Source organism: Streptomyces cyaneofuscatus, assembly GCF_042718795.1.
Lineage (GTDB): Bacteria > Actinomycetota > Actinomycetes > Streptomycetales > Streptomycetaceae > Streptomyces > Streptomyces cyaneofuscatus_A.
Map to the genome: position 1 here is coordinate 1 of NZ_JBHXOX010000013.1, position 55777 is coordinate 55777.

The window sequence follows — 55777 nt, forward strand, 5'->3', positions numbered from 1 at the left end:
GACACCATCGTCCTCGACAAGACCGGCACGGTCACCACCGGCAAGATGACCCTCCTCGCCGTCCACACCGCCGACGGCACCGACGAGAACGACGTGCTGCGGCTGGCCGGAGCCCTGGAACACTCCTCCGAACACCCCATCGCCCAGGCGGTGGCAGCAGGCGCAACTGATCGCCTCGCCTCCGACCTCCCCACCCCCGAGGACTTCGCCAACGTCCCCGGACTCGGCGTCCAGGGTGTGGTGGACGGGCACGCCGTCCTCGTGGGCCGGGAGAAGCTGCTGGCCGAGTGGGAGATCCGGCTGCCGGAGACGCTGGCCGCCGCCAAGGCCGAGGCCGAGCGCGCCGGGCGCACCGCGATCGCGGTCGCCTGGGACGGCGAGGCGCGGGCCGTGCTGGAGGTCGCGGACGCGGTGAAGGACACCAGCGCCGAGGCCATCGAGCGGCTGCGCGCGCTCGGGCTCACCCCGATCCTCCTCACCGGCGACAACCGGGCCGTCGCGGAGGCGGTGGCGGCCGAGGTCGGCATCGGTGCCGATGACGTGTACGCGGAGGTCATGCCCGAGGACAAGGTCGCCGTCGTCCAGCGCCTCCAGGCGGAGGGCCGGAGCGTCGCGATGGTCGGCGACGGGGTCAACGACGCCGCCGCCCTCGCCCAGGCCGACCTGGGTCTGGCCATGGGGACGGGCACGGATGCCGCGATCGAGGCCGGTGACCTCACCCTCGTACGGGGAGACCTGCGGGTCGCAGCGGACGCCATCCGGCTCTCGCGCCGCACGCTCTCCACGATCCGGACGAACCTGTTCTGGGCCTTCGCCTACAACGTCGGCGCACTGCCGCTGGCCGCCGCCGGGCTGCTCAGCCCGATGATCGCCGGGGCCGCGATGGCGTTCTCGTCGGTGTTCGTGGTCGGCAACTCGCTGCGGCTGCGGGGCTTCAAGGGGGCCTAGGAGTAAGCGGCGGGGCGGCTCACGCCCGGACGAAGAACCGCACCCGCGTTCCCGGAACCGCCTGCGCCGCCCCGGCGAGGGCGGTTTCCGGTACGACGCCGACAACCGGGTAGCCGCCGGTCGTCGGGTGGTCGTTGAGGAAGACGACGGGCCGGCCGTCCGGGGGCACCTGGACCGCCCCCAGGACCATGCCCTCGCTGGGCAGTTCGCCGTCGCGGGCCCGCTCCAGGGCGGGGCCTTCGGTGCGGAGGCCGATGCGGTTGCTGTGCGCGGAGACCCGGTAGGCGGCGGTGGTGAGCGTGCGGAGGGCTGCGGGCGTGAACCACGCGTGGCGCGGGCCGAGGTGGAGGGGCAGGACCAGCTCGGCGGGGGCGCCGGGCCAGGGGGCGTTGCCGTCGTACGTCGGTGGCTGCCCGGCCGGTTCGCCCAGAGGCAGCGTGTCGCCCTCCGCGAGGGGGGCCGGGCCGAGGCCCGAGAGGAGGTCGGCGGAGCGGCTGCCCAGCACCGGTTCCGGCTCCAGGCCGCCCGCGAACGCCAGATAGCCGCGTACGCCGTTGAGCGCGGGACCCACGTCCAGCACCGCTCCCGCCGGGACCCGGACGGGCGCGCCCCATGCCACGGGGAGCCCGTCGACGGTCACCCGGCTCCCCGCACCGCCGACGACGGCCACCACGGGCCGGCCGGGGCGGACGGCGCACCCGGTGACGGTGGTCTCCAGGAGGGCGGCGCCCGGCGGGTTGCCCAGGAGCCGGTTGGCCAGGCGGGCGGCGGGCGCGTCGAGGGCCCCGGCCCGCCCGACGCCGAGGTGCGCCCAGCCGGGCCGGCCGGCGTCCTGGACGGTGGTGAGGGCGCCGGGCCGGACGACATGGAGGAGCCCGTTCCGTACGGCGGTCATGAGCCCGTCTCCGTACGAGGCAGGGGTACGGCTCCGGGTTCAGCGGCCACGAACCGCACCCGGGTCCCGGGCCCCAGCAGCGCCGCCGGTTCCCTGCCCGGGTCCCACAGGGCCGCCGCCGGGCCCGCCATCCGCCCGATGAGCTGCCAGCCGCCGGGCGAGGGGCGCGGGTAGACCCCGGTGTACGGCCCGGCGAGGGCCAGCGCCCCGGCCGGAACCCTCGTACGCGGGGTCGCGCGCCGGGGCACATGCAGCCGCTCGGGCAGCCCGGTGAGGTACCCGAACCCGGGCGCGAACCCGCAGAAGGCCACCCGGAACGCGGTACGGGAGTGGAGTGCGGGCACCTCGTCGGCGCCGACGCCCCAGAGCGCGGCGACCTCGTCCAGATCGGGCCCGTCGTACACGACGGGGATCTCGACCGCGCCGCGCTCCTCGCGGCGCAGCGGCGGCACGGACCAGGAGAGGAGTTCGCGCGCGAGCCGGTCGCGGGCGGCGGGAACGCGCCCGCCACCGCGGCCATCACCGCGCGCGATGCCGTCGATGCCGTCGATGCCGTCGAGCAGGACGGTCCGGGCGCCGGGCACGATCTCGCGTACGCCGGGCAGTGCGCCCTGCTCGCGCCGGCGCAGGAGCTCGGCGTGGAAGGCCTCGGCGTGGTCGCCGTCGGCCAGTTCGACGAGGAGGGCGTGCGCCCCGGCAGGCAGCACGCGCACCTCACGTACGTCACACGCCTCGCGCGCCTCATGCGCCTCGCCCGCCCCGCTCACCTCCGTACCGTCGTCCCCCCGGCTCACGTGAACGCCTCCACCAGCACGCCCGCGCCCTCCAGCGCCGTACGCACCCGGCGCGCGAGCGCGGCGGCGCCCGGGGTGTCGCCGTGGACGCAGAGCGAGCGCGCCTCGACGGGTATCCGGCTGCCGTCCACCGCGGTGACCGCCCGGTCGAGCGCCATGCCGACCCCGCGGCGTACGACGTCGTCGGCGTCGTGCACCACCGCCCCCGGTTCGCCGCGCGGGACCAGCGTGCCCCGCGCGGTGTACGCCCGGTCGGCGAAGGCCTCCTCCACGGTGGGCAGCCCGGCGGCGGAGGCATGGGCGAGCAGGTGGGAGCCGGGCAGCCCGAGGACGGCGAGGCCGCCGCCAGCGAGCCGGACGCCCGCGACGACGGCGGCGGCCTGCTCCTCGTCGTGGACGGTCCGGTTGTAGAGGGCGCCGTGCGGTTTGACGTACGAGACGCCTGCGCCGGCCGCCTCCGCGAACACCCGCAGGGCGCCGATCTGGTAGGCGACCTCGGCGGCCAGCTCATCGGCCGGCACCTCCATCGAACGGCGCCCGAACCCGGCCAGATCCCGGTAGGAGACCTGCGCCCCGATCCGTACGCCGCCTGCCGCCGCCGCATCGCAGACCCGCCGCATGACGGAGGCGTCGCCCGCGTGGAAGCCGCACGCCACGTTGGCGCTGGTGACACAGGCGAGGAGCGCTTCGTCGTCGGTCAGGGTCCAGCGGCCGAAGCCCTCGCCCAGGTCCGCGTTCAGGTCCATCTTCACCGGGCGCACGCTATTGACTGCGCTCGCGGTCGACAAGAGCCGGTCCGAGGAGCGGAAGGCCCGCCGCCGCTCCCGGTGCTCAGTCCTCCAGCTTCGGCGGCCGGTCGAAGAGGTGCAGGTCGTCCTCGTGTACGCCGTGCAGCTCGTAGCGCGTGCCGACCAGCGGACGGTTGGCGTACAGGCGGATCAGGGTGGGCCCGTCACCGTGGTACCGGCCCGCCGGCCGGCCGTCGGGCGAGGGGACACCGAGCGGGCGCGGCACCGCCCAGCCCTCCCCCTCCCCCTCCACGACCGCGGCGATCTGCGACATCTCCTTCCGGTACGCCACGCCCTCCAGCAGGCCCAGGGCGTACGGGAGTCCGCGCCCCGCGTACGCCCCGTCGAGGCCCCACGCCTCGCGTACGTCCCCCGCGTGCACCCACTCGCCGAGCGCGACCCCGTCCAGCTTCCCGCCCGCTGCGGCGATCACCGGACCGGCCTCGGTCATCCCGCGCTCCAGCTCGTCCAGGAGTGCGGGCAGGGGCACCCCGTCCCGCTCCTCGATGTCCCGATCGTTGGACTCGGGCGAGAACACCCCTTTCTCCAGCCGGTCCTCGACCACGCGGGTCAGGGCGGCGGCGCAGTGCGCGAGGACATGGCGAACGGTCCAGCCGGGGCACGCGGTGCGCAGGGCGAAGGAGGACTCGGGGGTGGCGCGCAGGAGCGGGAGGAAGGCGTCGCGCTCGGTGCGCAGGAGCAGGCCGGGGAGTTCGGGATCGCGTACAGGAGCAGAAGTCATGATCTCAGCCAACCGCAGGGAGGCCGCCGAGCGCGGCGGGATGCCGGAATCCGTACGGGACGCAGCCTCTAAGGTCGTCCCATGACGGACAGCCCGCGCCCCCGCGACCCCCGTACCGCCCTGGTCGACCGCTGGCGGGACACGCTCCTCGCCGCCCGTTCGGGAGCGCCCGACGCCGGTCCCGATGCCGGTCCCGACGCCGGTCCCGATGCCGACGCCGGTCCCGATGCCCGTGCCGACGCCGGTCCCGATCCGCTGCCGTACGCCGAGAACCTTCTGGACCGCTGGGACGAGCCGCAGCGGCGCTACCACACCACCGCCCACCTGACGGCGGTCCTGGACCGGATCGACACCCTCGCCCCGTACGCCGCCGATGTGCACGCGGTGCGGCTGGCCGCCTGGTTCCACGACGCGGTGTACCGGCCCGACCGTACGGAGAACGAGGAGCGCAGCGCCGCCCTCGCCGAGCGGGCGCTGCCCGAGGCGGGGGTGGGGGAGGCGGTGACGGCGGAGGTGGCGCGGCTGGTCCGGCTCACCGTGACACACGACCCGGCCGACGGGGACCGGAACGGGGAGGTGCTGTGCGACGCGGACCTGGCGGTGCTGGCGGGGAGCCCGCAGGAGTACGCGGCCTACGCGGCGCAGGTACGGGAGGAGTACGGGTTCGTGCCGGACGAGGCGTTCCGGGCCGGGCGGGCCGGCGTACTGCGGCAACTCCTCGCGCTGCCGAGGCTGTTCCGTACGCCGCACGGGGCGGCCGCGTGGGAGGCGCGGGCCCGGCACAATCTGGCGACGGAGCTGGAGTTGCTGGGGTAGCCGTCCGGTCCGCGGTGACCGGCGCATGTTCCGGTTCCTTCACGGAATTGTTCCGGTCACCCCCTGGCCCGGCTTGCGACCCCTGACGAACGTCAACGTCCGGCATCGCGGTTGCCCCCACTTCGACGACTCGACGCGAAGACCGGGAATGCGGATCCGTTCGGCGGTGTTGCGAGGTGTCATGCCCGACTCCACCTCCCGCCGCCGCACACCCATGCCGCTGGCCGTATACATCCTCGGCCTCTCGGTCTTCGCCCTCGGCACCAGCGAGTTCATGCTGTCGGGTCTGCTGCCGCCGATCGCCGACGACATGAACGTCTCGATCCCGCAGGCCGGGCTTCTCATATCCGCCTTCGCGATCGGCATGGTGGTCGGCGCCCCGCTCCTCGCCGTGGCCACGCTGCGGCTGCCGCGCCGGACGACCCTGATCGCGCTGATCTCGGTCTTCGGCCTCGGGCAGGTGGCGGGCGCGCTGGCGCCGACGTACGAGGTGCTCTTCGCCTCCCGGGTGGTGAGCGCGCTCGCCTGCGCGGGGTTCTGGGCGGTCGGGGCGGCGGTGGCCATCGCGATGGTCCCGGTGAACCAGCGGGCCCGGGCGATGGCCGTGATGATCGGCGGGCTGTCCATAGCCAACGTGCTGGGCGTGCCGCTGGGCGCCTTCCTCGGCGAGCACCTCGGCTGGCGGTCGGCGTTCTGGGCGGTGGGGGTGGCGTCGGCGGTGGCGCTGGTCGGGGTCGTCACCCGCATCCCGTACATCCCGCTGCCGGAGAAGAAGCCGCAGCTCCGGCAGGAGCTGGCGATCTACCGGGACCGGCAGGTCTGGCTGGCGATCGTGATCACCGCCCTCGCGGCGGGCGGGGTGTTCTGCGCGTTCAGCTACCTGGCGCCGCTGCTGACGGAGGTGGCGGGCCTGGACTCGGGGTGGGTGCCGTGGATCCTCGGCCTCTTCGGGGTCGGCGCGCTGATCGGTACGACGATCGGCGGCCGGGTCGCGGACGCGCACCTCTTCGGGGTACTGCTCAGCGGGATCACGGCGTCCACGGTGTTCCTGGCGGCGCTGGCGCTGTTCGCCTCCAGCCAGGTCGCGGTCGTCGCGCTGGCGTTCCTGCTGGGCCTGTCGGCGTTCTTCACGGCCCCCGCGCTGAACGCCCGGATGTTCAACGTGGCGGGCGCGGCCCCGACGCTGGCCGGTGCCACGACGACGGCCGCGTTCAACCTGGGCAACACGAGCGGCCCGTGGCTGGGCGGCACGGTGATCGACGCGGACTTCGGCTTCGCCTCCACGGCATGGGCGGGCGCGGCGATGACGGTCCTGGCCCTGGCGGCGGTGGCGGTGTCGCTGCGGCTCCAGCGGGGTGGGGGCGGCGTCTCGCGTTCGCGGCTGATCGCGAAGAGCGCGGCCGGGGCGGAGCGGGCGGCGCGTCCGGGACGTACGGCACCGGTAGCCGGAACAGCCGAGTGCGCGGCGGGGGCACAGGGCCCCTCCCCCACCCAGCCCTGAGCAGCGCGAACGGCCCCCTTTACGCCGACGCGCGCCCTTTACGCCGACGCGCGCCCTTTAAGCCATCGCGCGCCCTTTACACCGTCGCCCGCCCCTTAAGCCGTCGCCCGCCCCTTCGGCCGCCGGAGCCCGGCGGCGGTGAGGCGGCGCACCAGTTCCTTCGAGCCGATCTCCCGCGCACCGGCGCGTACCGCGTCCGCGTAATACGCCTCCGGTACGTCGTAGTGGTCGCGCTCGAAGGCGCGCGGCGGGCAGCCGATCGCGGCGGCGAACGCGTGCAGCTCCTCGAACGACACATCGCTGACCAGGTGCGACCAGAGGCGGCCGTGTCCGGGCCAGGTGGGCGGGTCTATGTAGAGGGTCACCGCCGCAGTACCTCGCCCAGCGAACCCACCGGCGCGACGGCCACGGCCGCCTTCACGCACACCCAGTGCGGGTCGGGCCCGAGCTCCGGCTCCACGTCCAGCGCGTGCGGCTCGCCCTCGGCGCAGGCGGGGCACAGCGGCCACCGCCCGTACTTCTCCAGCAGGGCGTCCTGCACGTCCTGGGCGACCAGCCCGGCGACGAACTCCGCACCCTCGGGCCACTGCTCGACCCACCACCGGCGGTGCGTCACGGCATCCTCGACGAGCGAGACGACATCGGCCTCGGCGACGTCGCCCGCGACGAGATCGGCCATGACCAGCGCGCGGGCGGTGTGCAGTGCCTGCTCCAGGGGGTTCAGCTCCATGCTCCCCATTGTGCGCCCGCGCGCGTGCGGGGCGGCGCCAGAGGTAGGGACCACCGAGGGTCCACAGGGGGTTGACGGACTCCTGGGTTGAAAATATCTTTCAGATGTGACCCAAGACGTGAAGGAAATTTTCAGCGGCGACTCCCCGCCCGCTCCCGCGGCCCTCGCCGCGAAGGTGCGGACGCTCGCGCCCTCCATGACCCGCTCCATGCAGCTGGTCGCCGAAGCCGTCGCGGGCGACCCGGCCGGATGTGCCGCCCTCACCGTCACCGGTCTCGCCGAGCTCACCGGCACCAGTGAGGCGACCGTCGTCCGCACCGCCCGCCTCCTCGGCTACCCCGGCTACCGGGATCTGCGCCTCGCGCTGGCCGGGCTCGCCGCGCACCAGGAGTCGGGGCGGTCACCCGCCGTCACCGCGGACATCGCGGTGGACGACCCGATCGCCGAGGTGGTCGCCAAGCTCGCCTTCGACGAGCAGCAGACCCTCGCGGACACCGCCGCCGGGCTGGACACCGTCCAGCTCGGCGCCGCCGTGGCCGCCGCGTCGACCGCCCGCCGCATCGACATCTACGGCGTGGGCGCCTCCTCCCTCGTCGGCCAGGACCTGGCGCAGAAGCTGCTCCGGATCGGGCTGATAGCCCACGCCCACACCGACCCGCACCTCGCGGTGACCAACGCGGTGCAACTGCGCGCCGGCGACGTGGCGATAGCGATCACACACTCCGGCTCGACCGGTGACGTCATCGAGCCGCTGCGGGTCGCGTTCGACCGGGGGGCGACGACGGTGGCGATCACCGGACGGCCCGACGGGCCCGTATCGCAGTACGCGGACCATGTGCTGACCACGTCCACCGCCCGCGAGAGCGAGCTGCGGCCCGCCGCCATGTCGAGCCGGACGAGCCAGCTCCTGGTCGTGGACTGCCTGTTCATAGGCGTGGCGCAGCGGACGTACGAGACGGCCGCGCCCGCCCTCGCCGCCTCCTACGAGGCGCTGGCCCACCGCCACAGCCCGCGCTCCTCCACCCGTTGATCCAGCACGACCGGCACGCGTACGAGAACAAGCACGAGAAAGCAGAGCCGCCCTCCATGACCTCCACCACCAACGCCTCCGGCACCGACAGCTACGGCACCGACAGCTACGGCGAGCTCCGCGCCCAGTTGGCCACGCTCACCACCGAGGCGTTCCGTCCCGAGCTCGCCGAGATCGACCGGCTGCCCACGGCCGAGATCGCGCGGATCATGAACGGCGAGGACGCCACCGTCCCCACCGCCGTCGCCGAGCGGCTGCCGCAGATCGCCGCCGCGATCGACGCCGCCGCCGAGCGGATGGCCCGTGGCGGCCGGCTGATCTACGCGGGCGCGGGCACGGCGGGCCGGCTCGGCGTGCTGGACGCCAGCGAGTGCCCGCCCACCTTCAACACCGACCCGTCCGAGGTCGTCGGCCTGATCGCGGGCGGCCCGTCCGCCATGGTGAAGGCGGTGGAAGGGGCCGAGGACAGCAAGGAGCTGGCCGCCGCCGACCTGGACGCGCTGAAGCTGACGGCGGACGACACGGTGGTCGGGATCTCCGCCTCCGGCCGTACGCCGTACGCGATCGGCGCGGTCGAGCACGCCCGGGACCAGGGCGCGCTCACCATCGGCCTCTCCTGCAACGCGGGCTCGGCGCTCGCCGCCGCCGCCGAGCACGGCCTGGAGGTCGTCACCGGCCCCGAGCTGCTCACCGGCTCGACCCGGCTGAAGGCGGGCACGGCGCAGAAGCTCGTGCTCAACATGATCTCGACGGTCACGATGATCCGGCTCGGCAAGACGTACGGGAATCTCATGGTCGACGTCCGCGCTTCCAACGAGAAGCTGCGGGCCCGCTCCCGGCACATCGTCTCCCTGGCCACCGGCGCGTCCGACGCCGAGATCGAGGCCGCGCTCGCCGCCACCGACGGCGAGGTCAAGAACGCGATCCTGGTCGTCCTCGGCCAGGTCGACGGCCCCACCGCCGCCCGGCTCCTGACCGAGTCGGACGGGCACCTCCGCGCCGCCCTCGCGGCCGTACGCACCACCTGACCCACCCCCTGGGCCCCCCACGCCCCGCACAGCAAGGCACCTCGCACCATGGCCACTGAAGACAAGAACCGCGCCACCGCCGCCGCGATCCTCCCGCTCGTGGGCGGCGCCGCGAACGTCAGCTCCATCGCCCACTGCATGACCCGGCTCCGCCTCGGTCTGCACGACCGGTCCCTCGTCGACGACGAGGCGCTGAAGGCCCTGCCCGCCGTGATGGGCGTGGTCGAGGACGACACGTACCAGATCGTGCTGGGTCCGGGCACGGTCGCGCGGGTCACGCCGGAGTTCGAGCACCTGGTGGAGGAGGCCCGCGAGGCCGCGCCCGCGCAGGCCGCGGTCTCCGCCGACGACCTGGCGGCACAGGGCGCGGCGATCAAGGCACAGCAGAAGGCGAAGAACGCCACCCCCTTCAAGCTGTTCCTGCGCAAGATCGCCAACATCTTCGTACCGCTGATCCCGGCGCTCATCGGCTGCGGCATCATCGCGGGCCTCAACGGGCTGCTGGTGAACCTGGGCTGGCTGCCCGCCGTGACGCCCGCGCTGGCGGCGATGGCCTCGGGCTTCATGGCGCTGATCGCGGTGTTCGTGGGCTACAACACGGCGAAGGAGTTCGGCGGTACGCCGATCCTGGGCGGTGCGGTCGCGGCGATCATCGTGTTCCCGGGCGTCGCGAACATCGACGCCTTCGGCCAGACGCTCTCGCCCGGCCAGGGCGGTGTGCTCGGCGCGCTGGGCGCGGCGGTCCTCGCCGTGTACGTGGAGAAGTGGTGCCGCCGCTGGGTACCGGAGGCGCTGGACGTCCTGGTGACCCCGACCCTGACGGTGCTGATCTCCGGCCTGGCGACGATCTTCGGCCTGATGTACGTGGCCGGGGAGATCTCCTCCGCCATCGGTACGTTCGCGGACTGGCTGCTCTCCACCGGCGGCGCGGGCGCGGGCTTCGTCCTCGGCGGCCTGTTCCTGCCCCTGGTGATGCTCGGCCTGCACCAGGCGCTGATCCCGATCCACACGACGCTCATCGAGCAGCAGGGCTACACGGTCCTGCTCCCGATCCTGGCCATGGCGGGCGCCGGCCAGGTCGGCGCGGCGATGGCGGTCTACTTCCGCCTCCCCCGCAACGAGTCGATCCGCCGCACCATCAAGTCCGCCCTCCCGGCAGGTCTGCTGGGCGTCGGCGAACCCCTGATCTACGGCGTCTCGCTCCCGCTCGGCCGCCCGTTCATCACGGCATGCGTGGGCGGGGCGTTCGGCGGCGGCTTCGTCGGCCTGTTCAACCAGCTCGGCGACACGGTCGGCTCGACGGCCATCGGCCCCTCCGGCTGGGCCCTGTTCCCGCTCCTGGACGGCAACCACGGCCTGGGCTCGACGATCGCGATCTACGGGGCCGGCCTGCTGGTCGGCTATGTGGCGGGCTTCCTGGCCACGTACTTCTTCGGCTTCAGCAAGGACCTGCTGACCGAGTTCAACGTCTCCCAGGAGCCGCAGTCGTCAACGGTCGCGGCAACAGGCGGCCCCCACCCGGCCACGGACGCGGACGCGGACCGGGCGGACGTCCCCGGCTCAAAGGACTCCACAGATCCCGGCTCCACGGACCCGGGCTCCCCGGACAAGGCACCGGCCCGGGTCTGACGGCTCACAGGAGTGGCGCGGCCTGAGAACTACGCCTCAGGTCCCGCCCCACCCCCGCCTCCCGCCCGATCCGCCCCGCAGCCCCCGCTGGCTAGCGTCGTCCCCATGCGTATCGGACTGCTCGGCACCGGAAACGTCGCCCGCGCCCTGGCCCACGGCTGGCGCGCCGCGGGACACGACGTCCTCCTCGGCTCACGCCACCCCAAGGAGCGCACCGACCTCGGCCTCCCCGTCGCCACCCTCGACGAGACGGCCGCACACGCGGAGGTGCTCGTCAACGCGGTGCCGGGGGGTGTCTCGGTGGAGCTGCTGCACTCCATCGGGGCCCCGGCGCTGGCCGGGATCCCGCTGATCGACGTCGGGGTCGGCCTCTCGGACGACTTCACGCAGCTCACCCACCCCAACAGCAGCCTGGGCGAACTGATCCAGGAAGCCTTCCCCCTGACCCCCGTCGTCAAGACGCTCTGCACGGTGGACTCCACCACGATGACCTCCCCGGGCGACCTGACCGAGCCCGGCACGGTCTTCCTCTCCGGCGACGACGCCGAGGCCAAGCGGATCACCGGGCGGCTGCTCACCGACCTCGGCTGGCCGGCCTCCTCGCAACTGGACATCGGCGACATCACCACCGCACGCGGCCAGGAGCACTTCGCGTTCCTCTTCATGGGGATCGCGGGCGGGGTGGGCTCGCACACCTTCAACATCAAGGTGGTGACGCGCCCGGCGGCCCCCTAGGGCCGGCCGGGGTCCCGTCAGTGCAGCGCCGGTTCCGCTTCCCGCGCAGGGCCCGAAGCGTCGCCGTCCGCGACCGGAGCGGACGGGATGAGGAACGACGCGATCAACCCCAGCAGGACGAACCCGGCGGCCACGTAACCGCCGAGGACGACCCCGTCCGTCATCGCCGCCCTGGCCGCGTCCGCGACGGAAGCCGTCTGCGGGTTCGCGGCCAGGGGGCCGATCGCGGCCCCCGCGCTGTCGGTGACCGCCCCGGTGAGCCGGTCCGCCTCGCCCGCGGGCAGGCCGCCGCCGGTGAGGCGGTCGTTCAGCCGGGTGCTGAGCGTGGTGAAGAACACCGTGGTCAGAGCGGCGATACCGAGCGCGGAGCCGAGCTGCCGGAAGGCGCTCTGCACCCCGGACGCCTGACCGGAGCTGGCCTCGGGGACGTCGTTGAGGACGACGTTGGTGACCTGCGCGGTCGCGAAGCCGACGCCGATCCCGTACAGGAAGAGCACCAGGGAGACGGACCACCAGGAGCTGTCCGGGGCGGCGATCAGCCCGATCCCGGCGAGCCCCACGACCTCCAGCGCCAGTCCGACGCGTAGCTGGCCGAGCGGGGCCACCTTGGCGGCCATGCCGAAGCTCGCACCGCTGGCGACGAAGGAGCCGATGGCCACGGGGACCAGGGCCAGTCCGGCCTGGAGGGCGCTGTAGCCGAGGGTGAACTGGAGCCACAGCGGCAGGATCGCGACGACGCCGAACTCGCCGATGCCGATGATCAGCGTGGCGATGTTGCCGCTCCGGAACGAGGCGATGGAGAACAGGCTCACGTCCATCAGCACCCGGTCCGGGTCACCGGCCCGGCCGAGGACGATCTGCCGCCGTACGAACGCGAAGAGGCTGACCGCCGAGAGGACCAGCGCCACCAGCACCGGCGAGGGGCCGCCGGACCAGGTGAGGCCGAAGACCTCCAGCGGGTGCACGGTGGTGATCCAACCGTACGTACGCCCCTCGACCAGCCCGAAGGCGAGCAGCCCGAGGGCGGCGACGGAGAGCAGCGCCCCGGGTACGTCGATACGGCCCCGGGTCCGGGGCGAGGGCGCCATGTACAGCAGCACCCCGGCTCCGACCAGTACGGACAGCGGCACGTTGATGCCGAAGGCCCAGCGCCAGGAGACATGCTCGGCGAGCCAGCCGCCCAGCAGCGGGCCGAGCGCGGCGGCGGCGCCGATGGTCGATCCCCACACGGCGAACGCCTGACCGCGCGCCTTGCCGGTGAAGGTCGCCTTCAGCAGGGAGAGCGAGGTCGGCAGCAGCATCGCCGCTCCGGCGCCCTGGAGGAAGCGGGCCAGGATCAGCAGCCCGCTGTCGGGCGCGAGCCCGGCCAGCACGCTGGTCGCCCCGAAGACGACGACACCGCCGAGGAAGATCCGGCGGGCCCCGAAGATGTCGGCCAGCCGGCCGGTGAGCAGGAGCAGCGCGGCGAAGACGATCGCGTACGACTCCTGGATCCACTGCGCCTGGACGGAGGTGGCGTCCAGGTCCTCGATGACCGAGGGGACGATCACGTTCACGATCGTGGTGTCCACCACGATCAGTGCCACCCCCAACGCGATCGCGATCAGGCCGAGCCACCGGCGGGTGGCGGACGGTTCACGCACAACAAATCCTTCCATCATGGAATAGTTCCATGAAGAAAGTAAGCTGAGGGCGATAGGTTGTCAAAGGCGGCGGGGCCCGGTGCGCGGCGCAGGCCGTAGCAGTCGGCGAGGGTCGGCATGGCCTCGGAGGAAGGGTGGCGTTGGCCGTGGAGGAATCGGCACACAGCGGTGTGGCGGCGCAGCGGGAGCGGCTGATCGAAGGGCTCCGGGCCTACGGCGGCCAGTTCACCGAGCTGAGCCGCCTCTTCGCCGACTGGCTGGGCCTGCACTCCACCGACGCGGCCGCCCTGCTGGAGGTCGCCGCAGCGGAGGAACGGGGCACCCCGCTCTCACCGGCCCGCCTCAGCGAGCGGATCCTGCTCTCCCCGAGCGCGACGACAGCCCTGCTGAACCGCCTCGAACAGGCGGGACACATCATCCGCAGCCGGGAGCACACCGACCGGCGGGTCATCACGCTGCGCAGCAGCGCGTACGTCCAGGAGCGCGCGGACGAGTTCTTCCGCCCCCTGGGCGTCCGCCTGGACGCCGTCATGGCCGGGCATCCGCCCGAGGTCCTGGCCGGCTTCGAGGCCCTGCTCGGCGACCTGAGCCGGAGCATGGACGGTTACATCGCCGAGCGGAGCGAGGGGGGCCGGGAGGGCGGCCCCGGGGGCCCGTCGGTGGGTTGACCTGCGGGAGGGGGGCCGGGGGTGGGACCCGTACGCCTACGGGGCGACAGCTCCTGGGAACTCCCCCGTCGGGAGCGACACGTCGAAGGGTGCCGGGAGGGTCAGCGGCTTGCCGAAGGGCACCGCGTCCGTGTGCTTGAACGTGCCGTCCTCGTTCGGCTCCGTGAACAGCGTGGACATGGCGCCCCGGGTGTCGAAGCGGTCGATCAGCAGGTACATCGGAACGCCGGCGCGGGCGTAGGCGCGGTACTTCTTGGTCCGGTCCTCGCGCGCGTTGCCCCTCGACGTGATCTCGACGACGAGCAGCGCCTCGGCGGCATCGAGCGGGTCGCTGGTCTCCGGGTCGGCCGCGGCGATCAGTTCGGTCGGCATGACCACCAGATCGGGGACATAGAGCTTTCCCAGCGGCGCCACGTGGATGCCGAGCGTCTGGTAGATCCCGAGCCCGTCGGGGAGCCCCCGGTAGAGGCGGCGCTGGACCATCTCTGCGATGCCGTTGTGGTGCGCGTGCGGCGGTGGTACCAAGACGATCTGCCCCTCGTCGATCTCGGCGCGCCACCCCGCGGGCACGTCCAGTTCTCGCCATGTCTGGAGCAGGTAGTCCCACGCGCGCGCACTCGGTGCGTGACTGTTCTCGACGAACGCTGCGGTCATCGCGTGTCCCTTCTTCCGTGGCCTTGCCGAGAGGCTAGATCGGAGGTCTCGCGGCCGTACGCCGCTTTGTCCAGCGTCCCACGAACGAGTGCCCGCGCACAGGACCGCTCGCCCGCCCCGTGACCCCTCCCACGGCATGGATTCCGGCCCGCCGGTCATACTGGCCGAGGACGGAGGACTAAGGGCCTCACACGGAAACCGGAGGGCGGGGACATGGTCGACGACACCTGGTCCAGTGCGCTGCACCGGCTCTGGCAGGCCGCTTCGCGGGCCGAGGAGGTCGCGGCGCTGGCGGACGACGTCTACGCGCCGCTCCTCGCCACCCCGGGCGTCCACCTCGTGGTGGGCACCCGGTGGGACGAGAAGCACGTCCTGCGGTACATGCGTGCCCTGAGCGCCGGGAGCGACAACCCGGTGATCGTCGCCACCACGCGGTCGATGCCGGAGGCCGCCGAACGGGAGCCGGGCGGCGCGCCCGTGCTGACCCGGGCCGCCGTGGAAGGTCTGGACGACGCGGTGTGGCCGGAGGCGGAGTTCCTGCGGCAGGCGCCCGGGGCCTCCGTCGTGGCCTGCACCTTCCGGCTGGACCAGCGCGGCTGGGCGGCGCTGGCCCTCGCCGTGGACGGAACGGCGGACCTGGGGGTCGTCGAGAGCCGTCTGGCGCAGGCCGTCGACGTCATCGTCGCCTGCCACACCGGCATCCTCCAGCGCGGCCGCGAGGCGCGACGGGCCGCAAACGACGCGCTGCTCGCCGAGGCCTCCCTCCAGATGGACTCGTCCCTGGACGTGGAGGACACCCTGCGCCGGGTGGCCCGGATCGCCGTACCGGCCGTCGCCGACGGCGCTCTCGTCCACCTGCTGCGCGGCGAAGGGCCGGAGTTCGTCGCCGCCACACACGTCGCCGTCCAGCAGCAGCGCGCGCTGGAGGAGGCCGGCCGCCACGACCCGTGGCTGGCGGCGCTGCTCGCGCGGCGGGGCGAGGACGAGGACACGGTGTTCCTCAGCGGCGCCGCACTCGACGGCTCGCCCTTCGCCGAAGCCGTCAGCGAAGCCGTCGCCGAAGCCGTCAGCGAAGCGGCTCCCGAAGGCGTCAGCACATCCGGCGCGAACGGCACCGGCACCGGCATCGGCACCCGCACCGCCGCCGACGCGAGACCCGCCGGGGACAGCCCCCACCCCACCGTCGTCAGCATCAGCACCCTCCGCGCCCGGGGCCGCGTCGTCGGCAGCATCGCCTTCGTCTACCAGCGGCCCGAGGCCCGGCTGCCGGACAGCGCCTTCCTCCGCAGCCTCGCCACCCGGGCCGCGCTCGCCATCGACAACGCCCTGCTCTACGAGCTCCGCCGCACCGCCGTCCTCTCGCTCCAGGAGCACCTGCTCCCCTCGCAGCTCCCGGTCACCGACCAGTGGGACCTGTCGGCCAGTTACGAGGTCGGCGACCCCATGCTCGACGTGGGCGGCGACTTCTACGACGCCGTCCCCCGCCCCGACGGGTCCATCGCCCTCCTCATCGGCGACGTCTGCGGACGCGGCGCCGAGGCGGCGGCCCTCACCGGCCTGGCCCGCCACACCCTGCGCACCCTCCTGGAGGAGGGCACCGCCCCGGGCACCGCCCTCAGCCGGCTCAACCGGGCCCTGCGCCAGGAGCGGGCCAGCCGCTTCCTCACCGCGGTCGTCGCCACGCTGACGCCGCGACCCGACGGCACGGCCCTGCTCAGCACATGCAGCGCGGGCCATCCCCCGCCGCTCGTGCTCCGCGGCGACGGCACGGTCTCCGAGGTGCTCTCCGGCGGGCTCCTCCTCGGTGTCCTGGACGACGTCTCGTACGACAGCCACGAGGAGCGGCTCGCACCGGGCGACACCCTGGTGCTGTTCACCGACGGGCTCACCGAGTCCCGGGAGGCGGACGGCACGTTCTTCGAGAGCGTCCTGCCCGGGCGGCTCGCCGCCCTGCGCGGGTCCGACGCCGCCCACATCGCGGAGAGCCTGGCCCGGCAGGCCAAGGTGTTCCGCGATTCCGGTCAGGACGACATCGCCCTGCTCGTGGCCCGCTGGACCGGCATACAGCCCGGCGCGGACCTGCTCCCCCACGACCTCCCGTTCGAACAGGCGGCCCTGCGATGACCACACCGACCGGCCGACAGGCAGGCCCTCGATGAACAGCGACGGGCTGATCCTCGTCGTGGAGGACTCGGAGGAGGACACCGAGGCCATCCAGCGGGCCCTGTCCCGCTCCCACCCCTCCCTGCACGTCGAGTTCGCCCCGCGCAGCGACGCCGTGGTGCCCCGCCTCCTCGACCCGTCCGCCCCCACGCCGGACCTGGTGCTGCTCGACCTCAACATGCCGGGCATGAACGGCCTGACGCTCCTGTCCCACCTGCGCGCGCAGCCCGCGTGCGCGTCGCTGACCGTGGTGGTCTTCACCTCGTCCACCTCCTCGGCGGAGGAGGACGCGTGCTACGCGGCGGGCGCCGACAGCTACATCTACAAACCCGTCAACTTCGAGCTGTTCCAGACGGTTCTGCGGGGCGCGGTCGACTTCTGGATGTCGCAGAAGGCATAGCAGAGGGCAGAAGGCGGAGGGCAGAGGGTTCGGGGGTTCGGGGGTTCGGGGGTTTACGGGGTGCCGGTGGCACCCAGCGTGAACCACACCGCCGTCCCCGGACCACCGCCGGGCGCCGCCGCCGGGCTCTCCAGCCACAGCCGCCCCCCGTGGCGCTCCACGATCCGCTTGACCACGGCGAGGCCCACGCCCGAGCCGCCGCCCCGCTCCTCGCGGCGGTGCAGCCGACGGAACAACTGGAGGACGTCCTCCTGCTGGTCCGGCGGGATGCCGATGCCGTTGTCCCGTACGACGACGGCGGTGACGGGCGCTCCGCCCTCCCCGCCCGGCTCCGCCACCGGCACCGCCTCCACCCAGACCCGCCGCTCCTCCGCCGTCCCCTCGTCCGCCGCGTACTTGGCCGCGTTGACGAGCAGGTTCTCCAGCACCTCGCGCAGCCGCTCCCGGTCCGCCCGCACCCGGGGCAGCGGAGCCGGGCGCACCACCGTCACACCCTGCTCCGCCAGCCGGCCCCCGGCCACGAGCAGTGCGTCGTCCACCACCTCGTCCAGCTCCAACTCCTCGCGCTCCAGCCCCACTTGACCTAGGCGCGAGAAGTGCAGCAGGGAGTCCAGCAGCCCGTCCATGCGCTCCGCGAGCCGACGCACCGTGGTCAGGCGGCGCAGCGAGGTGGTGTCCAGTACGGCACCGGCGTCCTCGACGATGAAGGCGGCCGCGTTCGAGATCCCCCGCAACGGCTCCTTCAGGTCGTGGGCCGCCGCGTGCGCGAAGGAGTCCAAGTCCTCGTTGGTCCGGGCGAGTTCGGTGTTCCGCGCCTGCAGCTCGACCAGGTGCCGGCTGAGCAGCCCCGACATCTCCCGCCACAGCTCCCCGGCCACGACGCGCTGCGCGGGGCTCCACGGCATGCTCCGCCCGCGTACGGTCGCCCGGTGGACGGCGCCGGAACCGCGCGGGGTCAGCCGCTCACCGCCCGGCCCCGTCCGCACCGGGCGCGCCGGGTCGGCCGCCCACTCCCGGGGCGCGGGCTGTTCCCGGCGCCACCACGCCAGCAGGTCGCCGTCCCGGTTGAAGGGCAGGAAGAGCAGGCCCGCCGGCACCCCCTGCGCCTCCGCCTCCGCAGCGTCGAGCCCCAGCACCTCCGGCACCCGGTCACTGCTCCACACCTCGCCCACCGGACCCGCGCCCGCCAGCCGCTCCAGCAGCCCGGGGAGCGCGGGCGGGACCGGGTCACCCGTCGCCGACACCTCCGCACCCCGACTCCGAACGAGCAACGCACCGTCCGCACGCAGGAGTTCGGCCATTCCGGAGCCCGGTCGCAACAACGCGTCCGGCTCCTGCGCGCTGATCCGGGCCAGCAGCGCGGCGAGCGCCCGCCGGCGCCCCGACAGCTCGTCCGCCTGCTCGCGCTCGGCGACGGCCGCCAGTTGCAGGGACAGCGCGATCCCGAAGAACTCGCAGGCCGCCCGCACTTCGGGGGTCAGCCTGCGCGGCTCGTCACCGTGGCAGGCGATCAGGCCCCACAACTCGCCGTCGCGCAGCAGCGATACGGACATGGACGAGGCCACGCCGATGTTGCGCAGGTACTCCAGGTGGTAGCCGGAGACGGTACGGAGTGTCGAGCCCGACAGGTCCAGCGGCTCCCCGGTCCCCTCCCGCACCTCCGGCAGCAGCCCCACCGTCGCGTCGTCCACGTCCCCGATGACCCGGATCCAGTTGCGGGCGTAGAGGCGGCGCGCCTGCGGCGGGATGTCGCTGGCCGGGAACCACAGCCCCAGCCACGGCTCCCGCCCCTCGTTACGCGCCTCCGCGATGACCTGGCCGGGCCCCTCGGCACCGTCGAACCGGTACGCCACCACCCGGTCGTACCCGGTGAGCGCCTGGACCTCCCGTACGGCGGCCGCACAGCACTCGGTGACGTCGGCGGCACCCTGGAGCCGGTGCAGGGCGCGGCGCACCCGGGGATAGAAGTTCTGGAACACGAACGGCCCGTCCGCGGCCCGTGGTTCGAACTCCAGCACCAGCAGCTCGGCGACCCGGTGGACGGTCACGTCGAAGGGCCGCACCCGCCCGTCGCCCGACTCCAGCGAGAGGGACAGCACACCGGAGGCCGTGGGCCCGTCCGAGGACCCCGCCGACGCCCCGCCCGAGGACCCCGCCGACGCCCCGCCCGAGGACCCAGCCGGCGCCCCGTCCGAAGAGCCGTCCGAAGAACCCCCTGAGGGCCCGGCCGCCTCCACGCTCTCCCGCGCCAGCGCCCACTGCTCGTCCCCGATGAGCTCCGTGACCGGTCGCCCCACCAGGTCCTCGGCCGCCCGGCCCAGCACCTCGCCCGCGTTCCGGCTCACCGTGTCCACGACGGCGTCGTGCAGCCGGGCGGCGACCAGGGCGCCGTACGACTGGACGCCGCCGAGCAGGTGGATCGGCTCCCTCACGCACTGGGAGAGGTCGAACTCCTGGCTCACCCCGGCCTCGGCCGCCACCGCTTTCGGGGAGAGCCATCCCCGTACGTCGTCGGACACTGCCTTATCTCCGTCCCGCCGCCCGTCGCCCCGTATGCGTCTTCCTACCACCCGGCGCCTCAGGTCCCGCAGTGGGCGAGCACCGCGCGCGGCATGGTCCGGGTGATCTCGTCGCCCAGCCGCTCGAACTCCCGCCGCAGGAACGGGTCGGCGAGCCGGGCGATGCCCTTGAAGCGGATGTGCGCGTGGTAGGTGATCCGGGTCGCGCCCTCGCCCTCGGCCCGGAACGTGAGGTCGTCGGTGGAGTCCGCCGTCTTGTTGGTGCCGACGAAGACCAGCCGGTCCGGCTCCTTCACCTCCAGCCGGTACGTGAGCTCCGTGCGCCGCCCCCGGAACTCGGAGACGTTGTGCCACGTGGCTCCCTGGACGACGGGGGCGCCCGCCGGGCCGTCGGTCCGGTCGCACTCCTGCGTCCCCGGGTCCCACTCCTTCGCCCGGGAGAAATCGGCGAGGTACGCGACGACCCGGTCCAGCGGGCACGCGACGGTGAACGAACGCCTGACGTCGACCACGATGATTCCTCGATTCCTCGGTTCCTCAGGTTCCTCGACTCCTCGTGCGGATCACACGGGGCACTGCACCTGCCCGCTCCCATCCTCGCGCACACCCTCCCACCAGGCACTTTCTGCAGGTGAAGAAAAACTCAGATTCATGGGTGCCGGTGGCGCGTAGGGAAAGCGAAGCCGGGAACGCGAACAACCGGCGAATCTGTCAAGGAATTCATCGAGGATGAGCTGAATCGACCTTCGCGAAAGGGGCCACAATGAACGAATCCCTGTGGGGCTACCAGCCGTCGAGCGGTCACACCGCGGGCGCCGATCTCTCCGGATACGCGGTGGAGGCGACCGACGGCAGCATCGGAAAGGTCGACAAGCACTCCGACGAGGCCGGCTCGGCCTATCTGCTCGTCGACACCGGGGTCTGGATCTTCGGCAAGGACGTCCTGCTCCCGGCGGGTACCGTCCGGCGCATCGACGCGGAGGACCGCAAGGTCTACGTGGGCCTCACCAAGGAGCAGGTCAAGGACTCGCCGGAGTTCGACCGCCACCGGCAGGCCGAGGACCCGGGCTACCACGCACAGATCTCCGCGTACTACATGGCTTTCCGCGTCATGTGATCCGCGTACGCCCCGCCCCCGTCGGCGCGGCGTACGCCCCTGAACGGCGGCGGGCCCGACCCCGAGGAGGGGTCGGCCCCGCCGCCTCCTTCTGCGTCCACCCCCCTCAACGCGGTAGCTGCCCCTCCCGGTTGATCTCCGTCACCCGGGCCCGCAGCGCCACACCCGGCGGTGCCGGCCGCAGGGCGTCCGGGGGACAGGACCACTCCGGCCCGCCGCCCGGCGGCCGCAGCCGCACGTCCTCCCCGGCCCGGCCCGCCACCCGGCCGACGCGCCCGTCCCTGACGTCCACCGCGAACGCCCCCGGCTCCGGCCCCGACTCGGACCCCGGCTGAGGCAGCGGCTCAAGCACCGGCTCAGACCCCGGCGCAGGCGTACATCGCTCACGTGCGTCCCCCACCCGCCCGTCACCGGACCGCCCCTCACCCGCCATGACCGCTCTCCTTCTCCGCCAGCACCTCGCACAGCCGCAACGCGGTGTCGATGTTGCAGCGGCCCAGGTCGACCAGGGGTGTCGGTTCGTTGCCCGCGCACGAGACGGGGTCGACCCGCAGCGAGGGCAGCGTCACGCCCAGCCCGGCGAGCCCTGCCTTCAGCCGTTCCACCGCGTCCTCCGCCGCCCGCACGTTCTCCGCCGCCACCCGGCGCCGCTCCGTCGCTTCCATGCCGCACACCTTCCGCTCCGGGCAGGCGCAATGCCTACCCAGCGTGTCCAACGCGCGGCGGGCCCCAAGGAGGCGCTGTTCCGGCGACGGCCTCGGAACCGTCCTCGCGACCGGCCCCCGACCGCCCTCGGCGGGCGGTCAGCCGAGGCGGGAGAAGTACCCCCAGCCGCCGGTGCCCACGGTCACCCCGCCGGTCTCCGCGAACGGTGTGCCGCCCGGGTGGAAGACCAGGTCAGCGGCCGATGTGGTCGTCCAGAGGTCGGCGTGGCCGTCGCCGTCGGCGTCGCCGAGGGAGAGCGCCAGGGGGCGGGAGGCGCGGGGAAGGCTGCCGAGCGCGGTGGGGGCGCCCAGGGTCTTCGTACTGCTGTCGTAGCCGTACTGCTGGACGTTGCCCGCGCTGTCCCGGGCCCAGACCTCCGCCTTTCCGTCACCGTTCGTGTCGCCGGGGGTGAGGACCTCGTGGTCCTTCCACTCCGCCCCGCCGATCCGGGCGGCGCTGAAGGACAGCCAGCCGCCGTCCGCCGCGACCCGTCCCCGGTGGAGCCAGAGGCCGGTGGCGCTGGTGGCCAGGACGTCGGGGCCGCCGTCGCCGTCGATGTCGCCCGCCGCGACCGGGGAGGCGTGGGCCCAGCCGGTCTCGGACACCTTCATCACGACGCCCGGTTCGAGGTCGCCCGTGCCGGTGTTCCGGTGGAGCAGCAGCTGATCGCCCTGGCGGGCGACCACGTCCTCGTCGCCGTCGCCGTCCCAGTCCCCGCGGTGGCTGACCACCGCGCCGTTCCACTCGGGCCCGCTGCCGATCACGCGCGGGGAGCCGAAGGTGCCACGGCCGGTCCCCGGGTACAGCCGGAGCGTGTCGTCCTTGCGGACGGCGAGCAGGTCGGGGCAGAGGTCGCCGGTCAGGTCGCCCGGGACCTTCGGGGCGGTCCGCACCAGCGGCTGCGCCTCCGCCCACACCAGCTTGTGGTCCTCGCCCGGCGTCAGGTCGATGTCGGCGGTCCGGGCCCGCAGCGCCGTGAAGTCCCGGCTGCCGAAGAAGGCGTGGTCGTACTTGAGCCGGTACGTGAACGGGGCCGCCGCCGCCCAGGCCGTCGGGGCGTTCCGCCCTGCGTCCGCCTCGGCGAACGGGCCCGTGCCGCACAGCCCGGTCCGCATCGGCGCGAGCGCGACGTGGCTGGGTATGGCGTTGAAGTCACCGGTGATCAGGGCGGGCGCACCCGCCGCCCACCGCTCCATGTTCCCGAGCACCACCGGCGTCCCGTTCGACGGCAGCGACGTGGCCAGGTGGGTGCCGCAGGCCAGCGTGGTCCGGCCGCCGACCGGTCCCTTGAGGCAGAGCATCCACCGCTGCTGCGGGACGGAGGTCTCGGCGGGGTTGGCGAGGGCGCGGTACGCGGTGAAGTCCGCGGCCGCCCCCTTGACGAACAGCGCCTGCCCGAACTTCGCCGAGCTGCCGCCCCACCGCCCGCACCCGGCGGGCTCCTGCTCGCCCGCCCAGTGCGCGGTGTAGCCGACCAGCACCGTGCGCAGGGCCTCGTACTGGCCCGTGCACATCTCCTGGAGCGCGATCACATCGGCGGGCCCGCCCTCGGCCTCCATCCGCGACCGGAACTTCTCCGCCCAGGTATCGGCGCTGTCCACGGTGTTCTGGCAGGTGTGCGCGCCGCACGCGTTGTACGAGACGGTACGCACCGGAGGCGGTGGCGCCGGGTCGGCCGCCACCTGCTGACCGCTCCCCGCGACCCCCACCGCTCCCACCGCCCCCACGAGCACGGCCATGGCGACGGACCACCGGACTGCCGCGCCCCCACGGACTCTGCGAAGTGCTCGTCGTGCTCGTCGTTCTCGTCGTGCTCTCAAGGCCCCACCCCTTCGACGCGATGATCCTGATGTGATGATCATGTGAAGTATGGGCCGTCGTCGCAGAAGGTCCACCTCCGCACCGCCTCTGCACCGAATGGAAGCGCTCTCAACCCTGCCCCCGCCCCGGCGCTAGGCTGTAGACGATCCGGCGACGGCACAGGTCTCAAGGCCCCAGGCCAGCACCACCCCGCGTGCCGCCGCCCCCGTCGACGAGGAGCGACCGCCTTGCCCGAGCAGTCCCCCGGGTCCCGGCCCACCCTGGAAGCCGTCGCGGCGCGTGCGGGGGTCTCCCGGGCCACCGCCTCGCGGGTCGTCAACGGGGGCGACGGAGTCCGCAAACCGCTGGTCGACAAGGTGCTCCAGGCGGTCGACGAGCTCGGCTACATCCCCAACCACGCGGCCCGGACCCTGGTCACCCGGCGGACCGGCGCGGTGGCCGTCGTCATCGCCGAGCCGGAGATACGGATCTTCTCGGACCCCTTCTTCTCCCAGCAGATCCGGGGCATCAGCAAGGAGCTGACCGCCCACGACACCCAGCTCGTCCTGCTGCTGGTGGAGGGCCCCGGCGACTTCGACCGGATCGCGCGCTACCTCTCCGGCGGCCACGTGGACGGCGCCCTCGCCTTCTCCCTCCACACCGACGACCCGCTGCCCGCGATCACCCGGCGGGCGGGGATCCCGACGGTGTACGGGGGCCGGCCGAGCTGGACCGCCGATCCCGGTGACCAGGCCGTTCCATACGTGGACGCCGACAACCGGGGCGGGGCGCGGGTCGCCGTGCAGTATCTGCGGGACCTGGGGCGGGAGCGGATCGCGCACATCGGCGGGCCGCCCGACCAGACCTCCGCGATGGACCGCCTCGACGGCTACCGGGACGTCCTCATCGACGTGGACCCGACGCTCGTCGCCGAGGCCGGGTTCACCGTGGAGAGCGGGGCGCGGGCGATGGCCGAGCTGCTGGAGCGACGGCCCGACCTGGACGCGGTCTTCGTCGCCAACGACCTGATGGCCTCGGGTGCGCTGCGGGTCCTGCGGGAGCGCGGGATCGCGGTGCCGGAGCAGGTGGCCATCGTCGGGTTCGACGACATGGCCGGGGTGGCCGAGGAGACCGACCCGCCGCTCACCACCGTGAACCAGGACATCGAGGGCCAGGGCCGGCTGATGGCCCGGCTGCTGCTGCGCGGACTGGACCGCGACCGTACGGGGAACGGCTCGGCGCCCGACTCGGTGATCACCCCGACGACGCTGGTCCGCCGCGCCTCCGCGTAACACCGGGGAGAGGGGAACGAGTACGGCGGGCCTCCGCCCTGAGGAGCCGGAGACCCGCCGCACCGATCGTGCCCGTACATCAGCGTCCTACACGTACGGGATGTTCACCCGCACGTCCGCCCGTGCGGGTTCACGCGTCCTACTGGTACGGGATCCGCAGCACCGCCGCGTCCGTGCCCGTCTGCACCTGGGACGTGCCGTTGCCGAGCGCGTTCCAGATCTCCAGGCGGACCGTGCCGTTCTTCAGCTCGCCCAGGCTGCCGGTGGTCGCCTGCGCGCCAACCGCCTGCGTGTACTCCTCCCACCCGTTGACCGGGTCGGTGGCGAAGTAGCGGAACGTCTCGGTGCGGTCGAAGCTGCCGTCGCCGGTCAGGTCGTAGCTGACCCGGACCTGCGGGGCGAGCCCGACCTTGGTGCCCGCGTCCACCCGGAGGCGGAACGCGGTGGCGGCCCCGGTGGAGACCTTGCCGTTGACCTTCTTGACCTCGTAGACGGTCGGGCGGTACGGGGTGCCGTCCCGGTTCACGCCGTCGGCGGAGGCGATGGTGTCGGCGCCCGCCGGGTCGGTGGTGGCGGTGGTGAGGGCGCCGCCGGTCTTGAGGCGGAAGGTGTTGCCGGTGGACGGGTTGCCGGGGTCGGGATCCGGGTCCGGGTCTCCGCCGCCGGGGCCGGTGCTGACGGCCTGCGAACGGGCCGGCACGGAAAGGGTCTTGCCGTCGGAGAAGGTCACCGTACGAGTCACGGTGCCGTGGTTGTGCGCGGTGTAGGTGCGGGTGCCGTTCTTGGAGAAGACGGCGGAGGTCGGGATGTCACCGGTGACCGTCATGTCCGGGGCGCCGACCGTGTTGAGGGTGTTGATCCAGTGGTAGGTGTGCGCCTTGGACTCACCCTGCTCGGGTTCGTAATTCCCGTTCACGCTGTCGTACTTGGCCTTCGCCGACGTCGGGTCGGAGAGGGCCTCGAACTCCCAGAGCAGGTCGCGCCACTCCTGAGCCGGGCCGCCGTTCTCGCGCTCCATCTCGGCGATGTTCCGCTTGATGGCGGCCTTCTCACGGGCCAGGTGCAGTGAACCGCCGGTCACCGGGAGGACGTTGATGCCGTGGATCTCCTCCGGGTTCGCTGTCCACCAGGTGGAGTAGGAGGCGCCGCTGCCCCAGACCATGCCGACCGTGCCGTACTTGTACGAGGCCGGGAAGACGGTGTCGTTGGCGTCGAACCAGTACTGGGTGATCGCCTCGGACTCGGTCGTCAGCAGGTAACTGCCGAGGTCGCGCAGGGAGTTGTCGCCCATGGCCGAACCCCACAGCACCAGGCCGGCGCTGAGGTTGATGGACTCCGACGAGGACTCCTGGTTGTTGCCGGCCGCGAAGCCCTGGTGGCCCGATGCCCAGCTGTGGCCCGCGTAGACGTCGAAGCCGCGCAGGAAGGGGTACGCCGAGTCGGTGCGGCTGGGGTTCGCGGTGTCACGGATGAGGTGCTTGATCATCGTGCCCCAGGCCGAGTCGGCCGCCCAGGCCTGGTCGTACTGGGCGATGATCGCCGCCGCGTACACGTAGTAGCTGTAGTGGAAGTGGTGGTCGTTGAGCTCGGTGTCGCTGCCGTACGAGGCCGGGTAGCCGGTGAGGGTCTTCCAGTCCTTGTCGTAGCTGAACTCGCTGGGGCCGCCCGCCGTGAACCACTCCTGGAGGCGGCCCTTCATCAGGCCGAGGAGCTTGTCGCGGGTGGCGGTCTGGCCGATCTGGTCGGCGACGGGCACCAGTTGGGCCAGCTTGCCGAGCGCCTTGCCGGTCCAATAGGTGTCCGTGGCCCCGGAGAACGGGTCGGAGGCGTTGGCGACCTCGTTGAGGTAGCCGGTCAGCCGGGCCCGGTCGACGCCGCCTGAGACGGGCAGCGCGGGCACCACGCCCTGGTTCTTCTGGCTGGTGGTGAAGGTGGCGGACTCGCGCACCTTCATCGTGCCGCGCGGTGAGACGTACGTGTACGGGGTCAGCGCGTCGGTCGTATGCAGCCACTGGTGGCGGTAGAGCGCCTGGAGCGTCCCGCGCTCGGTGCCCTCGCGGGCCTCCGTGGTCAGCGAGTAGGTCGCCCGGACGTTGCCGCCCGTGGTCTGCCAGGCCACCTGGGAGCCGGTGACGAAGCTGAACGCGTACTTGCGGTAGGTCGCGAGCGCGTCCGTGGACGGCAGGACAGCGAGCGAGAAGTAGTCCTTGGAGCCCAGCCCGGCGGTGATCGTGGTGCCGGAGATGTTCCAGTCGGCGCCGGTCGGGGCGAAGAGGGCGTAGTGGTGCCCGGCGACCGTGATGCCGACGACGTTGCCCTGGTCGGAGAAGACGGTGGGCGTGGAGGCGGTCGTGACGCGGGCGTCGCCGCCGGACCCCTTGGCGTACACGAACGGCATGCCGTGGCCGATGGTGGCCCGGAAGGTGCGGGAGCCGTCCGCCCAGTACGGGGTGACCGTCCAGTCGGACCAGGCGTCGGCCTTGGTGTCGGGCGAGTTCAGGCCGGTCAGGCCGACGGTGAGGTCGGCCTTGTGGGCGTACTCGTACTGCCGGCCGTCGCCGACGATCGCGGGCGTGGTCGGGTAGCCGACCTCCAGGCCGTTGGCCTTGGCCTGGTAGGTGAGCGGATGCCCGTACATGGGGGTGGAGTACGGGTTGTCGCCGTAGCGCTGGAAGGCCAGCGAGGACCACCAGTCGTTGGTCGGGACCGGCTTGCTGCGGGCGGCCGTCGTCAGCTTGGGCGTGACGGGGGCGCCGGTGTTGGTGGTCGGGCCCTGGGTGCCGGCGGGGCGGGAGTCGGTGTAGCTGCCGGCGCCGGCGGGGATGGTGGCGGCGGCCGCGGGGGTGGCGGCGGGGCCCAGCGTGACGGCGGCCAGGGCCACGGCCAGGAGCGTGGCCGCGGCGGGTCTGGCCCCGGCACGGGAGGCGAGTCTGGAGAGGGAGGCTTGCACGAGCAGCACCTCGATCATGGTCATCATGGGGGGGTGAGAGCGCCTTCGAGAGCGCTCTCAAGTGCCAAGGAACGTAAAACTCCTGAAACCTCAGTGTCAAGAGAACGCACACAGAAGGCAGTTGGGCGACGGCCGCACGTAACACCAAGCTGTTATGCGTTCGAGTCTTGACGGGGCGGGGGCGGTGGGAGACGCTCCAGACGCAGGTTTTGAGAGCGCTCTCAAAGCGCTCGGTTCATCCCGAAGCCAAGGGAGGCTTCCCATGCCCATCGCCCGAGCCGCCAAGAGAGCCACCGTCCGCCTCGGCGCGGTCGTCCTCGCCGGGGCGCTCCTCGCCGCCTGTGGATCCGGATCCGGCGACTCGTCGGACTCCTCCGACAGCGCGGGCGGGAAGGTCACGCTCACGGTCGACCTGTTCGGATCGTTCGGCTTCAAGGAGGCCGGGCTCTACGACGAGTACCAGAAGCTCCACCCGAACGTGACGATCAAGCAGAGCGACACCCAGGACGAGGCGGACTACTGGAAGTCGCTCCAGACCCGCCTCGCGGGCGGCGGCGGTCTCGCGGACGTGCAAGGCGTGGAGGTGGGCCGCATCGCGTCGGTCACCCAGCAGCAGTCCGACAAGTTCCAGGACCTGAAGGAGTTCGGCGCCGACAAGCTCAAGGGCGAGTTCGCCGAGGCCAAGTGGTCGGCGGCGACCACGAAGGACGGCAAGGTCCTCGGCCTCGGCACGGACGTCGGCCCCGAGGCGATGTGCTACCGCACCGACCTCTTCAAGAAGGCCGGCCTCCCCACCGACCGCGAGGAGCTCGCGAAGAAGTGGTCCACGTGGGACGGCTACCTGGAGCTCGGCAAGGAGTACAAGAAGAAGGCCCCCGCCAAGAGCGCCTGGCTGGACAGCATCGGCTCGCTCTACGGGATCATGATCGGCCAGGAGGAGGAGCGGTACTACGACGCCTCCGGTGAGCTGATCTACGAGAAGAACCCGGCGGTGAAGACGGCCTGGGACACCTCCGTGAAGGCCGCCGAGGCGGACCTGAGCGCCAAGCTCGACCAGTGGTCCCCGCAGTGGAACCAGGCGTTCGCGGCCGGTTCGTTCGCCACGATCCCGTGCCCGGCCTGGATGCTCGGCTACATCAAGGGCCAGGCCGGTGACGGCGGCCAGGGCAAGTGGGACATCGCCAAGCTGCCCGGCGGGGCCGGCAACTGGGGCGGCTCGTACCTCTCGATCCCGCGTGCGGCCAAGCACAAGAAGGAGGCGTACGAGCTGATCGAGTGGCTGACCGCCCCCGAGCAGCAGGCGAAGGTCTTCCAGAAGCAGGGCAACTTCCCGTCCTCGACGGGCGCCATCGAGAAGATCGCGGACGCCGAGGACGACTACTTCTCCGGCGCGCCGATCGGCCAGATCTTCGGTGACGCGGCCAAGGAGTCCCCGGTGCAGGTGCTGGGCGTGCACGACCAGAACGTGATGCAGCAGCTCACGAACGCGCTGAGCGAGGTCGAGCGCAAGGGCGTCTCGTCGGACAAGGCGTGGGAGACGGCGAAGAAGGGCGTGGCGAACGTGATCGGCTGACGCCGACACGCTGCGCCTCCTCCCCTTCGTGCCTGGGGCCGGTCACGGCCTGCCCCTCTCCTCCCCTTTCTTGCCTGGGGCCGGTCCACCGGTCCTGCCTGGGGCCGGTCCACCGGAGCGCACCACGGTGGCCCGGCCCCACCCCCGTACCCCTGCTCCCTGCTTCTCCGCTCCCGACCCCGAAGGGCCGCACCGTGTCCCTCACCGCCACCGCGAAGGCCGGGCCCCGCAGCCCCGCCTCCACCGGACCCGGGCCCGACGACGGTCGGGCAGCCACGCTCCGGCGTACCTGGCGCAAGGCGTCCCCGTACGCCTACATCGCCCCCTTCTTCACCCTCTTCCTCGCCTTCGGCCTCTTCCCGCTCCTCTACACGGCGTTCGTCTCCCTCTACCGGGTCGAGCTCCAGACGAGCGGCGAGATGGAGTGGCGGGGGATCGCCAACTACACGGCGCTCTTCGCCGACGAGTACTTCTGGATCTCGCTGCGCAACACGTTCACGATCGGCGTGCTGTCCACGGTCCCGCAGCTCGCGATGGCGCTCGGCCTCGCCCACCTGCTCAACTACAAGCTGCGCGGCCGCACCTTCATCCGGACGGCGATCCTGCTGCCGTACGCGACGTCCGTCGCCGCCGCCACGCTCGTCTTCGCGCAGCTCTTCGGCCGCGACTTCGGGCTGATCAACTACGCGATCGGGCTGGTCGGCTTCGACCCGGTGGACTGGCAGACGGGCACGGTCGCCTCGCAGATCGCGGTGTCGACGATCGTGATCTGGCGGTGGACGGGGTACAACGCGCTGATCTACCTGGCGGGCATGCAGTCGATCCCGCACGAACTGTACGAGGCGGCGGAGATGGACGGGGCGTCGCGCTGGCGGCAGTTCATCCACGTCACGCTCCCCGGCCTGCGCCCCACGATCATCTTCACGGTCATCATCTCGACGATCGGGGCGACCCAGCTCTTCGGTGAGCCGCTGCTGTTCGAGGGTTCGATCTCGGGCGGCATCTCGCACCAGTACCAGACCCTCGGCCTGTACATGTACGAACAGGGCTGGGGCTTCTTCCACCTGGGCCGGGCCGCGGCCATCGCCTGGGTGATGTTCGTCCTGATCGTGGTGCTCGTCGGGGCCAACGCCCTGGTCGCGCGCCGCCGCGCACGCAAGGAGGCCGGCCGATGACCGCGCTCGTCGCACCGCCGACGGCCCCGGAGACGGGCCGCCCGCCGCAGGACCCGCCGGGAAAGCGGGTACGCAAGGGGGGCGCGGGCCGGACGATGAAGGGCGGCTGGCTCTCATACGTCATCCTCGGCTTCGCCCTGCTCATCTCGGCGTTCCCCTTCTACTGGACGATCGTCGCGGCCAGCCGGTCCAACGCGGACCTGGCCCAGGTGCCGCCGAGCCTGCTGCCGGGCCCGAACCTGATCAAGAACTTCGAGCAGGTCCTCGAAGAGGCGGACATCGGCAAGGCGCTGCTGAACTCGCTGATCGTGTCGTCGTCGATCACGCTCGGCACGGTGCTGTGCTGCACGCTGGCCGGATTCGCCTTCGCCAAGCTGAAGTTCCGGGGCCGGGGCGCGCTGCTGACGCTGACGATCGGGACGATGATGATCCCGCCGCAGCTCGGCGTGATCCCGCTCTTCATGCTGATCGCCGAACTCCAGTGGGTGAACCAGCTCCAGGCGGTGATCCTGCCCGGCCTGGTGTCGGCCTTCGGCGTGTTCTTCATGCGCCAGTACCTGGTGCAGTCGCTGCCGGACGAGCTGATCGAGGCGGCCCGGGTGGACGGGGCGTCGACGGCCCGCATCTTCTGGTCGATCGTGATCCCGATCGCGCGGCCGGGGATGGCGGTGCTGGGGATGCTGACGTTCATGACGGCGTGGAACGACTTCTTCTGGCCGATCATCGCGCTGTCCTCGCAGGAGCCGACCGTGCAGGTCGCGCTGCGGCAGCTCGGCGGCGGTTACGTCAACGACCAGTCGGTGATCATGGCCGGCACGCTGCTCGGCACGCTGCCGGTGCTGATCGTCTTCGGCCTGCTGGGCCGGCAGATCGTCGGCGGCATCATGCAGGGCGCGGTGAAGGGCTGACGCGCGCCCCCGCCCCTCCCTCCCTCTTCCTCCCTCCTCCCCTCACTTCTGGAGTGTCCGTCCTATGACAGCTCTTGATGCCCGCCCGGCGACCTCCACAGGCGCCCGCCCGGGAACCTCCCCCGGCGACCGCCCCGAGACGGGTACGGGGCTCCGCTTCCCCGCCGGATTCCGGTGGGGCACGGCCACCGCCGCGTACCAGATCGAGGGCGGGGCCACGGAGGACGGCCGTACGCCCTCCATCTGGGACACGTTCAGCCGCACCCCCGGCAAGGTCCGCAACGGCGACACCGGTGACATCGCCGCCGACCACCTGCACCGGATGCCGGACGACGTCAAGCTGATGCAGGAACTCGGCGTCACCGACTACCGGTTCTCCGTCTCCTGGCCGCGCGTGCAGCCGACGGGCCGGGGCCCGGCGGTGGAGCGCGGCCTGGACTTCTACCGCCGCCTGGTGGACGAGCTGCTGAGCGCCGGCATCAGACCGGTCGCGACGCTCTACCACTGGGACCTGCCGCAGGAGTTGGAGGACGCGGGCGGCTGGCCGGAGCGGGACACGGCGCACCGGTTCGCGGAGTACGCGGGCCTGGTGGCCGGGGCGCTGGGCGACCGGGTGTCGACGTGGACAACGCTCAACGAGCCCTGGTGTGGGGCGTTTCTGGGGTACGGGAACGGGGTCCACGCCCCCGGCCGCACCAGCGACCTCGCCGCACTGCGCGCCGCCCACCACTTCAACCTGGCGCACGGCGCCGCGACCCGGGTCCTGCGCGACCGCCTCCCGTCCACGGCGGAGGTCTCCCTCACCCTCAACCTCCATGCCCTGCGACCGCTGACGGACACCGACGCGGACCGGGACGCGGTGCGCCGGATCGACGCGGTGGCGAACCGGATCTTCCTGGACCCGGTCTTCCACGGGCGGCTGCCCAAGGACCTGGTGGCGGACACGGCGGCGGTGACGGACTGGTCGTTCGTGAAGGACGGCGACCTGGAGGTGACCTCGACCCCGATCGACTCGCTGGGCATCAACTACTACTCGCCGAGCGTGGTTTCGGCGGGCAGCTCCGAGTCCCCCTCCCCCTGGGCGGGCGCCGAGCAGCATGTGGCGTTCACCCCGGCGGAGGGCCCGCGCACGGCGATGGACTGGCCGGTGGACGCGAACGGCCTGTACGAACTGCTGACCCGCCTGCGCGACGAACTCCCGGGCCTCCCGCTGCTGGTGACCGAGAACGGGGCGGCGTACGACGACTACGCGGACCCGGAGGGCCAGGTGCACGACCCGGAGCGGGTGGCGTACCTGGACGCGCACCTGGGGGCCGTACACCGGGCGATCGAGGAGGGGGTCGACGTACGCGGCTACTTCCTCTGGTCCCTGCTGGACAACTTCGAGTGGGCGTACGGCTACAGCAAGCGGTTCGGCATCGTCCACGTGGACTTCGCCTCGCAGCGGCGGACGGTGAAGGACAGTGCGCGGTGGTACGCGGGGGTGATCGCGCGGGGCGGGCTGGAGCGGGGCTGAGGCTCAGCGCCAACTGACTTCCGCAGGCTTGAGGGGCCAGGGGCTCGGGGCACACGCTCCGGGCCCCTCGGCATGACGCGGGCATCGGGGGGCCGATGCCCGATGCGTCCCCGAATGGGCCAGGCGGCTTTCGGCCGTCTGAACCACGGGGGTCGCCCGCCCGACCGGCGGGTAGCGGCCCCTGCGGGAGACAAGACACCCCGGATGGCCGGAAGACGACGGAGAGTTGGAGCCGACACACGGGCTCGGGGTCGCGGAAGCCCGGCCTCGGCGTAACAGGGCTGCTCAGCGGCGGATCGGCCAGGAGCCCCACCGGACCTGCGGGCCGGAGATCGGGCCCCGCACCTTCCCCGTACGAAGGTATCGGCCACCGGACGATCCGCACGCCCGCACGCCCGCCGCAGCCCCGATGCAACATGGCGCGAACGCGCTGCCTCCTGCGGGCGCCGCGGGACCAGACCCTTGACGGCCTCCCGACCCTCGTCCGTATGGTCTAGACCAAGCAGTGAGCGGTGGTCGGCCCACGTCGATCACGTACCGGCCCCGTCTCGTCCGCCCGCGCATCACGCCAGGACACCAGGCCCCACCGATCCGCGAGACGGCCCGAAATGGCCCAGGTCGCCCGCCGAGCCGCGCGGGCCACCCGTGCACGTTTTCCCACCCCCACGGACACACCGGGAGATCGCACATGAGCAGCAGCACCGTAGAGCCGACCCTGCCCCCGCCCGACCGCACCCATCACCACCCCCACCCCCGCCCCCATGCCCACCCCACAGCCGGCCGAAGTCCTCTGCGCCGACTGACCGGCGTGGCCGACCTGGCCGACCTGGTCGACGCGCACGCCGTGGCCCTGCTGAGGGCGACGGTCGGCATCGTCTTCGTGGGCTTCGGTGTACTGAAACTGTTCCCCTCGGCCAGCCCGGCCGAGCAGTTGGCGATCGACGCGGCGACGAAGATGACCCTGGGCCTGGTGCCGGAGACGGTGCTGTTGCTGTCCCTCGCGGCCCTGGAGACGGCCATCGGGATCGGCCTGATCGTCGGCCGCCGCCTGCTGCGCCCCGCGCTCGTCGCGTTCTTCCTCCACATGGGCGGCGTGTTCTCGACCCTCGTCCTCCTCCCCGACGCGATGTGGCAGCCGCACTCCCCCGCCCCGACCATGGAGGGGCAGTACGTCGTCAAGAACGTGGTCCTGGTGGCGGTGTGCCTGGTGGTGGCCGCGAACGAATGGGGACGGCGCCCCCGGCCACGCCGTACGACGGGGTGAGCGGACCGGGTCGCCGGAGCGCACGACGGCGCTCCGGCGGACCTCGCTCCACTCCGTCACTCCGGCAGGCGAGGCGGCGGTACGAGGATCAGCCGGAGCAGCCCGGTCGCCGCCCGCCGACATGAGCGCTGGACCTGGCCAAATGCCTTCATTTCGGGTATAATTGTACTTAAGAGAGCGTTCATTGAGCTATCGCTGCGGCCGGTTCGATTCCGGCAGTCACACTTACGGCCAGTCTGGCACTTTGGCACTTCTACGAGTTCATCAAGGTCATTCGCTCACTCCGTAAGGGCAACACCCGGGGCATTCGCCCCAACCGCACGGTTTCACATAGCAAGGTGGAGGTTGGCATGAAGATTTTCGAGTTCACGATGTCAGCCGTAAGCGTCATTGTTGGCGTGGGCCACGTGGTCGTAGCTGTGTGAACGGTCTCCGACCTGAGGGGCACCCCGGAAAGGGTGCCCCTCAGGCGTTCCTACGGCCACCCACGGGCCCGCGCACCCCGCCCCGAGCTCCCGAAGGCGCCGGCCGCACCCGTCGCCAGGCGTAGCCGCCCCTCTGGGCGACGGCGTCCCGCACGAGGCGTTCCGGCTCAGCCGTCAGGGTCGCGGTACCTCACGTCTGTTGTCGTACCACCACTGGCAGACCCGGTAACGGTTGTTCTCGCTGCCGGCGTCGGCGAGCGTCACCACAGCCACGACGTGCCCACTGCAAGTCGGACTGCGACTGTCGTGCATGCTGCACTTCAGGTCGTTGTCCGGCGGGACCGGTTCGACGTCCACGACGCGGGACTTCATGGCCATAGCCTACGCCGCGACGGCGGACCGGGGAGCGAACCGGAGCCGGAGCGGCCCCTCGCAATCCCCCACACGAAGGACCCAGACCCACAGGAGTGATCGAACGCAGCATCACGGCACTCCCCGCCCAACGGCACCACGGAGCAGCCCGTCCACTCGAATTCCCGTTCCAGATATCGCCCTCCGCCACCCGTGACGGCGACAGGAAGACCCCCGTTACCCGATCACCTGTCCGCATCCGGCCACGAGGGGCACCATGCATCGCTTACGCCGTCCTGTACGCCGTCCTGCGCGCGTTCATCCTGCGTTCGAACATCCCGCCTTCGGGCCCGGACCGGAAACGAGGCACGCGGCATGACCGAATCGACCCACCCGGGCGAACCGCCCACCGGCATCCCCGCCCAGCGCACCGGGCCGCTCCCCCCACCGCCCACCACCATCGCGGCCGGCCCGCAGGACGACAACCTCACGGATGAGATGGAGGAGGCGTACTGGTCGGTCCACGACGGCGCGGCCGCCGACGCCACCGTGGCCCAGGTCCTCACCGGCCTGCCGCGCATCACCGCGCTGATCGGCCGGATGGCGTGGCAGGCCGACCGGCGCGCGACGCTCGCCGTCATCGTGTGCCAGTTGGCCTCGGCGGCGATGAGCGCACTCGGCCTGATCGCCGGAATCGCGGTGCTCCAGCACCTGTTCGCGCAGGGCCCGACCCCCGACCGCGTACGAGCGGCGCTCCCGCAACTCCTGCTGGTGGTAGGCCTCCTGGGGACGAGAGCGGCGCTGGAAGCCGCGGTCGCCGTGGCCCAGGCACGCGTCACGCCGAAGATCCGTACGGCCCTGGAGTGCGAGTTCCTGCACCTCACCGCGCACGTACGGCTGGAGGCGGTCGAGGACGCCGGCTGGCACGACGAGGTCCACCGCGCCAACGACCGCGGGCTCTTCTACGCCCGCCAGATCGTCGGCCAGGTGGTCTCCCTGGCCTCCGCCGCACTGGCTCTCGTCGGCACGGCCGGAGTGCTCAGCGTCCTGCACCCGGTCCTCCTCCCCCTGCTCCTCCTGTCCGTCCTCCCGGTCGGCTACGCGGCGGTCCGCAGCGCCCGCGCGCGGTTCTCGTCCTTCAAGCGGTGGAACGCGCTGCAACGCCGCGTCCGGGTCTTCTCCTGGCTGCTGCTGGACGTCGACGCGGCGGCCGAACTCCGCTCGGACACCGCGCAGGGCGCCCTGCTGGAGGAACACCGCCGCCTGACCCTGAAGATCGCGGAGGAGGACACCCGGCTGGGCGTGCACGCGGCCGTGCTCAACCTGGCGGGCCGGACGGTCGGCGGCCTCGGCACCGGCATCACGTACGCCGCGCTGGCCGCCATGCTGATCGCGGGCTGGCTCCCGCTCGCGGCCGGAGCGGGCGCGGTGCTCGCGATCCAGTCGGGCCAGGTGGCACTGACCCGTCTGGTGGAGGTCGCGCACCTGGTGTACGAGCACGCGCTGTGGGTCTCCGACCTGCTCACGGTCCAGGAACGAAGCCGCCAACTCCTCCCCAAAGAAGCATCGTTGTACACACCCTCCACGGTCCACCGGATCACCCTGGACGACGTCCACTTCACCTACCCCGGCAAGGACACACCGGCCCTCGACGGCATCAGCATGACCCTGACCGCCGGCCAGAAGGTCGCGTTCGTCGGCCTCAACGGCTCGGGGAAATCCACCTGCGCCAAGCTGCTGGCCGGCCTGTACGAGCCGGAACGCGGCAGCGTCCGCTGGGACGACACCGACGTACGGGAGATGGACGCCGCGTCCCTGCACCGTCAGGTCGCCTGCGTCCTCCAGGAACCGGTCCGCTTCCCCTTCAGCGCCCTGTCCAACATCACCGCCGCCACCGGCACCCTCACCGAGGCCGACCCCGCCCGCACCCTGGCCGCGGCCGAGGCCTCCGGCGCCGACGCGGTGATCGCCGCACTCCCCGACACCTGGGAGACGCTCCTCTCGAAGCGCTTCAAGGGCGGCCAGCAGCTCTCGGGCGGCCAGTGGGCGAAGATCGCGGTGGCCCGGGGCCTGTACAAGAACGCCCCGCTGCTCCTCCTGGACGAGCCGACGGCCAGCATGGACCCGCCCTCCGAACACGCAGTCTACGAGGCGGTGTTGCGCGGCCGGCTGCGCGAGGACCAGATCACGGTCTTGATCTCGCACCGCCTGGCCAGCGTGGTCGACTGCGACACGATCTACGTCTTCGCCGACGGCCGCATCACGGAGTCGGGCTCGCATGAGGAGCTGATGGCGGTGGAGGGCGGCGCGTACGCGGCGATGTTCACGCTGCAGGCGGGCGGTTACCGGGCACGGCCTCCGCTCCCGACGGAGGACTGACGCGCCCCGCTGCCGGCGCTCGCCCGTACGGGGCCTTGGCTCCCGGCCACCTGATGGCCGGAGGCCAAGGCCCCACCGCCCCCACCGCCCCGAAAAACTCCCTCCCGCAGGGCCCAGCTACCTACTCAGCCCCACCCCCCACCACCCGGATCACATGCTTCCCGCGCACCCCGCCCGCCTCCAGGGCGCGGTGGGCGGCGGCGATGTCCGCGAGCGGATGAACCGTGTCGACGACAGGACGGAGGTCCCCGCGCTCGACGTACGCGGTCAGCTCGGCGAACAGGTCGTGCTTCGGGTTGCCGCTGAAGAAGCGCACCCGCCGGCCACCGTGGACGGCTGAGGCCAGGATGTAGCCGAGGCCTCTGACCGGGTGGTGGATGTCGAACGCGATGGAGACCAGACGGCCGCTCGGCGCCAACAGCCCCTGCAAGGCCCGGTGTTCACTGCCGACCGTATCCATGATGACGTCGTACGGCCCCAGCCCCGCCAGCTCCGTCGACCGATGGTCCAGCACCACGTCCGCCCCCAACTCCCGCACGAAATCAAGGTTCTTGGCACTCGCGAGCCCGGTGACGTGGGCACCCATGGCCTTGCCGAGCTGGACGGCAACGCTGCCGACGCCACCGGAGGCCCCGCGCACGAGGAGGCGTTCACCGGCCCGGAGCCGGGCCTTGTCCCGCAGGGCGGTGAGGGACGTGGTGCCCCCGGCGGGCAGCGAGACGGCCTCGGTCAGGGTGACGTTCTCGGGGGCGTACGCGATCTGGCGCGGGCGGACGGACACGTACTCGGCCGCACTGCCGAAGCCGCCCCGCCCGCGCGGCAGGATGCCCCACACCCGGTCGCCCACACTCAGCCCGGTGACGGAAGGGCCCACCTCGGCGACCTCGCCGGCGAAGTCGATCCCGGTCCGCTGGGGAAACCGGCGCCCGGTGACGAGCCGCACCTTCCCGGCCCGCCCGTACAGCTCACCGCCGTTGACGCCGGCCGCGTGGACCCGCACGAGCACCTCGCCCGGCCCACGCACGGGCACCGGGACCCGCCCCTCGTAGAGGACCTCGGGCGGCCCGTAGCTGTCGTAGAGCGCCGCGCGCATGTCGTTCATCGTGGGCCGTCCTGTGCCTGTCCTGGGTCGGGTGGTCCTGCTCCCGACCCAGGCTAGACAGCCAAACGGAGAAACCCCTCCACTTACCCTAAAGTGAGAAACATGCCTGCTCAGCCCTCTCACAACGCGTCCGCACCCGCGCCCGCACCCGGCCCGGACGCCCTGCGCGCCGACGCCCGGGAGAACCGCGACCGCATCCTGCGAGCGGCCCGCGAGGCGTACGCGCTGCACGGCATCGACGTACCGATCAGCGCGATCGCCCGGCGGGCCGGGGTCGGGGTGGCGACGCTCTACCGCCGCTTCCCCACCCGCGCCGTACTGATCGAGGAGGCGTTCGCCGAGCAGCTCGCCGAGTGCGCGGGCGTGCTCGACGAGGCGTTGGAGGACCCGGACCCGTGGCGCGCGTTCTGCTCGGTGTTCACGAAGGTGTGCGCGATGCAGGCCGCCGACCGGGGCTTCACGCACGCCTTCCTGGCCCGCTTCCCGGACGCGTCGAGTTACGCGGGGGAGCGCCACCGGGCGGAGGAGGGGCTGGCCCTGCTGGTGCGGCGGGCGAAGGAGGCGGGGGCGCTGCGCCCGGACTTCGACGTCTCGGACGTGGTCCTGGCCCTGCTGGCCAACAACGGCGTAGTGAACGGGGTTCAGCCCGAAGCGGGTGCGGCGTCACGGCGGCTGGTGGGCTACCTGCTGGAGTCATTCCGGGCGGAGGGAGCGGCACGACCGCTGCCTCCGCCTGTACGGCTGGAGCTGGACCGGCTGCACGGGGTTGGATGAGGGGCCACCGGGGGCGGTGGGGTGGACAGGGCGCTCGCGATCGCAACAATGGGGCTGTGCGGGGGGCTGGCGCAACAGCCGACCGTGAAGTGAGGCCGACATGTCCGTTTCTCAGGAAGTGATGGAGAACAGCACCTTGGCCACATAAACACGCAGGTCACGGACTGTGGTCCCCGCGCGTGCGGGGATGGTCCCTCCCTGTCGCGCCGGGCTGAGTCCAGCACTGCGCGCAGCCGCAAGGATTACATGTCTCTCACGTGCTACTGGCTGGCACGTACGGCAAGGGGCCCTACACAGCCTTGACCGGCGACGACCATCTGCACGCCAGCTCCTGCTCAGTCGTGGTGTTTGAATGAACCGCTGTTCCTGACCAGGCGAGGAGAAGTGCTGTGACCTTGGTGTCTGTCGTAATGCCCGTGTACAACTCGGCAGCCACCCTCGGCGCGGCCGTCCGTTCGGTGCTGACACAGACCCATGGCGACCTGGAACTGCTGGTCACCGACGACCGATCCTCCGATGCCTCCATGGAACTGCTCCGCGAGTTCGCCGAGCAGGATGAACGCGTCCTGCCCCGATCGGCACCCGAACGCGGCGGTGCAGGCCGGGCGCGCAACCTCGCGATCGAAAGGGCCCGGGGTGACTACATCGCCTTTCTCGACAGCGACGACATGTGGCTACCGGAAAAGACAGAGAAGCAGCTCGTTTTCGCTGCGGAGGCCACCGCGCCTTTGACCTTCACCTCGTACTTCAAGATGGACGCCGACCACGGCGGCGAGAGCACCGACTGGGTCCCGAACGGGCGGGTGATCCGTGCGCGGGCGCACGTGGACTACCGCGCGATGCTGGTCCAGGACCACATCGGAGCTCTCACCGCGATGTACGACCGTAAGGTCTTGGGCACGAAGCTGATGCCGGAGATGCGCAAGCGCCAGGACTACGCACTGTGGCTAAGCATCATGCGGGACGGCGCGGACGCCCGGGGCCTGGCTGAGCCACTGGCGGTGTACAGGGCTCACCAGGCAGGATCACTGTCTTCCAACAAGCTGTCGCTCATTCCGTACAACTGGAATCTATACCGCGAGCACGAGCATCTGTCGGTCGCGCGGTCGACACGGGCACTCGCCGGCGCTGCGTGGCAGTCGCTGCGCAACTCGCGCGTCTAGGAACGGAATTCGAGATAGGGGAGCGGCAGATTCGCGGCGGTCACGCCCCACGCTCCGGAAGAGCGAGCGCGCAGTGGACGGTGTGGCCGTCCTCGCTGACTCCCCACCTGTCGGCCAGCGCCTCCACGATGCCCAGCCCGCGACCGCCCTCCGAGGCCTCGTCCACCGTTCGGAGCACAGGACGTACAGGAGAGCTGTCCTCCACCTGAATGATCAGGTGGGTTCGATCGGCACACCAGGTGATGGTGATGTTCTCTCCACCGCCGTGCTGGAAGGCGTTCGTGACCAGCTCCGTGAGGACGAGCGCGGCGACGTCGATGCACGGCCGCAAGTCCCACAGCTCGAGCAGCGCACAGTTCATGCGTCGCAGTTGCCCGGGACGGCGTCGGTCGGCCGACACCATCGGCTGCCCGGCGGCTGTCGACCGCACGATGCTGACCTCGCACCGCCGAACCATGGGCACGCTCCTGTCGGCGTCGACGTGGACCTGCTGCCCTTGAGGAGCGAGCACCGGGATGGTCATGAGGTGACTCCCTGGGTGGATGTCCGGGCCCGCGCGGCGACGCCACGCGGGCAGCAGGTGACTCGTGTCAGGAGCCGGACGGCGTGCACGGCCGCGCCACGGGTTCCCTCACCCGTACGTCCAGCGCCAGGTTCAGCTCGTCCACGAGGTCGATCACCGCGTCCACCTCCAGGCGGAGGTACGCCGGACCCTGCGCGCCCCCGTTGAAGGTGATCATCAGCGGCAGGTCGAAGTACGTGTCCTGCCGCTGTACGTCGATGACGCGCATGACGGGACGGTCGGGGATGCGCTCCGCCCGCCAACTGCGGTCGGGGTCGTACTTCGGGAGTGCGCTCATGGTTCTCACCTTCCGTGGAGACTTCGGATCTTTCTGTCACGAGCATCGGCGTTGCTGGCTACGCTCGGAAGGGGGTCGCTGTAGCCCTATCCCCTCAGGACACAGGGGAGTTGGAATGCCCAAACGCGCGTCCGATTCGGGCGGAGAGGCGTCCGCGCGCAAGATGCTGCACGAGACGCTGAGGCGGCTGCGGGACCGGTCCGGGCTGACGCTGGAGGAGCTGCACGACGAGACGACGTACGACCGGTCCTACCTGCACAAGCTGGAGACGGGGACACGCCTGGGCTCGCTGGAGGTCATGGCGGCGCTCGACAAGGTTTACGGCACCGGCGAGCAGCTGCAACAGCTCTGGGAGCTGGCCCGGGACGACGCCTTCGGCAGCCGCTATCAGCGGTTCATGCAGTTGGAGCGAGAAGCGACAGTCCGGTACGAATACGCGTGCAGCGCCATCCCGGGGCTGCTCCAGACGAGGGCGTACGCGACGGAGGTGCTACAGCACTCCCCGGGACGCGGCGGAGCTCCAAGAGGATGTTGACGCGCGCATGAGCCGTCAGTCCGTCCTGAAAGGTGAGGACCCTCCCTACTTCCGGGCGCTGCTCGACGAAGCGGTGTTCCGTCGGGCGGCCTCGCAGCCGGCCGTCTGGCTGCAGCAACTGGAGGCCCTGCTGGAGTGGCAGAAGCGACCGAACGTGACGCTTCAATTGCTGCCGTTCTCGGCAGGTCTGCACGATCTGATGGGTGGTTCACTGACCGTCCTGTGGCTGGCCAACGGCAAGGCGGTGGCCTACCTGGAGGGCAGCAAGTCCGGTGAACTGGTTGAGGACGCAGGACGCGTCGAGGAGCTGCGGCTGTCCTACGATTTGCAGCGAGACAAGGCGCTCTCTCCAGAGCAGACAACCGAGTTCATCCAGCAGTTGGTCAAGGAGATCCGATCATGTCATCCCGCCGAGCCGACCTGACTTCCGCGACGTGGCGGAAGTCCTCGTACAGCAACTCCGACGGCGGTAACTGCGTCGAGGTGTCCGACGACTTTGACGGGCTCGTCCCCGTGCGCGACTCGAAGCGGCCGGAGGGACCGGCCGTCATCTTCGGCTCCTCCGCCTGGTCGGCGTTCGTCAGCGACGTGCGCTGAGCGCTGCCGACGCCCTGCGGCTCCCCGGCAATGCCCGAGTCCCCGTGGGCCCCGCCCTGGCGGGGCTCCCGCGCCTGTTGACGCCCGACGGATCACCCCGCCCACCGCCCCGTAAGAAACGCCAGCGCCACCAGCGCGCACACCGGCACCGTCACGCACAGGTACGCCGTCCGGAACCACGGGCGGCGCAGGCTCAGGGCCGCCAGGCCGATCCACAGCGGCCACCACAGCAGCGTGGCGCGCGGGACGGACGTGTACCAGTACGACGTCCCCAGCGCCCACAGGCTCAGCGCGACGTACACCGCCTCCGGCCAGCGGCAGTATCGCACCAGCAGCGCGACCAGGGCCAGGCCCACCACCATCGCGGCCAACTCCGCCTGGAACATGGCCGCGTAGCCGGTCGTGTGTACGTCGTCGAACGCCGCGTTCCACGTGTTCCTCCACGCCTCCCACGGGGTGTGGAACTCCCGGAACCAGCCCCGCTCCTGTGCGTGCTTCCACGCCAACCAGTCGCCCGTGCGGGCATGCAGATACCAGCTGTACGCCAGCGGCGGCAGCGCGGGCAGTGCCAGCCAGGCGACCCCGCGCCAGTCGCGCCGGGTCTTCACCGAGAGCACCAACAGCACCGCGATCGCGGCCGCCAGGAACAGGCCGCTGACCCGCACCGTCGCCGCCAGGGCCGTCAGCGTGCCCGCCAGCGCCCAACGGTGGCGCCGGGCGGCCAGCCAGGCCGGGAGCGCGAACGCCAGGAACAGCGCCTCCGTGTAGCCGACCGCCAGGAAGACCGCGCACGGGGAGAGCAGGAAGAACAGGGCCGTGCGCCGGCCGTCGGCGTCCTCGGGGACGTACGCGCGGGCTATGCGGGACAGCGCCAGCACGGCGACGGCTCCCGCGACGAACGAGATCAGCAGGCCCGCCGCCGTCCAGCTCGGGACGATGACGTGCACGGCCCGCAGGAGCATCGGGAATCCGGGGAAGAACGCCTCCCTGTTGTCCCAGTCATCCGTCCATGGGCCTGTGCCGGCCGGGAAGTAGCCGTCGCGCGCTATGCGGAGGTAGTGGTTCGCGTCCCACTGCTGGAACGGCGCGAGGACCGGCGCCGCCTCCCGCACATCGGAGCCCCGGGGGAAGAGCCACCGGGCGCCGTGGGCCGTGATCCACACGGATATTCGGGTCAGGAGGTAGAGCCAGAGCACTCTGCGGTCGGCGGGACTCAGCCAGGCGACCGCCCGGCCGACCCGTGCCGCCCGAAGCACGCGCGATGCGGGCCGGGGCCGGGACTCGTACGGTACGGGCTTCTCGGCCGGCCGGAACTCACGTCCTACGGGCCGGGGCTGAGCGCTCCTCCTCGGCTGTGGCGGGGCCGGCCTGAGCCCAGGAGGCAACGTAGACACTGAAGCACCTTTCGGACACGCCCAGGCGTGTGGGTTCGCCCGGCGGAGACGCCGGAGCGTGGAAGGGGGGAGAGCAACGGAGCGGAGGGCAGGGCGAGTTGTCGACACCCCGCCATCAGGGCATCGACGTCGCCCCAAGCGTCGATGTAGACATCGATGTGGAGGTGGAGGTCGATGTGGACGTTGAGGTTGACGAAGCACTCGTCGGCGCCTCCGTCCTCTGCGGGCCCTCCGTCCCCCGCGGGCCCTCCGGAGCGGTCGTCCCCGTGACGGCCCCCTCCACCCCCGGCACCGTATTGCTGGGCGTGGGCGGCTCCGTCAACGTCCCCGCGGGCGGCGGCGGTGCCGGGGACGGGTAGCTGGGCGACGGACTCGTCGCCGGAGGGGCGGGCTTCGGTGTGACCGGGAGCAGGCCGACCGCCGCCGCGCCGCCCCCGCCGATGACCAGGCACACCCCCACCGCGACCGCGGCCATCCGGCGCCGCTGGGCCCGCATGCCGCGCTCGGTGATGCCGGCCGCCGGGTCCGCCACGGAGTGGCCCTGCCCGAAGTCCCCGGCCTGCCGGAACAGGGACCGCAACGGATCCTGCGCGCCCCGGGACTCCTCCGGGCCCGACCGGTCCCGTGGTTCAGACATCAGGAGCCTCCTCCATGCGGGGGTCCTGCAGCCGGTGGGCAAGCGCCGCCCGGCCGCGGACCAGATGCGTCTTGATCGTGCTGGCGGAAAGCCCGGTCTCCCCGGCGATCTGCTCCACCGTGAGGTCGCAGAGGTAGTGCAGGGTCAACGTCCGCCGCTGCTGAGCGGGCAGCTCCCGGAGCGCGTCGACCAGCACCACGTGGTCCGGGTCCGGCGGCGCGACGTGCTCCGCCGCACCGCTCCCCCGGCCCCAGGCGTCCGCCGAACGCCGCCGGAACCGCCACCGGCTCACCGCCAGCCGCCACGCGACCGTACGGATCCACGCCTCGGGCCGCCCGTCCCGCTCCAGCCGGCCGCGCCGGACCCACGCCTTGACGAAGGCCTCCTGCACGACGTCCTGCGCCTCCTGGAGGTCCCCCGTCATCACGTACAACTGGCCTGTGAGACGCGCGACCGCCTGGGCGTAGAACTCTTCGAACTCCTCGACGGTCAAAAGTCGCTCCCGGATCTTTCGCTTCACCGGGTATACGCCCACCGCCGGGCATCCGGTCTACAGCCCCGGCGATCCATCGGAGTGATCGTCGTCACGGCACCCGCAGGGGTTCCCGCCTCGGTCGGCTCCGGCGGAATGAGTCTCCTGTGGCTCCGACTTTCCTGAGTCAGGAAAGTCGAGCGGAGAGGAAAACTTGCCTGGATCGGCTCACAGACAAAGGCTCCGGTGACGTGCTGCTCATCATGGTGCCCGCCCCACCCCGTCACACCCCCACCCGCTTCTCCAGCAACGTCACCCCGTACGTCCGCCCGCCGTCCCCGTTCTTCCCCGCCTGCTCGCCCACCACCGCGTACCCCGCCTCCTCGTAGGAGCGGCGGAGCCGGTCGTTCGACGTCAGGCAGTCGAGCCGGCACAGCTCCCTCCCGTACGCGGCGATCCGGCGTTCGGCTTCCGCCAGCAGTACGCGGCCGGCGCCGGGCGGGGCCGTGCGGCGGTCGGTCATCAGGCGGTGGACGTATCCCGCGACCGGCGGCTGGGCGCCCCAGGCCGGCTCGTCGTCCCACCACAGCTCCCAGGCCCCGGCGCTCGGGCCGTCGGGGCCGAGCGTGGCGAGCCAGACCTCGCCCTCGTGCAGCCTGCGCCGAAAGTGGTCCTCGTCCAGCTCTCCGGGCTGCCACTGCTCGATGCCGCGCTCGATCTGCCACCGCGCGGCGGCGTCCCGGAGGCGTACGAGCTCGGCCAGGTCTTCATCCGATGCCGCCTGCCGGAACGACAGCGGCACCGAAGCCGCCTGGGAACTGGTGTTCGTCATGCCGCGATCCTGCCGCACAACCGTTCCCACCTGCGCCGACCCTGGCTCCTCCCGGAGCTCAAGCCGCGAGATCCGAGCGGTCTTTACGGTGATGGGGTGGATGGGTCACTTTTCCCACCCACCCACCCTGCGACTGAAGTTGACCGTTTGCGACCGACTTGCGACGCACAGTCGCCGCGCTTTAGCGTGCGGAGAACGAGACCAGAAAAGCGACCCCTGCTGGTGCTGACACACCGAACAGGGGTCTGACCAACGAAGATCGAACAACCCAAGGCGATCCCCATGGCTGCTAGCTACCCTAATGCCGCCTCCTGCCCCCCGCACGAGGCCCCGCCCACGCACCCGCCCGCGACCCCGCACCCGATGGCCAAACCCGGCTACGGCAAGCGCTCCGCCCCCGGCGAACGACCGCGCACCGACCGCGACTTCGCCCACCTCCTCCCCCGTGACGCCGCCGTCGCCGCGTACATCGACCGGCTGCCCGACGGCTCCGACATCTCCGTGAAGACGCTGGCCAAGCACCTCCCGTACGGGCAGTGCGCCCTGGGCACCACCCTCAATCGGCTCCAGGACGCCGGGCATCTGCGGCGCGGCAGCGAGTGCGTGATCACCGACGAGGTGATGTTCTGGGTGACCCGGACCTTCTTCTCGCGCACCGCACGCGAGGACGAGTGGTGGAACGCCTACATCCGGGGCGACGTCCCGCCGGACCGGCCCCAACGGCCCACCCGCTCGCGGGCGTTCATCCTGCTCGCCGCCCTCGGGCGTACGGCTCCAGCGCTGTCCCTCTCCGCCGCCGACTGCGTGCGGCTGGAACCGCAGGTCAGCGAGTGGTTCGCGCGCGGGGCGACGGAGGCCGAACTGCTGCACGCCCTCACGGCGGGCCTCCCGTCCCCCGTCCACTGCGCCGCCCGCCTCGTCGAGCGGCGCCTGCGCGACAAGCTGCCGCCCGAACGGACCGTGCCGCGCCCCCGGACCGTGCTGCGCACCCTGGAGTGCGGCGAGTGCGGAGTTCCCGGCGCCCCGGAGGCGCTCCTCGGGGGGCTGTGCCGGGAGTGCCGTGGGCCGGTCCCCGAACCGCCGGTGGGGCCGCCGGGGGCCGTGCAGCCGCCTGGGGTACGGGAGCGGATGGAGTTGGTGCGGGCGGGGCTGGTTCCTCGGTCCGAGAGGACGTACCGATGATGCCCGTCGAGGACTTCGAGGCGCTGGCCCTCGCCTGCCCCGAGACCGTGACGTTGGAGCTGAGCAACGGAAGGCTGGAGGTGAGGCCCGTGGCGGACGGAGACCACGACGAGATCATCATGTGGTTCGCGATGCAGTGCCTGCGGCTGCGGCCGGAACTGCGGCTGTACCGCGGACGCGGGCTGCGGATCGGCGGAGACCACAACGACCGCGCCCGGCCGGGCGGCACCCTGGCCCACGCGGGCCGATTCGCCGGGGACGGCGAGTGGTCGAGCCCGGACCGCATCCTCCTGACCGTGGACGTGACCTCGTACGACGACACCCCTGCGGCGCCGTGCGACTACGCAGCGGCGGGCATCCCGGTGCGCCTTCTCATCGACCGCCGGTCCGGCACAGTCGCCGTCCGCAGCGAACCCGGCTCGGCTCGCTACCGGCATCAGCGCCTGTACGACGTCGGCGAAGCCGTCACCCTCCCCCACCCCGCCTCCATCAGCCTGGACACCGAGGAGCTGAAGAACTACACCGACTGATCCGCTGCCGCCGCCAACTGCGTGGTCGCAAGTTCCCGGTAGAGGTCGTCCGAGGCGATCAGCTCCTCGTGGGTGCCCGCCGTGCGGACCCGGCCCTCCTCCAGGACCACGATGCGGTCGGCGTGGCGGACGGTGGAGAGGCGGTGGGCGATGACCAACACCGTGGACTGCTGAGCCAGTTCGAGGATGACGTCGCGCAGCGCCTGCTCGTTGACCGCGTCCAGTTGCGAGGTCACCTCGTCGAGGAGGAGCAGGCGGGGGCGGCGCAGCAGGGCGCGGGCGATGGCGATGCGCTGGCGTTCGCCGCCGGAGAGGGTGACGCCCCGATGGCCGACCGCCGTGTCCAGGCCGTCGGGCAGGCGGGCGACCAGGGCGTCCAGGCGGGTCCGGGCCACCGCCTCCGCCAGCCGGTCCTCCGGGGCGTCCGGGGCCGCGAAGAGCAGGTTCTCCCTCAGCGTCCCGGCCAGGACCGGGGCGTCCTGCTCCACGTACGCGAGCGAGGCCCGCAGCTCCGCCAGCGGCCAGTCCCGGATGTCCCGGCCGTCCAGCGCGACGGTCCCCGCATCGTGATCGTAGAACCGCTCCAGCAGGCTGAACACCGTCGACTTCCCCGCCCCCGACGGGCCCACCAGCGCCACCATCCCGCCGGCCGGGACCTCGAACGTGACCCCCTGGTGGGCGGGCGCGCGCTCGTCCCCGTACCCGAAGGCCACGTCCTGGAAGGTGACCCGCAGCGGAGTCCCCTCGCCCGGTACGCTGCCGGGCCGGCCGGCAGGTTCGCCCGGCAGCGACTCCACCTCGTCGATCCTGCGTACGGCGGCGAGGCCGCTCTGCAGGCCCGTCCAGCCCTCCACCAGGCCGCCGATCGGGCCCATCAGGTAGAAGAGGTAGAGCAGGAACGCGATCAGCGACGAGATGTCGAGCGAGCCCGACGCGACCCTCGCTCCGCCCACTCCCAGCACGGCCAGGAAGGCGAGTTGGATCGACATCATCATCGTGACGTCGGAGACCGAGGACCACTTCGCCACCGAGACACCCCGGTCGTGCGCGCGCCGGGCCGCCTGCGCGACCGCCGCCGTCTCCCGCTCCTCGGCGCCGCTCGCCTTGACCGTACGGAACGCCTGGAGCACCCGGTCCAGCGCCGCGCCCATCGCTCCCACCGACTCCTGCGCCCGGAGCTGCGCGCGCTGGATGCGGGGCATGAGCAGAGCGGTTACGGCTCCGATACCGACGATCACCACCAGTGTCACGCCCAGCAGCGTGACGTCCATGTACGCCATGAACGCGATCGTCCCCAGCAGCATCAGCACGCTGTTGAACGACTCGACCAGGCCGCTGGAGAGGACGGTTCGCAGGAGAGTCGTGTCGCTGGTGACGCGGGACTGCAGGTCGCCGGGGGTCAGACGGTCCACCGCCGGGACCTTCAACCGCATGATCCGGCCCACCAGTTGATCGCGGGCCCGGAGGACGACGCCCTCTCCCGTGCGGGCCATGAGGTAACGGCCGTACGCGGAGAGGCAGGCGCCCGCGAGGACCAGTGCGGTGAGCGCGATGAGCGGGGTCACCGGCGAGCGGTCGGCGGCGAACGCGTCCACCGCGTACTTCGCCATCAGCGGCATCGCCAGGCCGGCCGCGGAGCCGGTGAGGGAGAGGACGCCCGCGCGGACGAGTACGCCGCGGTGGGGGCGGACCCGGGTCAGGAGGAGGCGGAGGGGGGTGGGGTCGGAGCGTGCGGGGGGCTCGGACCGGAGCGCGCCGGTCCCCAGCGCCTCGGGGCTCCCCGGCACTTCCGCGCCCCCGGGCGCCTCCGTGCCCTCAGCCAGCCCGCCCGGACCCTCCCCCGTCGTCGTCCCCGCCACCGTGCTCACCCGGAACCCCCTCGCGTACCTTCACCACCATCAAAGGACGCAGATCGGCCGACTCCGCCTGCTCGCCGACCGTGCGACCCTCCGCCTCCACCCAAGCATGCGGCGAGAACGGCGGTGCCGTCCGGACCCCCGCGCACCAGTCCGGCCAGCTCCCCGCCATCCGGCACGCCAGCGCGATGGCCACCGAACGGGGCAGGCAGCCGTAACGGCCCGCGCAGCGGCGGCTGGTGGCGGTGATGGCCTCGTACAGCTCCAGCGTCTCTTCGTACGTCGCCGGGCGCGCGCCCCTCGCGCAGCGGGTCAACACCCGTCGTAGGCGGCCCGGTTTGCAGCGGGCCAGCACGAACGCGGCGGCTATCGCGGTGCGCAGCCGGAGGCCGCCGGGGCCCGCGCCCCGGCGGGGCATCGTCATCTCGGTGGTCATGGGCGCAGGATCTTCGCCTCGACGAGCTGACGGGTCAGCTCGGCCACATCCGACTCGGCCTCCGCGCGCTCCACGTCGAACTCGGCGACGATGCGTTCGACGGCCGCCTCGGGGGCCTGGCCGGCGGCCAGCGTCTCGACCACGATCACGCTGGTGTCGTTCAACTGCCAGTAGCTGCCGTCCTTTTCGTCGAGCAGGACGCCTCCGTACTCGGTCGTCGTGACGGCTATGCCTTTTCTGAGCTTCATCGCGATGCCTCGCTGGTCGTCGTGGGGGTCCGATCGGGTGTGGGCCAGGCGTTCTCGGCCGTGCGCAGCCAGGTCTCCCCGGCCACCGTGGAGCTGATGGAGTGCTCCACCAGGACGGGTGAGAAGGGTTCGGCCGCCAGTCGGAGCAGGTGGCGGGCGTCCACCAGGCCGCGTTCGGCGAGGCGGGATCCCGTCCACAAGTCGGCCAGTTCCGGGGCGTGTTCGCGGAGACCCTGGTGTTCGTCGGAGGACATGTGGTCCTTCGTCGTACGGGCCAGCAGCGCGTCCGGCACCACCCCGCGCATCGCCTCGACGAGCAGCGGCTTGTAGCGCCAGGGGCTGATCCGGTCCGCCAGGCGTACGGCGAGGGTCGCCTCAAGGACCCGGTCGTCGTAGAAGGGCGCGGCGACCGGCAGCCCGATCGTCATGCCGATGTCCTCCATCGCCTGGAAGTGCCGCGCCCCCATCCGTACCGCGTCGATGTCCACATGCCGCCCCCGCCACCGGTCGATCGGCTCGGCCTGCCCGGCGGCGGCCGCCCGGAACTCCTCGGTGATCAGGGCGTTCGCGTGGTCCGTGAACCACGGGCGCAGGGACTGGCGTACGCCCCAGGAGAGCAGCGGGGTGCGGGTGACGGGCTGGGGTTCGGTGGTGACCGCGCCCGCGAGCCAGCGGGGGAAGGTGGAGCGGTTCAGCAGGGCCTTCAGAGTGGGGAGCAGGGGCCAGCCGAGCTGGTGGCGGAGGCCGCTGAGGTGGTTCCAGGCGGTGAGCGGGTTGCCGTGGAAGAGGTCCTGGTAGGCGTGGGGCAGGCCGAGGAAGAGCTCGTCGCCGCCGTAGCCGGTGAGGTGGTAGCGGGAGCCGGTGGCGTGGGCGCGGCCCAGGAGCAGGTGCGCGCGGGCCCGGCCGGGGGCTACGGGGAGGGGTTCGTCGTTGAGCTCGGCGGCGGTGGCGGCCAGGTCGGCGTAGAAGTAGGGGGCTTGGTCGGCGGGGATGATGTGGTGGGCCAGGGCGGGGAGGTCCGTATGCCCGCCGTGTGCTGCCGCCACCGCCCGCCGCGCCCACGTCTCGTCCTCGCTGTAGCGGTCCCGGGCGGCCACGGTGAGGAGCGACAGCTCCGCCGGGGCGGTCGCGCGGGCGGCGAAGGTGAGGGTGGTGGAGTCCAGGCCACCGGAGAGCTCGCAACTGATCCGGTCCAGGCCGCCGACATGGGCCCGTACGGAGGCGGCGACGGCGTCCCCGAGTCTTCGGGCGCCCTCCGCCAGGGAGAGTTCCGGCGGCGGGGGCTCCCACCAGCGGTACTCGCGGGAGCCGGGGGCGGCGGCCGTGCCCGGTGCTGCGACGGGCAGGGCCAGTCCGTATCCGGCCCCGGTCTCGTGCACGCCCCGCCACAGGACGCGCCGGCTCAGGGGGTGCGGCAGGAAGTCGAGCATGCGCAGCGCGAGCGCGCCGTCGTCCAGAGGTGCGCCGGTCAGGTGCGCGAGGACGGCCGGGCGGTCGGAGGCGATGGTTCCGGCCTCGGCGTGCCGGGCGTGGTAGATCCGGCGCAGGCCGGAGGCGGTGCCCCGGATCCAGGTCTCACCGGCGAGGTACGCGATGACGTGGTGGAGGCCGGGGAGCCGGACGAGGCGCCGTTCCAGCCCGGCCCGGTCGCGGGCGCCCTCCAGGAGGCCGGCGAGCACGGCTTCGGGGATCCGGTCGGGGCCGATGAGCACGAGGGCGTCGTCGCCCCGGCGGAGGTGGCTGACCTGGCGGACCAGCGGGCGGGCGACGATCCAGGGGCGGCCCGAGGGGTGGGCGAGGGTGACGACGTCGCCCACCCCTCCTGCGACCCGGGTGGTGTCCGGTACGGGAAGCTGCCCGGCCACCGCGTGGCCCGCCACGCTGTCCGGCAGGACGACGAAGTAGTCACGCAGCAGGCCGGGCATCTTCACCTTTCGGAAGTTCTCACACCGTGCACAGGGGACCGGTCGGCGGATCAGATGATGCGCCGGACCCAGTACTCCTTGTACGAGCCGTAGAAGTAACCGGCGGTCTTCTTCGAAAAGTCGCCCTGCTTGAACAGCGACGGCTTCACGTAAGCCTTCTTCTGCTGCTTCATGACACCTTCCCTTCCGTGCGGTTGACGACCGTTATGCCCAACTGACGTCTGCATAACTGGAGTTATTCATGCGACAGGTGTTCACCAGGTGAACGCCAGGGCCATCATGTCCCGCTGTCGGACCGGTACGCGTGATTCCGGCCCGCCGCGCGAAGTTGGCCGGATAGCGCGAGCGGGAAGGACGTGTTCGCGACCGCCGGACGCCCTGCGGAGGAACCGACCGGTCAGCATGTGCAGTCGCACATCAGCGACTCGCCTCGGCTCAGTGGACTGGACCAATGGCTGTACGGGGACGACGTGCACGGCAGTGAGCTGCCAGGAGATCGGACCGGCGGCGACGGGACAGAGGAACCAGCGTCGCACGCACCCCGCAACGCCCGCAACGGGCCTATCCCACCGGCACCCCGCGCGCCACCGGGATCACCGAAACCGATCGAACACGTGTTGCCGTACCGGACCGGACACGGCAAGTAGCCATTCGGCCATGCCCGACCGCTCGTTCGGGTCCGCCGGGCTGGTCCGAAGCCTTCAACAGGCCCTCAACAGGACCTCATCAGGCCGCGCTGAGGACCAGCCCGGCCCCCTTGGAACGCGCCCCGCGCGTGGACCCCCCGCGCCCCGGTCCGCCGTACCCGTGCCCGTACCGGCACCCGAACCCGAACCCGTACCCGTACTCACACTCACACTCGTACGAACGCCACAGGGGCGGCACCTCCCGTGAAGGAGGTACCGCCCCTGTGGGACGTCCTGTGAGACGTGCGTGGAGCTTCTACCGGTTCCGGAGGAGCCGATCAGAAGTCCATGTCACCGCCCGGCATGCCACCCGGGGCGGCCGCGCCGGCCTTCTCGGGCTTGTCGGCGATGACGGCCTCGGTGGTGAGGAACAGCGCGGCGATGGAGGCGGCGTTCTGCAGAGCGGAGCGCGTGACCTTCGCCGGGTCGATGATGCCCTCGGCGATCATGTCCACGTACTCGCCGGACGCGGCGTTGAGGCCGTGACCGATCGGCAGGTTGCGGACCTTCTCGACGACGACGCCACCCTCGAGGCCACCGTTGACGGCGATCTGCTTGAGCGGGGCCTCCAGCGCGAGCTTCACGGCGTTGGCGCCGGTCGCCTCGTCGCCCGTGAGGTCGAGCTTGTCGAAGACGGCCGAGGCCTGGAGCAGAGCCACGCCACCACCGGCGACGATGCCCTCCTCGACGGCGGCCTTGGCGTTGCGCACCGCGTCCTCGATGCGGTGCTTGCGCTCCTTGAGCTCCACCTCGGTGGCGGCGCCGGCCTTGATGACGGCCACGCCGCCGGCCAGCTTCGCGAGGCGCTCCTGGAGCTTCTCGCGGTCGTAGTCCGAGTCGGAGTTCTCGATCTCGGCGCGGATCTGCTTGACGCGACCCTGCACCTGCTCGCTGTCACCGGCACCGTCGACGATCGTGGTCTCGTCCTTGGTGATGACGACCTTGCGGGCGCGGCCGAGCAGGTCCAGGCCGGCGTTCTCCAGCTTGAGACCGACCTCCTCGGAGATCACGGTGCCACCGGTGAGGATGGCGATGTCCGCGAGCATGGCCTTGCGGCGGTCGCCGAAGCCCGGGGCCTTGACGGCGACGGACTTGAACGTGCCCTTGATCTTGTTGACGACCAGGGTGGAGAGCGCCTCGCCCTCGACGTCCTCGGCGATGATCAGCAGCGGCTTGCCCGACTGCATGACCTTCTCCAGCAGCGGGATCAGGTCCTTGACGCTGGCGATCTTCGAGTTGACGATCAGGATGTACGGGTCGTCGAGCGACGCCTCCATACGCTCCATGTCGGTGGCGAAGTAGGCCGAGATGTAGCCCTTGTCGAAGCGCATACCCTCGGTGAGTTCCAGCTCCAGACCGAAGGTCTGGGACTCCTCGACGGTGATGACGCCTTCCTTGCCGACCTTGTCCATCGCCTCGGCGATCTTGGCGCCGATCTCGGTGTCGGCGGCGGAGATGGAGGCGGTCGAAGCGATCTGCTCCTTGGTCTCCACGTCCTTGGCCTGCTCCAGCAGAGCGGCGGAGACGGCCTCGACGGCCTTCTCGATGCCCCGCTTGAGGGCCATCGGGTTGGCGCCTGCGGCGACGTTGCGCAGGCCCTCGCGGACGAGAGCCTGGGCGAGAACGGTGGCGGTGGTCGTACCGTCGCCGGCGACGTCGTCCGTCTTCTTGGCGACCTCCTTGACCAGCTCCGCACCGATCTTCTCGTACGGGTCCTCGAGCTCGATCTCCTTGGCGATGGAAACACCATCGTTGGTGATCGTGGGCGCGCCCCACTTCTTCTCGAGGACGACGTTACGGCCCTTGGGGCCGAGGGTGACCTTGACGGCGTCGGCGAGCTGGTTCATCCCGCGCTCGAGACCGCGCCGTGCCTCCTCGTCGAACGCGATGATCTTGGCCATGTGAAGTGGTCCTCCCGGACAGGGGTGGATTGCTCCGGACCGAGAGGCGCCCGCGACGGACGGCCTGCCTGCGTGGTGGTTCCTTGCCCCACCGCGCCTGCGGGCCTCACCGGCCCGGTCCAAGTTTCTGTCACTCTCACCTGGAGAGTGCTAACGCCAATGATTAGCACTCGACCCCCGAGAGTGCAAGCGCCTCAGGCCAGGGCCCGCCATGTGGTCGGGCCGCCCGGCCGCCCGGTCCCGGCGCGCACGAAGGGCCCGATCCCCTGGATCACTCCGGGGTCGGGCCCTGCGTGCGTGAGTAGTGATGCCGGACGGCCGCGCCGGACTCAGCCGACAGCGAGCTTGACCATGTCGGCCTGGGGCCCCTTCTGGCCCTGCGAGATCTCGAATTCAACTCGCTGACCCTCTTCGAGGGTGCGGTACCCGTCCATCTGGATCGCGCTGTAGTGGACGAAAACATCCGCACCACCGTCGACCGCGATGAAGCCGTACCCCTTCTCCGCGTTGAACCACTTGACGGTGCCCTGAGCCATGCCTAACTCCCCTATAACTGGCCCTTGCACGGGACCGCACTTCGCGGCCCCGGGTCGGAACTCACCCTCCGACAGGAGAGGGTGCGCGGCGCCGCAGCGCGTCGACCGCGGCCGAATGTATCCGCCCAACTGCCCTCTGCAACAGGTCAATCGGACGAGAATTCTGGGCATGGGCGAACGCCCGAATATGCGGGATTGCTGAAATTTACGGGCAAGTCGGGCCAGGCAAAGGCCACTTATGCCTCAAGGGGTTCACGCACTTTGGCTACTTCTTATCGGGGCCGGGCGCATTCTCATATGCGGGCGGCACTCGCAGCGAAGGGGGCTTCCCCAACTCTACCGTGCTCAACCATGCAGAATTGCCCCCTCCGCTTTCTCTCGCGGAGGGGGCAACTGTGGTTCAGCTGAGGGCGATCGGATCAGCAGCCGCCGGCCACGGCGGGGATGATCGAGATGCCGGCGCCGTCGGGCGTGGCGGCGTCGAGCCCGCCCTCGAAGCGGACGTCGTCGTCGTTGACGTACACGTTGACGAAGCGGCGCAGCTTGCCCTGGTCGTCCAGGACGCGGGCGGCGATGCCCGGGTGGTCCTTCTCCAGGGACTCGATGACCTCGGAGAGCTTCGCGCCCTCCGCCGTGACCTCGGCCTGGCCGCCCGTGTACGTGCGGAGGATGGTGGGGATGCGGACCTTGACGCTCATGGCGGACGCCTTTCTGACTGCTGCGGTCGGGGCGATCGGGGTGGTCAGGCGGAGGCGAGGCCCGCGGCGCGGAACGCGTCCAGGCTCGGCTTGATGGTCGCCGTCGCCTGCGAGGTCGCGGAGACCGCGTCGAGCGTCTTGAGCCCGTCACCGGTGTTCAGGACGACGGTGGTGAGCGCCGGGTCGATGACGCCGGCCTCGATCAGCTTCTTCGTCACGCCGACCGTCACGCCGCCCGCCGTCTCACCGAAGATGCCCTCGGTGCGGGCCAGCAG

At 71.8% G+C, this 55777-nt stretch carries 53 protein-coding genes and 1 pseudogene (1 of these 54 cut by a window edge); 25 read left to right on the top strand and 29 right to left on the bottom strand.

Features of this window, described 5'->3' with window-relative positions:
- Positions 1-948, top strand: a 948-nt coding sequence (locus tag ACFWRT_RS16415) for an HAD-IC family P-type ATPase (RefSeq protein ID WP_381121309.1), incomplete at its 5' end; no start/stop codon positions are given.
- A gap of 19 nt (positions 949-967) precedes the next feature.
- Here the strand turns inward: ACFWRT_RS16415 and ACFWRT_RS16420 are convergent.
- The 4 genes from ACFWRT_RS16420 to ACFWRT_RS16435 form a co-directional block, all read right to left on the bottom strand.
- Positions 968-1843, bottom strand: coding sequence for a 5-oxoprolinase subunit C family protein (locus ACFWRT_RS16420; protein ID WP_380954361.1), 876 nt, complete (start codon positions 1841-1843; stop codon positions 968-970).
- Positions 1840-2610, bottom strand: coding sequence for a 5-oxoprolinase subunit B family protein (locus ACFWRT_RS16425; RefSeq protein ID WP_380954419.1), 771 nt, complete (start codon positions 2608-2610; stop codon positions 1840-1842). Before ACFWRT_RS16425 ends, ACFWRT_RS16420 begins: the two co-directional genes overlap by 4 nt.
- Positions 2611-2633: 23 nt before the next feature.
- Positions 2634-3383 (bottom strand): LamB/YcsF family protein, encoded by a 750-nt coding sequence (locus ACFWRT_RS16430; protein ID WP_380954421.1) that lies wholly within the window; start codon positions 3381-3383, stop codon positions 2634-2636.
- Positions 3384-3468: 85 nt separating this feature from the next.
- Positions 3469-4167, bottom strand: a complete 699-nt coding sequence (locus ACFWRT_RS16435) for a maleylpyruvate isomerase family mycothiol-dependent enzyme (RefSeq protein ID WP_380954363.1) — start codon at positions 4165-4167, stop codon at positions 3469-3471.
- Between the two features lie 81 nt (positions 4168-4248).
- Here ACFWRT_RS16435 and ACFWRT_RS16440 point away from each other — a divergent pair, with 81 nt between their 5' ends.
- Both ACFWRT_RS16440 and ACFWRT_RS16445 read left to right on the top strand, forming a co-directional pair.
- Entirely contained in the window at positions 4249-4983 is a 735-nt protein-coding gene (locus ACFWRT_RS16440) for an HD domain-containing protein (RefSeq protein ID WP_380954365.1), read from the top strand.
- 214 nt (positions 4984-5197) lie between these two features.
- Positions 5198-6484, top strand: coding sequence for a Cmx/CmrA family chloramphenicol efflux MFS transporter (locus ACFWRT_RS16445; protein WP_380954422.1), 1287 nt, complete (start codon positions 5198-5200; stop codon positions 6482-6484).
- A gap of 95 nt (positions 6485-6579) precedes the next feature.
- Here the strand turns inward: ACFWRT_RS16445 and ACFWRT_RS16450 are convergent, their stop codons facing one another.
- Together ACFWRT_RS16450 and ACFWRT_RS16455 are read right to left on the bottom strand one after the other, a co-directional pair.
- Positions 6580-6849 (bottom strand): DUF4031 domain-containing protein, encoded by a 270-nt coding sequence (locus ACFWRT_RS16450; protein ID WP_073877099.1) that lies wholly within the window; start codon positions 6847-6849, stop codon positions 6580-6582.
- A complete protein-coding gene (locus ACFWRT_RS16455; protein ID WP_380954367.1) occupies positions 6846-7214 on the bottom strand; it encodes a hypothetical protein in 369 nt (122 codons plus the stop codon). Before ACFWRT_RS16455 ends, ACFWRT_RS16450 begins: the two co-directional genes overlap by 4 nt.
- Before the next feature lie 106 nt (positions 7215-7320).
- Between ACFWRT_RS16455 and ACFWRT_RS16460 the strand changes: the two genes are divergently transcribed.
- From ACFWRT_RS16460 to ACFWRT_RS16475, 4 genes are all read left to right on the top strand, one after another.
- Positions 7321-8244: a MurR/RpiR family transcriptional regulator gene (locus ACFWRT_RS16460; protein WP_380954369.1), complete on the top strand. Its 924-nt coding sequence runs from the start codon at positions 7321-7323 to the stop codon at positions 8242-8244.
- A 56-nt stretch (positions 8245-8300) separates the two neighbouring features.
- The gene (murQ, locus tag ACFWRT_RS16465) at positions 8301-9272 is read left to right on the top strand and encodes an N-acetylmuramic acid 6-phosphate etherase (protein WP_380954423.1); all 972 of its coding nucleotides are present in this window, start codon (positions 8301-8303) and stop codon (positions 9270-9272) included.
- Between the two features lie 48 nt (positions 9273-9320).
- Positions 9321-10901 (top strand): PTS transporter subunit EIIC, encoded by a 1581-nt coding sequence (locus tag ACFWRT_RS16470; protein WP_380954371.1) that lies wholly within the window; start codon positions 9321-9323, stop codon positions 10899-10901.
- A gap of 105 nt (positions 10902-11006) precedes the next feature.
- Positions 11007-11636 carry an NADPH-dependent F420 reductase gene (locus tag ACFWRT_RS16475; protein WP_380954372.1) on the top strand — a complete coding sequence of 210 codons (630 nt, stop codon included), beginning with the start codon at positions 11007-11009 and terminating at the stop codon, positions 11634-11636.
- A 17-nt stretch (positions 11637-11653) separates the two neighbouring features.
- On the opposite strand, the gene ACFWRT_RS16480 is transcribed toward ACFWRT_RS16475, so the two are convergent.
- A complete protein-coding gene (locus ACFWRT_RS16480; protein WP_463288370.1) occupies positions 11654-13297 on the bottom strand; it encodes a DHA2 family efflux MFS transporter permease subunit in 1644 nt (547 codons plus the stop codon).
- Between the two features lie 128 nt (positions 13298-13425).
- Between ACFWRT_RS16480 and ACFWRT_RS16485 the strand changes: the two genes are divergently transcribed.
- Positions 13426-13947 (top strand): MarR family winged helix-turn-helix transcriptional regulator, encoded by a 522-nt coding sequence (locus ACFWRT_RS16485; RefSeq protein ID WP_380954374.1) that lies wholly within the window; start codon positions 13426-13428, stop codon positions 13945-13947.
- Between the two features lie 36 nt (positions 13948-13983).
- Here the strand turns inward: ACFWRT_RS16485 and ACFWRT_RS16490 are convergent, their stop codons facing one another.
- A complete protein-coding gene (locus ACFWRT_RS16490) occupies positions 13984-14601 on the bottom strand; it encodes a Uma2 family endonuclease (RefSeq protein ID WP_380954376.1) in 618 nt (205 codons plus the stop codon).
- A gap of 213 nt (positions 14602-14814) precedes the next feature.
- Here ACFWRT_RS16490 and ACFWRT_RS16495 point away from each other — a divergent pair, with 213 nt between their 5' ends.
- Together ACFWRT_RS16495 and ACFWRT_RS16500 are read left to right on the top strand one after the other, a co-directional pair.
- On the top strand, positions 14815-16725 hold the full coding sequence (locus tag ACFWRT_RS16495; RefSeq protein WP_380954378.1) for a PP2C family protein-serine/threonine phosphatase: 1911 nt from the start codon (positions 14815-14817) through the stop codon (positions 16723-16725).
- A gap of 31 nt (positions 16726-16756) precedes the next feature.
- A complete protein-coding gene (locus tag ACFWRT_RS16500; protein WP_380954379.1) occupies positions 16757-17164 on the top strand; it encodes a response regulator in 408 nt (135 codons plus the stop codon).
- A 53-nt stretch (positions 17165-17217) separates the two neighbouring features.
- On the opposite strand, the gene ACFWRT_RS16505 is transcribed toward ACFWRT_RS16500, so the two are convergent.
- Positions 17218-19683, bottom strand: coding sequence for an ATP-binding protein (locus ACFWRT_RS16505; RefSeq protein WP_380954380.1), 2466 nt, complete (start codon positions 19681-19683; stop codon positions 17218-17220).
- Positions 19684-19742: 59 nt separating this feature from the next.
- On the bottom strand, positions 19743-20195 hold the full coding sequence (locus tag ACFWRT_RS16510) for an SRPBCC family protein (protein ID WP_380944329.1): 453 nt from the start codon (positions 20193-20195) through the stop codon (positions 19743-19745).
- Positions 20196-20446: 251 nt separating this feature from the next.
- Between ACFWRT_RS16510 and ACFWRT_RS16515 the strand changes: the two genes are divergently transcribed.
- Complete coding sequence (locus ACFWRT_RS16515) at positions 20447-20800, top strand: PRC-barrel domain-containing protein (RefSeq protein WP_380954381.1); 354 nt, start codon at positions 20447-20449, stop codon at positions 20798-20800.
- 106 nt (positions 20801-20906) lie between these two features.
- On the opposite strand, the gene ACFWRT_RS16520 is transcribed toward ACFWRT_RS16515, so the two are convergent.
- The 3 genes from ACFWRT_RS16520 to ACFWRT_RS16530 all read right to left on the bottom strand — a co-directional run bounded on the left by ACFWRT_RS16520 (position 20907) and on the right by ACFWRT_RS16530 (position 23244).
- On the bottom strand, positions 20907-21152 hold the full coding sequence (locus ACFWRT_RS16520; RefSeq protein WP_380954382.1) for a hypothetical protein: 246 nt from the start codon (positions 21150-21152) through the stop codon (positions 20907-20909).
- A 70-nt stretch (positions 21153-21222) separates the two neighbouring features.
- On the bottom strand, positions 21223-21465 hold the full coding sequence (locus tag ACFWRT_RS16525; protein ID WP_380954384.1) for a hypothetical protein: 243 nt from the start codon (positions 21463-21465) through the stop codon (positions 21223-21225).
- A 138-nt stretch (positions 21466-21603) separates the two neighbouring features.
- Positions 21604-23244: an FG-GAP-like repeat-containing protein gene (locus tag ACFWRT_RS16530; RefSeq protein WP_380954386.1), complete on the bottom strand. Its 1641-nt coding sequence runs from the start codon at positions 23242-23244 to the stop codon at positions 21604-21606.
- A 309-nt stretch (positions 23245-23553) separates the two neighbouring features.
- Here ACFWRT_RS16530 and ACFWRT_RS16535 point away from each other — a divergent pair, with 309 nt between their 5' ends.
- Positions 23554-24597, top strand: a complete 1044-nt coding sequence (locus ACFWRT_RS16535; protein WP_380954387.1) for a LacI family DNA-binding transcriptional regulator — start codon at positions 23554-23556, stop codon at positions 24595-24597.
- 139 nt (positions 24598-24736) lie between these two features.
- Here the strand turns inward: ACFWRT_RS16535 and ACFWRT_RS16540 are convergent, their stop codons facing one another.
- Positions 24737-27565: a glycosyl hydrolase gene (locus ACFWRT_RS16540; protein WP_380954426.1), complete on the bottom strand. Its 2829-nt coding sequence runs from the start codon at positions 27563-27565 to the stop codon at positions 24737-24739.
- A gap of 244 nt (positions 27566-27809) precedes the next feature.
- Between ACFWRT_RS16540 and ACFWRT_RS16545 the strand changes: the two genes are divergently transcribed.
- The 6 genes from ACFWRT_RS16545 (at position 27810) to ACFWRT_RS16570 (ending at position 37138) form a co-directional block, all read left to right on the top strand.
- Positions 27810-29120 carry an ABC transporter substrate-binding protein gene (locus ACFWRT_RS16545; RefSeq protein ID WP_380954389.1) on the top strand — a complete coding sequence of 437 codons (1311 nt, stop codon included), beginning with the start codon at positions 27810-27812 and terminating at the stop codon, positions 29118-29120.
- A gap of 194 nt (positions 29121-29314) precedes the next feature.
- On the top strand, positions 29315-30295 hold the full coding sequence (locus ACFWRT_RS16550) for a carbohydrate ABC transporter permease (RefSeq protein ID WP_380954390.1): 981 nt from the start codon (positions 29315-29317) through the stop codon (positions 30293-30295).
- The gene (locus ACFWRT_RS16555; RefSeq protein WP_380954392.1) at positions 30292-31203 is read left to right on the top strand and encodes a carbohydrate ABC transporter permease; all 912 of its coding nucleotides are present in this window, start codon (positions 30292-30294) and stop codon (positions 31201-31203) included. Before ACFWRT_RS16550 ends, ACFWRT_RS16555 begins: the two co-directional genes overlap by 4 nt.
- Positions 31204-31267: 64 nt before the next feature.
- Entirely contained in the window at positions 31268-32719 is a 1452-nt protein-coding gene (locus ACFWRT_RS16560) for a GH1 family beta-glucosidase (RefSeq protein WP_380954394.1), read from the top strand.
- Between the two features lie 688 nt (positions 32720-33407).
- Entirely contained in the window at positions 33408-33983 is a 576-nt protein-coding gene (locus ACFWRT_RS16565; protein WP_380954395.1) for a DUF417 family protein, read from the top strand.
- A gap of 1151 nt (positions 33984-35134) precedes the next feature.
- A complete protein-coding gene (locus ACFWRT_RS16570) occupies positions 35135-37138 on the top strand; it encodes an ATP-binding cassette domain-containing protein (protein WP_380954397.1) in 2004 nt (667 codons plus the stop codon).
- Positions 37139-37259: 121 nt separating this feature from the next.
- Here ACFWRT_RS16570 and ACFWRT_RS16575 read toward each other — a convergent pair whose 3' ends face one another.
- Positions 37260-38240, bottom strand: a complete 981-nt coding sequence (locus ACFWRT_RS16575; RefSeq protein WP_380954398.1) for an NAD(P)-dependent alcohol dehydrogenase — start codon at positions 38238-38240, stop codon at positions 37260-37262.
- Positions 38241-38342: 102 nt separating this feature from the next.
- On the opposite strand from ACFWRT_RS16575, the gene ACFWRT_RS16580 reads away from it, so the two are divergent.
- Both ACFWRT_RS16580 and ACFWRT_RS16585 read left to right on the top strand, forming a co-directional pair.
- Positions 38343-39014: a TetR/AcrR family transcriptional regulator gene (locus ACFWRT_RS16580; RefSeq protein WP_380954399.1), complete on the top strand. Its 672-nt coding sequence runs from the start codon at positions 38343-38345 to the stop codon at positions 39012-39014.
- Between the two features lie 389 nt (positions 39015-39403).
- Positions 39404-40177, top strand: coding sequence for a glycosyltransferase family 2 protein (locus ACFWRT_RS16585; protein WP_380954400.1), 774 nt, complete (start codon positions 39404-39406; stop codon positions 40175-40177).
- Between the two features lie 40 nt (positions 40178-40217).
- Here ACFWRT_RS16585 and ACFWRT_RS16590 read toward each other — a convergent pair whose 3' ends face one another.
- Both ACFWRT_RS16590 and ACFWRT_RS16595 read right to left on the bottom strand, forming a co-directional pair.
- Positions 40218-40700 carry an ATP-binding protein gene (locus ACFWRT_RS16590; protein ID WP_380954402.1) on the bottom strand — a complete coding sequence of 161 codons (483 nt, stop codon included), beginning with the start codon at positions 40698-40700 and terminating at the stop codon, positions 40218-40220.
- A gap of 67 nt (positions 40701-40767) precedes the next feature.
- Entirely contained in the window at positions 40768-41037 is a 270-nt protein-coding gene (locus ACFWRT_RS16595) for a hypothetical protein (RefSeq protein ID WP_380954403.1), read from the bottom strand.
- 163 nt (positions 41038-41200) lie between these two features.
- Between ACFWRT_RS16595 and ACFWRT_RS16600 the strand changes: the two are divergent.
- Together ACFWRT_RS16600 and ACFWRT_RS16605 are read left to right on the top strand one after the other, a co-directional pair.
- Positions 41201-41996, top strand: a pseudogene (locus ACFWRT_RS16600) (helix-turn-helix domain-containing protein).
- On the top strand, positions 41972-42169 hold the full coding sequence (locus tag ACFWRT_RS16605) for a DUF397 domain-containing protein (RefSeq protein ID WP_380954404.1): 198 nt from the start codon (positions 41972-41974) through the stop codon (positions 42167-42169). Before ACFWRT_RS16600 ends, ACFWRT_RS16605 begins: the two are co-directional and overlap by 25 nt.
- A 92-nt stretch (positions 42170-42261) precedes the next feature.
- Here ACFWRT_RS16605 and ACFWRT_RS16610 read toward each other — a convergent pair whose 3' ends face one another.
- Complete coding sequence (locus ACFWRT_RS16610; protein ID WP_380954406.1) at positions 42262-43563, bottom strand: mannosyltransferase family protein; 1302 nt, start codon at positions 43561-43563, stop codon at positions 42262-42264.
- Between the two features lie 176 nt (positions 43564-43739).
- On the opposite strand from ACFWRT_RS16610, the gene ACFWRT_RS16615 reads away from it, so the two are divergent.
- Complete coding sequence (locus ACFWRT_RS16615) at positions 43740-43922, top strand: hypothetical protein (RefSeq protein ID WP_380954407.1); 183 nt, start codon at positions 43740-43742, stop codon at positions 43920-43922.
- A gap of 270 nt (positions 43923-44192) precedes the next feature.
- Here the strand turns inward: ACFWRT_RS16615 and ACFWRT_RS16620 are convergent, their stop codons facing one another.
- Together ACFWRT_RS16620 and ACFWRT_RS16625 are read right to left on the bottom strand one after the other, a co-directional pair.
- Positions 44193-44693, bottom strand: a complete 501-nt coding sequence (locus tag ACFWRT_RS16620) for a SigE family RNA polymerase sigma factor (protein WP_380954427.1) — start codon at positions 44691-44693, stop codon at positions 44193-44195.
- A 262-nt stretch (positions 44694-44955) separates the two neighbouring features.
- Positions 44956-45504 (bottom strand): N-acetyltransferase, encoded by a 549-nt coding sequence (locus tag ACFWRT_RS16625; RefSeq protein ID WP_380954408.1) that lies wholly within the window; start codon positions 45502-45504, stop codon positions 44956-44958.
- Between the two features lie 363 nt (positions 45505-45867).
- Here ACFWRT_RS16625 and ACFWRT_RS16630 point away from each other — a divergent pair, with 363 nt between their 5' ends.
- A complete protein-coding gene (locus ACFWRT_RS16630) occupies positions 45868-46686 on the top strand; it encodes a hypothetical protein (RefSeq protein ID WP_380954429.1) in 819 nt (272 codons plus the stop codon).
- Positions 46683-47216, top strand: coding sequence for a Uma2 family endonuclease (locus ACFWRT_RS16635; protein ID WP_380954409.1), 534 nt, complete (start codon positions 46683-46685; stop codon positions 47214-47216). Before ACFWRT_RS16630 ends, ACFWRT_RS16635 begins: the two co-directional genes overlap by 4 nt.
- On the opposite strand, the gene ACFWRT_RS16640 is transcribed toward ACFWRT_RS16635, so the two are convergent.
- From ACFWRT_RS16640 to thrC, 9 genes are all read right to left on the bottom strand, one after another.
- Positions 47204-48982 (bottom strand): ABC transporter ATP-binding protein, encoded by a 1779-nt coding sequence (locus ACFWRT_RS16640; RefSeq protein WP_380954430.1) that lies wholly within the window; start codon positions 48980-48982, stop codon positions 47204-47206. The two genes, ACFWRT_RS16635 and ACFWRT_RS16640, sit on opposite strands and share 13 nt — an antisense overlap.
- Positions 48983-49031: 49 nt before the next feature.
- Entirely contained in the window at positions 49032-49508 is a 477-nt protein-coding gene (locus ACFWRT_RS16645; RefSeq protein WP_380954410.1) for a lasso peptide biosynthesis B2 protein, read from the bottom strand.
- Positions 49505-49756: a lasso peptide biosynthesis PqqD family chaperone gene (locus ACFWRT_RS16650; protein ID WP_380954412.1), complete on the bottom strand. Its 252-nt coding sequence runs from the start codon at positions 49754-49756 to the stop codon at positions 49505-49507. Before ACFWRT_RS16650 ends, ACFWRT_RS16645 begins: the two co-directional genes overlap by 4 nt.
- Positions 49753-51681, bottom strand: a complete 1929-nt coding sequence (locus ACFWRT_RS16655; RefSeq protein WP_380954432.1) for an asparagine synthase-related protein — start codon at positions 51679-51681, stop codon at positions 49753-49755. The genes ACFWRT_RS16650 and ACFWRT_RS16655 overlap by 4 nt, the downstream gene beginning before the upstream one ends.
- Positions 51682-51731: 50 nt before the next feature.
- A complete protein-coding gene (locus ACFWRT_RS16660) occupies positions 51732-51854 on the bottom strand; it encodes a keywimysin-related RiPP (RefSeq protein ID WP_018511015.1) in 123 nt (40 codons plus the stop codon).
- Between the two features lie 791 nt (positions 51855-52645).
- Positions 52646-54268 (bottom strand): chaperonin GroEL, encoded by a 1623-nt coding sequence (gene groL / locus ACFWRT_RS16665; RefSeq protein ID WP_093694016.1) that lies wholly within the window; start codon positions 54266-54268, stop codon positions 52646-52648.
- 329 nt (positions 54269-54597) lie between these two features.
- Positions 54598-54804 (bottom strand): cold-shock protein, encoded by a 207-nt coding sequence (locus ACFWRT_RS16670; protein ID WP_003967346.1) that lies wholly within the window; start codon positions 54802-54804, stop codon positions 54598-54600.
- Between the two features lie 419 nt (positions 54805-55223).
- On the bottom strand, positions 55224-55502 hold the full coding sequence (locus ACFWRT_RS16675) for a MoaD/ThiS family protein (RefSeq protein WP_161263294.1): 279 nt from the start codon (positions 55500-55502) through the stop codon (positions 55224-55226).
- Between the two features lie 44 nt (positions 55503-55546).
- Positions 55547-55777 carry the end of a threonine synthase gene (gene thrC / locus ACFWRT_RS16680; protein WP_380954414.1) on the bottom strand. 1065 nt of this gene lie beyond the right edge of the window, so 231 of the gene's 1296 nt are visible here — the last part of the coding sequence; its start codon lies beyond the right edge, outside the window — the gene reads right to left on this strand; the stop codon is at positions 55547-55549.

Bases quoted from the DNA above. Each gene is read 5' to 3' on its own strand.
- ACFWRT_RS16495 (WP_380954378.1), top strand. From the start codon at position 14,815: ATGGTCGACGACACCTGGTCCAGTGCGCTGCACCGGCTCTGGCAGGCC.
- ACFWRT_RS16525 (WP_380954384.1), bottom strand. From the start codon at position 21,465: ATGGAAGCGACGGAGCGGCGCCGGGTGGCGGCGGAGAACGTGCGGGCG.
- ACFWRT_RS16595 (WP_380954403.1), bottom strand. From the start codon at position 41,037: ATGAGCGCACTCCCGAAGTACGACCCCGACCGCAGTTGGCGGGCGGAG.
- ACFWRT_RS16560 (WP_380954394.1), top strand. From the start codon at position 31,268: ATGACAGCTCTTGATGCCCGCCCGGCGACCTCCACAGGCGCCCGCCCG.
- groL (WP_093694016.1), bottom strand. From the start codon at position 54,268: ATGGCCAAGATCATCGCGTTCGACGAGGAGGCACGGCGCGGTCTCGAG.
- ACFWRT_RS16565 (WP_380954395.1), top strand. From the start codon at position 33,408: ATGAGCAGCAGCACCGTAGAGCCGACCCTGCCCCCGCCCGACCGCACC.
- ACFWRT_RS16530 (WP_380954386.1), bottom strand. From the start codon at position 23,244: ATGGCCGTGCTCGTGGGGGCGGTGGGAGCGGTGGGGGTCGCGGGGAGC.
- ACFWRT_RS16675 (WP_161263294.1), bottom strand. From the start codon at position 55,502: ATGAGCGTCAAGGTCCGCATCCCCACCATCCTCCGCACGTACACGGGC.
- ACFWRT_RS16480 (WP_463288370.1), bottom strand. From the start codon at position 13,297: ATGATGGAAGGATTTGTTGTGCGTGAACCGTCCGCCACCCGCCGGTGG.
- ACFWRT_RS16470 (WP_380954371.1), top strand. From the start codon at position 9,321: ATGGCCACTGAAGACAAGAACCGCGCCACCGCCGCCGCGATCCTCCCG.
- ACFWRT_RS16545 (WP_380954389.1), top strand. From the start codon at position 27,810: ATGCCCATCGCCCGAGCCGCCAAGAGAGCCACCGTCCGCCTCGGCGCG.
- ACFWRT_RS16605 (WP_380954404.1), top strand. From the start codon at position 41,972: ATGTCATCCCGCCGAGCCGACCTGACTTCCGCGACGTGGCGGAAGTCC.
- murQ (WP_380954423.1), top strand. From the start codon at position 8,301: ATGACCTCCACCACCAACGCCTCCGGCACCGACAGCTACGGCACCGAC.
- ACFWRT_RS16540 (WP_380954426.1), bottom strand. From the start codon at position 27,565: ATGATCGAGGTGCTGCTCGTGCAAGCCTCCCTCTCCAGACTCGCCTCC.
- ACFWRT_RS16420 (WP_380954361.1), bottom strand. From the start codon at position 1,843: ATGACCGCCGTACGGAACGGGCTCCTCCATGTCGTCCGGCCCGGCGCC.
- ACFWRT_RS16490 (WP_380954376.1), bottom strand. From the start codon at position 14,601: ATGACCGCAGCGTTCGTCGAGAACAGTCACGCACCGAGTGCGCGCGCG.
- ACFWRT_RS16630 (WP_380954429.1), top strand. From the start codon at position 45,868: ATGGCCAAACCCGGCTACGGCAAGCGCTCCGCCCCCGGCGAACGACCG.
- ACFWRT_RS16440 (WP_380954365.1), top strand. From the start codon at position 4,249: ATGACGGACAGCCCGCGCCCCCGCGACCCCCGTACCGCCCTGGTCGAC.
- ACFWRT_RS16515 (WP_380954381.1), top strand. From the start codon at position 20,447: ATGAACGAATCCCTGTGGGGCTACCAGCCGTCGAGCGGTCACACCGCG.
- ACFWRT_RS16590 (WP_380954402.1), bottom strand. From the start codon at position 40,700: ATGACCATCCCGGTGCTCGCTCCTCAAGGGCAGCAGGTCCACGTCGAC.
- ACFWRT_RS16570 (WP_380954397.1), top strand. From the start codon at position 35,135: ATGACCGAATCGACCCACCCGGGCGAACCGCCCACCGGCATCCCCGCC.
- ACFWRT_RS16430 (WP_380954421.1), bottom strand. From the start codon at position 3,383: ATGGACCTGAACGCGGACCTGGGCGAGGGCTTCGGCCGCTGGACCCTG.
- ACFWRT_RS16655 (WP_380954432.1), bottom strand. From the start codon at position 51,681: ATGCCCGGCCTGCTGCGTGACTACTTCGTCGTCCTGCCGGACAGCGTG.
- ACFWRT_RS16435 (WP_380954363.1), bottom strand. From the start codon at position 4,167: ATGACTTCTGCTCCTGTACGCGATCCCGAACTCCCCGGCCTGCTCCTG.
- ACFWRT_RS16475 (WP_380954372.1), top strand. From the start codon at position 11,007: ATGCGTATCGGACTGCTCGGCACCGGAAACGTCGCCCGCGCCCTGGCC.
- ACFWRT_RS16625 (WP_380954408.1), bottom strand. From the start codon at position 45,504: ATGACGAACACCAGTTCCCAGGCGGCTTCGGTGCCGCTGTCGTTCCGG.
- ACFWRT_RS16650 (WP_380954412.1), bottom strand. From the start codon at position 49,756: ATGAAGCTCAGAAAAGGCATAGCCGTCACGACGACCGAGTACGGAGGC.
- ACFWRT_RS16455 (WP_380954367.1), bottom strand. From the start codon at position 7,214: ATGGAGCTGAACCCCCTGGAGCAGGCACTGCACACCGCCCGCGCGCTG.
- ACFWRT_RS16670 (WP_003967346.1), bottom strand. From the start codon at position 54,804: ATGGCTCAGGGCACCGTCAAGTGGTTCAACGCGGAGAAGGGGTACGGC.
- ACFWRT_RS16500 (WP_380954379.1), top strand. From the start codon at position 16,757: ATGAACAGCGACGGGCTGATCCTCGTCGTGGAGGACTCGGAGGAGGAC.
- ACFWRT_RS16635 (WP_380954409.1), top strand. From the start codon at position 46,683: ATGATGCCCGTCGAGGACTTCGAGGCGCTGGCCCTCGCCTGCCCCGAG.
- ACFWRT_RS16580 (WP_380954399.1), top strand. From the start codon at position 38,343: ATGCCTGCTCAGCCCTCTCACAACGCGTCCGCACCCGCGCCCGCACCC.
- ACFWRT_RS16660 (WP_018511015.1), bottom strand. From the start codon at position 51,854: ATGAAGCAGCAGAAGAAGGCTTACGTGAAGCCGTCGCTGTTCAAGCAG.
- ACFWRT_RS16645 (WP_380954410.1), bottom strand. From the start codon at position 49,508: ATGACCACCGAGATGACGATGCCCCGCCGGGGCGCGGGCCCCGGCGGC.
- ACFWRT_RS16445 (WP_380954422.1), top strand. From the start codon at position 5,198: ATGCCGCTGGCCGTATACATCCTCGGCCTCTCGGTCTTCGCCCTCGGC.
- ACFWRT_RS16575 (WP_380954398.1), bottom strand. From the start codon at position 38,240: ATGAACGACATGCGCGCGGCGCTCTACGACAGCTACGGGCCGCCCGAG.
- ACFWRT_RS16555 (WP_380954392.1), top strand. From the start codon at position 30,292: ATGACCGCGCTCGTCGCACCGCCGACGGCCCCGGAGACGGGCCGCCCG.